This window comes from Algibacter mikhailovii (assembly GCF_014651495.1).
GTDB lineage: Bacteria > Bacteroidota > Bacteroidia > Flavobacteriales > Flavobacteriaceae > Algibacter_E > Algibacter_E mikhailovii.
Genome location: NZ_BMWZ01000010.1, coordinates 1 through 57,671, shown reverse-complemented (window position 1 = coordinate 57,671; position 57,671 = coordinate 1). Strand labels below are relative to the sequence as shown.

At 34.4% G+C, this 57,671-nt stretch carries 53 protein-coding genes (1 of these 53 running past the window's edge); 20 read left to right on the top strand and 33 right to left on the bottom strand.

Translation table 11 applies throughout. The annotated features are described in order from the left end of the window. The 4 genes in view from IE051_RS17065 to IE051_RS17050 are tightly spaced (at most 4 nt apart) and all read right to left on the bottom strand, a layout consistent with a single transcriptional unit that may run on beyond the window. Positions 1 to 944: the 5' portion of an efflux transporter outer membrane subunit gene (locus IE051_RS17065; RefSeq protein ID WP_189362629.1), read on the bottom strand. 430 nt of this gene lie to the left of the window's left edge; 944 of the gene's 1,374 nt are visible here — the first part of the coding sequence; it begins with the start codon at positions 942 to 944; the stop codon falls past the left edge of the window. Further along, positions 941 to 1,981 carry a DUF2955 domain-containing protein gene (locus tag IE051_RS17060; protein ID WP_189362628.1) on the bottom strand — a complete coding sequence of 347 codons (1,041 nt, stop codon included), beginning with the start codon at positions 1,979 to 1,981 and terminating at the stop codon, positions 941 to 943. The genes IE051_RS17065 and IE051_RS17060 overlap by 4 nt, the downstream gene beginning before the upstream one ends. Next, positions 1,971 to 3,110, bottom strand: coding sequence for an HlyD family secretion protein (locus IE051_RS17055; protein ID WP_189362627.1), 1,140 nt, complete (start codon positions 3,108 to 3,110; stop codon positions 1,971 to 1,973). The genes IE051_RS17060 and IE051_RS17055 overlap by 11 nt, the downstream gene beginning before the upstream one ends. A gap of 4 nt (positions 3,111 to 3,114) precedes the next feature. Beyond that, positions 3,115 to 3,561, bottom strand: a complete 447-nt coding sequence (locus IE051_RS17050; protein ID WP_189362626.1) for a potassium channel family protein — start codon at positions 3,559 to 3,561, stop codon at positions 3,115 to 3,117. Positions 3,562 to 3,892: 331 nt separating this feature from the next. Here IE051_RS17050 and IE051_RS17045 point away from each other — a divergent pair, with 331 nt between their 5' ends. Then, positions 3,893 to 4,033, top strand: coding sequence for a hypothetical protein (locus IE051_RS17045; protein ID WP_189362625.1), 141 nt, complete (start codon positions 3,893 to 3,895; stop codon positions 4,031 to 4,033). A gap of 7 nt (positions 4,034 to 4,040) precedes the next feature. Here the strand turns inward: IE051_RS17045 and IE051_RS17040 are convergent, their stop codons facing one another. Continuing rightward, on the bottom strand, positions 4,041 to 5,756 hold the full coding sequence (locus IE051_RS17040; protein WP_189362624.1) for a hypothetical protein: 1,716 nt from the start codon (positions 5,754 to 5,756) through the stop codon (positions 4,041 to 4,043). Between the two features lie 703 nt (positions 5,757 to 6,459). Here IE051_RS17040 and IE051_RS17035 point away from each other — a divergent pair. Continuing rightward, a complete protein-coding gene (locus tag IE051_RS17035) occupies positions 6,460 to 9,078 on the top strand; it encodes an MGH1-like glycoside hydrolase domain-containing protein (RefSeq protein WP_189362623.1) in 2,619 nt (872 codons plus the stop codon). A 126-nt stretch (positions 9,079 to 9,204) separates the two neighbouring features. Here the strand turns inward: IE051_RS17035 and IE051_RS17030 are convergent, their stop codons facing one another. Continuing rightward, entirely contained in the window at positions 9,205 to 9,921 is a 717-nt protein-coding gene (locus IE051_RS17030; RefSeq protein WP_189362622.1) for a LytR/AlgR family response regulator transcription factor, read from the bottom strand. A 2-nt stretch (positions 9,922 to 9,923) separates the two neighbouring features. Further along, positions 9,924 to 10,970, bottom strand: coding sequence for a sensor histidine kinase (locus tag IE051_RS17025; RefSeq protein WP_189362621.1), 1,047 nt, complete (start codon positions 10,968 to 10,970; stop codon positions 9,924 to 9,926). A gap of 199 nt (positions 10,971 to 11,169) precedes the next feature. Here IE051_RS17025 and IE051_RS17020 point away from each other — a divergent pair, with 199 nt between their 5' ends. Then, the gene (locus tag IE051_RS17020; protein WP_229796858.1) at positions 11,170 to 11,556 is read left to right on the top strand and encodes a MotA/TolQ/ExbB proton channel family protein; all 387 of its coding nucleotides are present in this window, start codon (positions 11,170 to 11,172) and stop codon (positions 11,554 to 11,556) included. Positions 11,557 to 11,713: 157 nt separating this feature from the next. Continuing rightward, the gene (locus IE051_RS17015) at positions 11,714 to 12,469 is read left to right on the top strand and encodes an alpha/beta hydrolase (protein WP_189362619.1); all 756 of its coding nucleotides are present in this window, start codon (positions 11,714 to 11,716) and stop codon (positions 12,467 to 12,469) included. A gap of 27 nt (positions 12,470 to 12,496) precedes the next feature. Here IE051_RS17015 and IE051_RS17010 read toward each other — a convergent pair whose 3' ends face one another. Then, positions 12,497 to 13,849: a DEAD/DEAH box helicase gene (locus tag IE051_RS17010; protein WP_189362618.1), complete on the bottom strand. Its 1,353-nt coding sequence runs from the start codon at positions 13,847 to 13,849 to the stop codon at positions 12,497 to 12,499. 38 nt (positions 13,850 to 13,887) lie between these two features. Continuing rightward, entirely contained in the window at positions 13,888 to 14,778 is an 891-nt protein-coding gene (locus IE051_RS17005) for an aldose 1-epimerase family protein (protein WP_189362617.1), read from the bottom strand. 80 nt (positions 14,779 to 14,858) lie between these two features. Here IE051_RS17005 and pabB point away from each other — a divergent pair, with 80 nt between their 5' ends. Continuing rightward, positions 14,859 to 16,151, top strand: a complete 1,293-nt coding sequence (gene pabB / locus IE051_RS17000; RefSeq protein ID WP_189362616.1) for an aminodeoxychorismate synthase component I — start codon at positions 14,859 to 14,861, stop codon at positions 16,149 to 16,151. Here pabB and IE051_RS16995 read toward each other — a convergent pair. Further along, positions 16,148 to 16,840 carry a hypothetical protein gene (locus tag IE051_RS16995; protein ID WP_189362615.1) on the bottom strand — a complete coding sequence of 231 codons (693 nt, stop codon included), beginning with the start codon at positions 16,838 to 16,840 and terminating at the stop codon, positions 16,148 to 16,150. The genes pabB and IE051_RS16995 overlap by 4 nt on opposite strands. 124 nt (positions 16,841 to 16,964) lie before the next feature. Here IE051_RS16995 and tilS point away from each other — a divergent pair, with 124 nt between their 5' ends. Genes tilS through IE051_RS16980 form a run of 3 tightly spaced genes read left to right on the top strand, consistent with a single transcriptional unit; the run spans position 16,965 to position 20,948 of the window. Then, positions 16,965 to 18,281 carry a tRNA lysidine(34) synthetase TilS gene (gene tilS / locus IE051_RS16990; protein WP_189362614.1) on the top strand — a complete coding sequence of 439 codons (1,317 nt, stop codon included), beginning with the start codon at positions 16,965 to 16,967 and terminating at the stop codon, positions 18,279 to 18,281. A gap of 50 nt (positions 18,282 to 18,331) precedes the next feature. After that, positions 18,332 to 19,954 carry an adenine deaminase gene (gene ade, locus IE051_RS16985; RefSeq protein WP_189362613.1) on the top strand — a complete coding sequence of 541 codons (1,623 nt, stop codon included), beginning with the start codon at positions 18,332 to 18,334 and terminating at the stop codon, positions 19,952 to 19,954. Positions 19,955 to 19,988: 34 nt separating this feature from the next. Next, entirely contained in the window at positions 19,989 to 20,948 is a 960-nt protein-coding gene (locus tag IE051_RS16980; RefSeq protein WP_189362612.1) for a YheT family hydrolase, read from the top strand. Here the strand turns inward: IE051_RS16980 and IE051_RS16975 are convergent. Next, on the bottom strand, positions 20,945 to 22,414 hold the full coding sequence (locus IE051_RS16975; protein ID WP_189362611.1) for an SLC13 family permease: 1,470 nt from the start codon (positions 22,412 to 22,414) through the stop codon (positions 20,945 to 20,947). The genes IE051_RS16980 and IE051_RS16975 overlap by 4 nt on opposite strands. Before the next feature lie 131 nt (positions 22,415 to 22,545). Here IE051_RS16975 and IE051_RS16970 point away from each other — a divergent pair, with 131 nt between their 5' ends. The 10 genes from IE051_RS16970 (at position 22,546) to IE051_RS16925 (ending at position 36,083) form a co-directional block, all read left to right on the top strand. Continuing rightward, on the top strand, positions 22,546 to 23,007 hold the full coding sequence (locus tag IE051_RS16970) for a (2Fe-2S)-binding protein (RefSeq protein WP_189362610.1): 462 nt from the start codon (positions 22,546 to 22,548) through the stop codon (positions 23,005 to 23,007). Positions 23,008 to 23,028: 21 nt separating this feature from the next. Next, positions 23,029 to 25,248 (top strand): xanthine dehydrogenase family protein molybdopterin-binding subunit, encoded by a 2,220-nt coding sequence (locus tag IE051_RS16965; RefSeq protein WP_189362609.1) that lies wholly within the window; start codon positions 23,029 to 23,031, stop codon positions 25,246 to 25,248. Between the two features lie 64 nt (positions 25,249 to 25,312). Beyond that, positions 25,313 to 26,335 (top strand): XdhC family protein, encoded by a 1,023-nt coding sequence (locus IE051_RS16960; protein ID WP_189362608.1) that lies wholly within the window; start codon positions 25,313 to 25,315, stop codon positions 26,333 to 26,335. After that, positions 26,336 to 26,974: a nucleotidyltransferase family protein gene (locus IE051_RS16955; protein ID WP_189362607.1), complete on the top strand. Its 639-nt coding sequence runs from the start codon at positions 26,336 to 26,338 to the stop codon at positions 26,972 to 26,974. Between the two features lie 69 nt (positions 26,975 to 27,043). Continuing rightward, a complete protein-coding gene (locus IE051_RS16950) occupies positions 27,044 to 29,338 on the top strand; it encodes an FdhF/YdeP family oxidoreductase (RefSeq protein ID WP_189362606.1) in 2,295 nt (764 codons plus the stop codon). Positions 29,339 to 29,496: 158 nt separating this feature from the next. Then, positions 29,497 to 32,013 carry a nitrite reductase large subunit NirB gene (nirB, locus tag IE051_RS16945; protein WP_189362605.1) on the top strand — a complete coding sequence of 839 codons (2,517 nt, stop codon included), beginning with the start codon at positions 29,497 to 29,499 and terminating at the stop codon, positions 32,011 to 32,013. Positions 32,014 to 32,040: 27 nt separating this feature from the next. After that, positions 32,041 to 32,418, top strand: coding sequence for a nitrite reductase small subunit NirD (gene nirD, locus IE051_RS16940; RefSeq protein WP_189362604.1), 378 nt, complete (start codon positions 32,041 to 32,043; stop codon positions 32,416 to 32,418). Between the two features lie 200 nt (positions 32,419 to 32,618). Beyond that, complete coding sequence (locus tag IE051_RS16935) at positions 32,619 to 33,203, top strand: DUF4202 domain-containing protein (RefSeq protein ID WP_189362603.1); 585 nt, start codon at positions 32,619 to 32,621, stop codon at positions 33,201 to 33,203. Positions 33,204 to 33,210: 7 nt separating this feature from the next. Beyond that, entirely contained in the window at positions 33,211 to 35,046 is a 1,836-nt protein-coding gene (locus IE051_RS16930; RefSeq protein WP_189362602.1) for a sensor histidine kinase, read from the top strand. Between the two features lie 371 nt (positions 35,047 to 35,417). After that, positions 35,418 to 36,083 (top strand): response regulator transcription factor, encoded by a 666-nt coding sequence (locus tag IE051_RS16925; RefSeq protein ID WP_189362601.1) that lies wholly within the window; start codon positions 35,418 to 35,420, stop codon positions 36,081 to 36,083. A gap of 115 nt (positions 36,084 to 36,198) precedes the next feature. Here the strand turns inward: IE051_RS16925 and IE051_RS16920 are convergent, their stop codons facing one another. From IE051_RS16920 to IE051_RS16845, 16 genes are all read right to left on the bottom strand, one after another. Continuing rightward, the gene (locus IE051_RS16920; RefSeq protein ID WP_189362600.1) at positions 36,199 to 36,711 is read right to left on the bottom strand and encodes a hypothetical protein; all 513 of its coding nucleotides are present in this window, start codon (positions 36,709 to 36,711) and stop codon (positions 36,199 to 36,201) included. Positions 36,712 to 36,715: 4 nt separating this feature from the next. After that, positions 36,716 to 37,627, bottom strand: coding sequence for a helix-turn-helix domain-containing protein (locus IE051_RS16915; RefSeq protein WP_189362599.1), 912 nt, complete (start codon positions 37,625 to 37,627; stop codon positions 36,716 to 36,718). A 9-nt stretch (positions 37,628 to 37,636) separates the two neighbouring features. Beyond that, entirely contained in the window at positions 37,637 to 38,587 is a 951-nt protein-coding gene (locus tag IE051_RS16910; protein ID WP_189362598.1) for an SDR family oxidoreductase, read from the bottom strand. Positions 38,588 to 38,883: 296 nt separating this feature from the next. Further along, entirely contained in the window at positions 38,884 to 39,756 is an 873-nt protein-coding gene (locus IE051_RS16905) for a tyrosine-protein phosphatase (protein WP_189362597.1), read from the bottom strand. Positions 39,757 to 39,899: 143 nt separating this feature from the next. Continuing rightward, a complete protein-coding gene (locus tag IE051_RS16900) occupies positions 39,900 to 40,622 on the bottom strand; it encodes a DNA alkylation repair protein (RefSeq protein WP_189362596.1) in 723 nt (240 codons plus the stop codon). Further along, positions 40,622 to 40,945 carry a DUF1801 domain-containing protein gene (locus IE051_RS16895; RefSeq protein WP_189362595.1) on the bottom strand — a complete coding sequence of 108 codons (324 nt, stop codon included), beginning with the start codon at positions 40,943 to 40,945 and terminating at the stop codon, positions 40,622 to 40,624. The genes IE051_RS16900 and IE051_RS16895 overlap by 1 nt, the downstream gene beginning before the upstream one ends. A 302-nt stretch (positions 40,946 to 41,247) precedes the next feature. Continuing rightward, complete coding sequence (locus IE051_RS16890) at positions 41,248 to 41,700, bottom strand: VOC family protein (RefSeq protein ID WP_189362594.1); 453 nt, start codon at positions 41,698 to 41,700, stop codon at positions 41,248 to 41,250. A gap of 305 nt (positions 41,701 to 42,005) precedes the next feature. Then, positions 42,006 to 42,458 carry a hypothetical protein gene (locus IE051_RS16885; RefSeq protein WP_189362593.1) on the bottom strand — a complete coding sequence of 151 codons (453 nt, stop codon included), beginning with the start codon at positions 42,456 to 42,458 and terminating at the stop codon, positions 42,006 to 42,008. 112 nt (positions 42,459 to 42,570) lie between these two features. Beyond that, positions 42,571 to 43,227 (bottom strand): hypothetical protein, encoded by a 657-nt coding sequence (locus tag IE051_RS16880; RefSeq protein ID WP_189362592.1) that lies wholly within the window; start codon positions 43,225 to 43,227, stop codon positions 42,571 to 42,573. Beyond that, positions 43,211 to 43,702, bottom strand: a complete 492-nt coding sequence (locus tag IE051_RS16875) for an RNA polymerase sigma factor (protein WP_189362591.1) — start codon at positions 43,700 to 43,702, stop codon at positions 43,211 to 43,213. The genes IE051_RS16880 and IE051_RS16875 overlap by 17 nt, the downstream gene beginning before the upstream one ends. 201 nt (positions 43,703 to 43,903) lie before the next feature. Continuing rightward, positions 43,904 to 44,809 (bottom strand): TolB-like translocation protein, encoded by a 906-nt coding sequence (locus tag IE051_RS16870; RefSeq protein WP_189362590.1) that lies wholly within the window; start codon positions 44,807 to 44,809, stop codon positions 43,904 to 43,906. Positions 44,810 to 44,971: 162 nt separating this feature from the next. Next, complete coding sequence (locus IE051_RS16865) at positions 44,972 to 46,135, bottom strand: DUF3179 domain-containing (seleno)protein (protein ID WP_189362589.1); 1,164 nt, start codon at positions 46,133 to 46,135, stop codon at positions 44,972 to 44,974. Between the two features lie 191 nt (positions 46,136 to 46,326). After that, positions 46,327 to 46,773 carry a YybH family protein gene (locus tag IE051_RS16860; protein ID WP_189362588.1) on the bottom strand — a complete coding sequence of 149 codons (447 nt, stop codon included), beginning with the start codon at positions 46,771 to 46,773 and terminating at the stop codon, positions 46,327 to 46,329. Positions 46,774 to 46,992: 219 nt separating this feature from the next. Further along, a complete protein-coding gene (locus IE051_RS16855; protein ID WP_229796857.1) occupies positions 46,993 to 47,316 on the bottom strand; it encodes an EthD family reductase in 324 nt (107 codons plus the stop codon). A gap of 226 nt (positions 47,317 to 47,542) precedes the next feature. After that, a complete protein-coding gene (locus IE051_RS16850) occupies positions 47,543 to 48,121 on the bottom strand; it encodes a hypothetical protein (protein WP_189362587.1) in 579 nt (192 codons plus the stop codon). A gap of 683 nt (positions 48,122 to 48,804) precedes the next feature. Continuing rightward, complete coding sequence (locus tag IE051_RS16845) at positions 48,805 to 49,779, bottom strand: hypothetical protein (RefSeq protein ID WP_229796856.1); 975 nt, start codon at positions 49,777 to 49,779, stop codon at positions 48,805 to 48,807. 224 nt (positions 49,780 to 50,003) lie between these two features. Here IE051_RS16845 and IE051_RS16840 point away from each other — a divergent pair, with 224 nt between their 5' ends. Next, positions 50,004 to 51,080 (top strand): sensor histidine kinase, encoded by a 1,077-nt coding sequence (locus IE051_RS16840; RefSeq protein ID WP_189362586.1) that lies wholly within the window; start codon positions 50,004 to 50,006, stop codon positions 51,078 to 51,080. 30 nt (positions 51,081 to 51,110) lie between these two features. Continuing rightward, complete coding sequence (locus IE051_RS16835) at positions 51,111 to 51,821, top strand: LytR/AlgR family response regulator transcription factor (RefSeq protein ID WP_189362585.1); 711 nt, start codon at positions 51,111 to 51,113, stop codon at positions 51,819 to 51,821. Between the two features lie 77 nt (positions 51,822 to 51,898). On the opposite strand, the gene IE051_RS16830 is transcribed toward IE051_RS16835, so the two are convergent. The 6 genes from IE051_RS16830 to IE051_RS16805 all read right to left on the bottom strand — a co-directional run bounded on the left by IE051_RS16830 (position 51,899) and on the right by IE051_RS16805 (position 57,508). Next, on the bottom strand, positions 51,899 to 52,351 hold the full coding sequence (locus IE051_RS16830) for a DoxX family protein (RefSeq protein WP_189362584.1): 453 nt from the start codon (positions 52,349 to 52,351) through the stop codon (positions 51,899 to 51,901). Between the two features lie 62 nt (positions 52,352 to 52,413). Then, positions 52,414 to 52,980, bottom strand: a complete 567-nt coding sequence (locus tag IE051_RS16825; protein ID WP_189362583.1) for a Crp/Fnr family transcriptional regulator — start codon at positions 52,978 to 52,980, stop codon at positions 52,414 to 52,416. 100 nt (positions 52,981 to 53,080) lie between these two features. After that, positions 53,081 to 53,389, bottom strand: a complete 309-nt coding sequence (locus IE051_RS16820) for a hypothetical protein (RefSeq protein ID WP_189362582.1) — start codon at positions 53,387 to 53,389, stop codon at positions 53,081 to 53,083. Between the two features lie 256 nt (positions 53,390 to 53,645). Continuing rightward, on the bottom strand, positions 53,646 to 55,022 hold the full coding sequence (locus IE051_RS16815; protein ID WP_189362581.1) for an alpha-L-fucosidase: 1,377 nt from the start codon (positions 55,020 to 55,022) through the stop codon (positions 53,646 to 53,648). Between the two features lie 217 nt (positions 55,023 to 55,239). Then, positions 55,240 to 56,001: an alpha/beta fold hydrolase gene (locus IE051_RS16810; RefSeq protein ID WP_189362580.1), complete on the bottom strand. Its 762-nt coding sequence runs from the start codon at positions 55,999 to 56,001 to the stop codon at positions 55,240 to 55,242. Between the two features lie 103 nt (positions 56,002 to 56,104). Beyond that, the gene (locus IE051_RS16805) at positions 56,105 to 57,508 is read right to left on the bottom strand and encodes a high affinity choline transporter 1 (protein WP_189362579.1); all 1,404 of its coding nucleotides are present in this window, start codon (positions 57,506 to 57,508) and stop codon (positions 56,105 to 56,107) included. Positions 57,509 to 57,671: the final 163 nt, after the last annotated feature.

The following is a 57,671-nucleotide window of genomic DNA, read 5'->3' as shown; positions in this document are numbered from 1 at the left end:
CTTCCCATATTTAAGCTAATGGTTAACGAAGGGTATTTTAGTGCTTCAGCAATGCCTATCCTGATGGTTTGCGCTTGTAATTGACGTTCAGCTTGCAAAATGTCAGGCCTTCTATTTATCAATTCTGATGGAATTCCTGCAGGAACTTCGGGTAAATATATTTGTTCATGTAACGGTAGACCTCTTGGTATTTGTTTCGGTGTAGTTCCCAAAAGTACACTTATGCTATTTTCTAATTGAATTCTAGATCTATTCAAAGTAGCAATGGTTGCTTCGGCCTCGATTAATTGAATTTTCGACTGTGTTAAATCAACTTCATTTACAAAGCCTCCATCATATCGGGCTTGCATGACGTCTAGGTTCTCTGCGAAATTCTTTGCTGTTTTTTCCGAAATAAGTAACCTATTGTCCAAATCACGGAGTGATATATAGGCTACGGCCATTGAGGTGATTATATTTATTGTTAGTGCCCTGTTACCTTCTTCGGTAGCTAAAAACTCTTGTAATGCGGCATCATTGAGACTTCTAATTCTATGCCAAAGGTCAACCGTATAAGAGGCGGTAACGCCAGCACCAATGGAATTAGAAAAATCTGATGTGTTAGAATTTGTACTCGTTGTGGCCCCAACACCATAATTGACACTAGGGTATAGGTCTGCACTTGCTATCTCGTAAAATAAATAGGATTCCTTCAACCTTGCCAATGCGCTATTAATACTTTTATTATTGATTAAAGCGGTATTAACCAATTCTACTAAAACGGGATCTTTAAATAATTCCCACCAGGGTATATTTGCAATAGACATGTCTATAGAAGTATCTTGTCTAAAACTTGAAGGCAGATTTTGTTCTTCTCTAACATAGTCTTCACCTACTTTGCATGAAGTAACAAACAAAATTGAAACCATAATAAGGGCAAAATTATAAAGCTTATTTCGTCTCATTGTAATTTCAATTTTCTATTTGTTTTAAAATGGTCTAAAATTCTAAAGGCGATTACCACATACAATACAGCTACGGATATTTGAAGGACTCTAGTCCAAACCTCTGATCCTGCTTCCGAGTTAGAGGATGTAACCGAACCCAAGATGAGCAGAAAGGTGGAAAATCCAGTACCAAAAATAGGCGCTAGCTTGCTTTTAGAAAACAATTTATTGCCAAAAATAAAGCCCACGAATAAAGTAAGTAATAACATAAATACTAAAAGAGGTACCATTACTAAAAGTTTAAAGGCTGCTATGGCCATAATACCGCCTAATAGGTTTGCCACAATAAGTACAGCACCAACTTTGGCATTAGCCAAAACAGGATTCATGGATAGTATGGCTATGAATATTAATATTAATAGGCCTCCCGAGAGTTTTAAAATAAAGAATAAAAGTAAAACCGGTAGAAGGATTAATAAAATATTTCTAGCATAATTAAAGCGACTTGCTTCACTTAATTCTGTGTTGTTTTTTGATTTCACAAAGACTTCATCAGATTCAGACCATGGGAATACCCAAAAGACTAAAGAGGTAAGTAATATGGCCATAAAGGCATTCATAATTAAATTGACGGCTACAAACCCGCTAACGCCTTGAGGTTCTAGCGATAATAAAGGAATCACTAAAAGACTGACAAGGGCGAATAATTTAACCATTCCAGGAAACTTGTTAGTGTAATACAACCATAAAATGCCTAAGGCTATCAACGGCATAAAAACCAATGGGTAGTCCTTAAAATAAGCACTAAATACGTAGGTGATAAGATTAATGAGTATTAAGATTAGAACAAAAGATAAGCCTTGTTTTACTGTAACGGGTTTTGCCCCAGGTGCAATATAACCTAAGGCTAAGACTGTTGTTAAATAAGAAAGTGGATAGTTAAGAATTGAACTGACAAATAGGATAAAGGTTATGCCAAGCACATAGCGCATTACAGGTCTAGAATTCGCCCAGTCATACTTAGATAATAATAAGTAAGAAGGTTTACCTAACATAGGATAGCCAAGAATTAAATTTAATGCGGAATGATGCAATAGCATTCAATATCCAACTGTTTCCTGTATAAGCTACAACATCCACTTGACCTCCCAGTCTAATTGGGACTTCTTGGGTTGCAATGCTGTCAAAACTAATGATGACCGGGAATCGCTGTGGATCTCTTAACCATGAGTTTTTACTATTGATTGTTGGTAATCCGCCTTTATTTGTCTGATCTGCACTAACACCATAACCTAGGCTTCTCACATGTCCTTCATAAATAACACCAGGTGCAATATCAAAGGTGTATTTTACGGGGTCTCCCACTTTTAGAAGTGATAGATTATTTTCTTTCATATCGGCTTGAATCCATACATCAGAGTTAGATATTAAAGTGGTTAAGGGCTGACCAGCAGAGGCATAATAACCCAAGTCAATATCAAAACTCTCAATGACACCATCTGTGGGAGCAATAATTGCAGTAAAGGCCAAATCCAATTGTGCTTTTTCTAATTCTTGTATGGCAGTCCTTATTTTTGGGTTATCTGGACCAGAATCACCTAATGACTGTTTTGCCCTATCCAAATTAGCTTGGGAAGAGGCTACTTGTTCAGTGGCTTGCAATAAGGCGGTTTCCGATTGGTCTTTATCAGATTCAGATAAGGCCCCAGCATTTTCCCGCATCACTTTTTCTACACGATTCCAATTCCTTTGAGCACGTTCTAATTGGGCTTTGGCTACTCCTAGTTTTCCGGCTGCCGATTTTACAGAAGACGAACTCGCAGCCACAGATTGTACGGCATTATCTATATTAGCTTCAGCTTTTAAAACAGCTATTTCAAAGGGGGATGGGTCAATTAAAAATAAAGTGTCTCCGGCTTTTACATTGGTATGAAGTTTAATACGGACGTCAATAATATTACCTGATACTCGTGATGTTACAGGTGTAACTAAGCCTTTAATTCTTGCTTGATCTGTATATGGTGTGTGTCTCTCAGCTAAAATATACCAAACAAAAAATAATAAAGAAACAATTAATACAATTCTTGTTATAAGTTTAATTGGGCTCTTCTGTTCTTTTTTATTGGAAGCATCTTCTTGTGCTTGTTCTTCGTTATTCGGTATAGAATCGGTTTCAGTAGCCATAGTATTAATTTTCCTTATTTTGAAATAGGTTCTTGATGCTATATTGAAGGACTGAAAACATAATTGCTGTTGTCCAACCTAATAATAATACGCCATCCATGGCTTCAAGTCCGGCTAATATTCTATTATTTGAACTTATTGTTATTTCTCCATAACCTAGGGTTGTAAATGTGACTAAAGAGAAATAAATAGCCTTTTCTAAACTTTCAAATTCAGAAATTCCTGGCAAGATATAATAGGTAACGCCCCAAATTATGGCTTCAATAAAGTTTAAAGCCAACAAATAAATTGCGGTATAAATAAGAAACCAAGTAATTTTTGTGTTTAAGAAATGCTTTTGATTGTCTTGAAAATTTTTAGCTAGAATTTTTACCCAATAAAAAGTGCCATAACCATGAATTAATATGGTAATTCCAATAATTATAACGCCAATAGTAATGTTTAAGACCATAATATTTGATTGTTATTTCAAATATATGAATTCGATTGAAACTATTTGATAAAGTTTTAAAATGGTTTTAGACCTATAAAGCCCATTATTAGTAACATGTTTTACGATATTACTTTTGATTAAAAGTTTATCTTGAATTTAGATTTTCTTTTTAACTTTTTGGATAACCTCTTTTATGCTTTAAGAAATGAGCACTTGTAGAAAGGCCTAATTCTCTTTAAGATGTAAAGCATTATTCGGAAACTATATAATAGTTTCAATTTTTAGTAACATTTTTTAAATAAGGTCGTCTATACAATATAGAATATAAATCAATCAAAAATCAACAATCATGAAAACAAGACGAAAAATAACTTTTAGGCAGACACTAAATCCCTTTTTGGGTTTTGGATGGTATACCGGAATGAATACCCCTAAAAACCATGCTGAATTAAAGTTTAACTCCAATTTTAATTTTAAACTGGCTAAGTAGTTAGTTATCAGTATTCAATTTTATAGTCAGCATGTGCCCAGCTTTCATCCAAATCAGTGTTTACCTGTGCAAGACTTTTTAAATCATTTAATCCACTATAAGCTTCTTTTAAGCCGTGTTGTGCCCATCCGTTTTTAGGAAATTTTTTTAAATCTGCCTTATAAGTCACAATAGCATCTTCGTATAATTTGGCTTGTAATTGAATGGCACCTAGGTGATGCCTAATCGAAAAAAACCAATCGGGAGGTTCATTATAATTTAGGGCATCTTCCATTGCAACGGTTTCTTTTAAAATGATAATACTTTTGTCAACTTGCCCTTCTTCCGCTAGAATTTCTGCTTCCAAAACATTTTTGGCAATTTGTACAAGATCATAGACCGTATTGATTTCCCAAATGCTAATGCTTTTCATACTTTCATCTTTAGCAAGTGCATCAAGGGCCGTTAATTCAATTTTAGCCTGTTTCATGTTTTTCTGACCCAAATATGCCATACCTTGGGCATAATGTTGAATGGCTTGTACATAATTTAATTGGTAGGTGTCTAAGCTCATTTCTAGAATTTCATCCCACATTTTGAACTTTACTGCTATGTAATAAGGGATAGTATAGTAGTGTTGTAAGGTTCCCCATCCGGGTTCTTTCATAATTTCCGGGTGGACAAGTTTTGAAACTTTATTCGCACCAATCATAGCCCAATGCTTATTGCCCTCTAGCGTTGCTGTGGCTGCCATAAAATGATAGTTATGCGGGTAATAAGCTAATGGATAGGCCCCTTGGGCATGGCAGGTACTTATATATGAACTATCTGCTTTTACTGAGGCAATATTCGATAAAGTGCCTTTATGATATTCTCCTGTCCTAATGTAAGTATGTGAAGGCATATGTAATAGATGTCCTGAACCAGGAACTAAACCATTATCAAAGGCTTTTGCCGATTCATTTGAGCGTTCTGGGGTATTAGAAGATTCAACAGCATGGATGTAAAAATGATGGGCTCCAGGATGTTTTGGGTTTTTTTTAATTAGGTATTCCAATTGATTAACAATTTCATGAGTCCAAGGTTTGGCTTCTCCAGCATGATTATATAAGTCCCATGGATGTACATTCATCAAAGATTCAACATATAGTGTTCCAATTTCAACGTCGTCAGGATATTTTTTCTGGAGTAATTTTAAGGCTTTTGAGTAATTGAGATCTAATTGACTTCTATCTTCAGGAGGTTCAGGCGAATAACGTATGGCCGTGGCTTCAATGATTTCTTGTTCTTTTTTTGTAGAATTCTGAGCAAGGGATTTGGCTTTTTCAATGGCTTTAAAAGCGCGTCCGTAGTTATCGGGTTCCATTCCTGCATTGTAGTTAGGCCCCAAGACATAGGCAAGTCCCCAAAATGCCATAGCACAATTGGGGTCAATTCTTGTAGCGTAATGAAATGATCTAGCCGCCTCAGCATGATTAAAAGCATAAGCCAAAGCCAACCCTTGATTAAAATAGCGTTGCACTAATGGATTACTCGTTGTTATAGGGTAATCTATAACATCATAACCATCTAAAAGAGGTGCAATATTATCCTTTTTGTACCAATCTGCATCGGTAGTTGGAGGGATGCAAGTGTATTTAGAATTAGGTGATTTTCTAATGATAATAGTCTGAGGTTCTTCCTTGGAGTTTTTACAAGAAAAAAATAAGCTTAATGTGAAGAAAATTATAATTCCTTTTTTCATGGTTTAAATAATTGATTTTGAACATGTTATTGTTGTTACAATTTACTAAATTTGATAAGGATAATTAATTGTTTGTACTTTTTTATTTAATTAAGACTGTATTTACAACTTTTGGTTTGTAATAAACATGGCTTTAAAGCATGATATTTAAACGCAAAAAAGGATTGGAAACTATCTGTATTAAATGTTGTTAGGGGACTTTAGTAAAAGAATTTACCATAATTGTTACTTAGACTAAAAGCTTTCACTAAAAATCATCTACCATCGTAAAAGGTAGCTAAAAGAAGATTCCATTAGGGTCAAAGTTTTTACAAATTAAGTTATTTGAGGTATTGTAGAGAGTTCTAAAAGTGCGTGGGATTAACTTTAGTTAGGGTTAATTTTGGTTGGTTACTTTTTCTGTGTACTGAAGGCTCTCTACATTAATTAGACCCTTTTCTTGAGAGAGCAAAGGGTTTTTTTATTAAGTTCAATAAAAATTAAGGTGTTTTTTCACATAAAGGCACAAAAAATTAATTTAAATTTAATTTTAATAATTCGTGAGCCATAAACTAAAATCACTTGTTTGAAGGCTCTTTTTCTGTTATATTTAGAAAAACTTCTTTAATTATTTTCGATTTATTCTTGAGATATTTCATTTGGATTAATGGTTGTTGTTTAAGGCAATGCCATGGAAGTTTTTTGATAAACTAAAAATGAAAGTATGACTAAAAAAGGACAGGAAGCAGAACGGTTGGCAAGTTCTAATTCTTATAGGAAATGGAAAAAATGGGGACCCTATTTAGCAGAGCGGCAATGGGGAACGGTACGAGAAGATTATAGTTTATATGGTGAAGCATGGGAGTTTGTTGATCATGATAAGGCCAGAAGTAATGCCTATAGATGGGGAGAGGAAGGAATTGGAGGATTTACGGATTCTAGAGAAATACTCTGCATGGCCCCAGCATTTTGGAATGGAAAAGACGATATTTTAAAGGAACGCCTTTTTGGTTTAACTAATAATCAAGGAAATCATGGGGAAGATGTTAAGGAGTTGTATTTTCATCAAGTATCCTCACCAACACATGCTTATTGTAAATATTTGTATAAATACCCCCAAGGGAAATTTCCTTACGGAGATATTGTAAATAAGAACCAAAGAAGTAGAGATGAAGATGAATTTGAAATATTAGATTCCGGATGTTTTAAGGACGGTAATTATTTTGACTGTTTTATTGAGTATGCCAAAGCTGATGTTGATGATATTTTAATGAAAGTAACCGTAGTTAATAGAGGAAAACAAAGTGCAGATATTCATGTTTTACCGCACCTATGGTTTAGAAATTTTTGGAAGCATAATGAACGGTTTGAGCGCCCAAGCATGAAAGCTATTCAAGATGATTGTGTCCTATCTCGAAGTGTAAGAAATGGACGTTATTATCTACACCACGCAGGTGGTGAACAGTTATTTTGTGAAAATGAGACCAATAACCAAAGGATTTATAATTATGCAAATGAAGTTGAATATGTTAAGGATGGTATAAACGATCATGTTATTCATGGAGAACCCACTGTAAATCCGAAAAAAACGGGTTCTAAGTTTGCAGTTTGGTATAAATTAAACTTGAAAGCTGGTGAAGAAAAAAGTATAAGAATTCGTTTAAAGAAAAGGAAAATTGCTGATCCTTGGGCGGATTTTGATTCTATTTTTGATGATAGAATTCGGGAATGCGAAGAATTTTATAACAATATAATAGACAAAAAAATACCAGAGACACAGAGGAATATTGCTAAAAAGGCCTTTTCAGGTTTGCTCTGGACCAAGCAGTTTTATTATAATGATGTATTTAAATGGTTGTTTGGTGGCCCTGGTGAATCAAAACCAGAACGGCATAATCTAAGAAATTATAGCTGGCAACACCTCACCAACAGGCATGTTATTTCTATGCCCGATAAATGGGAGTATCCTTGGTATGCCGCTTGGGATCTTGCGTTTCATATGGCCTCCTTTGTTGAAATTGACCCTTATTTCGCCAAAGAACAGTTACTCTTAGTGTTACAGGAAAACTACATGCATCCTAATGGTCAAATTCCAGCTTATGAATGGAATTTTAGTGATGTCAATCCACCGGTGCATTCTTGGGCGGTTTGGAATGTTTATGAGAAAGATAAGCTGCAAACAGGTAAGGGGGATACTAAGTTTTTGGAAAAAGCATTTCAAAAGTTACTCATTAATTTTACGTGGTGGGTCAACCAAAAAGATAAAAATGGAACCGATTTATTTGAAGGTGGTTTTTTAGGTTTAGATAATATTGGCGTTTTTGATCGTAATCATATGCCCCAAGGTATCACAAGAATGCAGCAAGCTGATGCCACAAGTTGGATGGCCATGTTTGCCTTAAATATGATGCGCATGTCTCTTGAATTGGCAAAAACCAATAAAATACATGAAGAGTCGGTTTCTAAGTTTTTTAGACACTTTTTAAATATTGCATGGGCCATGCACCATATCGGGAAAAGAGATATATCCCTGTGGGATGATGAAGATAAATTTTATTATGATGTAGTAGAAATGGCAAGTGGTGTTACCGATAGATTAAGAGTACGCTCCTTAGTGGGTATAATCCCAATGTTTGCCGTAGAAATCATACATGAAGATCTTTATGAACAGCTTCAAGAATTTAAAGTAAGAGCCGCTAATATTGTGAGAACACGCCCTGATTTAGCCTCTTTAATTTCCAATATAGAAGAAGCTAATGCAGATGGTAATCATTTATTCTCTATCATGCGCGGGTTTAGGTTGGAACATCTACTAAAGCGCCTATTAGATGAAGAGGAGTTCTTATCAGAATATGGTATTCGTTCACTTTCAAAATATCATGAAAAACATCCTTTTGTATTCGTGCATCATGGCTATCATCAAATCCAATATGAATCGGGCGAAAGCAGGTCAAATATGTTTGGCGGTAATTCCAATTGGCGTGGCCCCATTTGGATGCCTTTAAATTATATGATTGTACAATCTTTGAGAAAGTATTATGAGTTTTACGGACCAACTTACGTTTATGAATTCCCAACAGGATCTGGAAATAAGCTTAATTTAAAGCAGATTGCTAATGAAATAAGTAAACGACTTATAAAGCTTTTTGAACCTAATGATGAAGGTAAAGCGCAATACCATTCTGATGATGCAGATAAGTTGTTTACTAAAGATGAACATTTTAAGAATGAACATTTCTTTTATGAGTTTTTTGATGGAGACAACGGTAGAGGTCTAGGGGCATCACATCAAACAGGTTGGACGGCTTTAATTGCTAACCTCATTATGGAACTGGATGAGTAGAAATAGCACTGATTAAAGCGCTGAGCATGATTTTTTTACTGTTAAAAAGGGAATGGATTAAGTATCGATTCCCTTTTATATTTAAGATTTTATAGTATGCTAAATGTCACTTAAAACCATGAGGGGTTAGTATGTTTCTAAGATTTGCAATACTTCTTTTTTATAGCTTCTACTTATCGTTAAAGCCGTGTTATTAATGGTAATTTCTTCGTTAGTAAACGATGAAATATGCTTTAAGGATATAATGTAGGATCTATGAATCCTTAGAAATTTACTTTTAGGGAGTTTGGCTTCCACTGCGCTTATGGTTTCTCGAGTAACCACTGTTTGGTTTGGTAAATGTATTTTAATATAATCACTATAACTTTCAACATAAATTATGGAATCAAAGTCAATTTTTAACATGCGCCTATCTGCTCTAACAAACATAAAATCATGACTGTTTTGTTCATTGGTATTTGTGGTTTTATCATCCACATAAGTGTCAAAATAGTTGTTCACTGCTTTAACCAATCGCTCAAAAGAAATAGGTTTGAGTAAATAGTCAACAGCTCGAAGTTCAAATCCTTCGATGGCAAAATCTCGGTATGCTGTTGTGAAAATTATTTTAACCTCTTTATTAATTGCTTTGGCAAAGGAAATCCCCGACATCTCAGGCATATTGATATCCAAGAAAACCAAATCAATGGTTTGTGTTCTTAAACAATTAAAGGCTTCTATAGCACTGCTGCAACTAGCAATAAGCTTGGTGTTTGGAATTTTTGATAGGTGCGTGCTAATGACTTCTCGAGCAATCGATTCATCATCAACAATCATGCAGCGTATGTCTTTCTCCTGTTGCATATTTATACAGATTCTATTTTTAAATCAATTTTAAACCGGTTATTACTATTCTGGATGTTAAGGCTGTATTGGTTTTTATAAAGTAGGTCTAAACGTTTTTTTATATTTTCTAAACCGATACCTTTTGATGTTGTGTCATGATTTTTACTGGTGTTTTCAATATGAAAATAGATATTTTTAGCATCACAAGAAAGGGTTATATTGATATCTAATACGCCTTTGTTTAATGTACCATGTTTAAAGCTGTTCTCAATAAAAGGCAAAAGTAACATGGGCGCTATTTGTTTATCATGACTTATATGCTCTTTATGAAACGTAATATTTAAGGTATCATTAAATCGCATTTTTTCTAATTCAATATAATCATTAATATGATTAATGTCATCTGTTAATAAAACAAAAGGCTTGTCTACTTGATACAATAAGTAATCTAGCAGGTTAGACAGTTTCAGAATCATTTCTGGGGTTTCGTCTGCTTTCTTTAAGGCAAACCCGTACATGGTATTTAAGGTGTTAAATAAAAAATGCGGATGAATTTGCATCTTTAAATAATTCAATTCCTGTTCTTTTAATTTTAGTTGCGTTTCTAAAATTTTAGTTTCTAGTTTTTTAGCTTCTTGCGTATGCTTCAAATTAAGTTTTAGTAATTTAAATGCGCTAACTATAATAACTATGAGATACACCGCAGTTGCTACAAATATTAAACTCCGGCTTATAGGAGCCATATTATCATATTGGAAATTTGAGAGGTAAATAAGTCCGTAAAAAACAGATACTATAATTAGGAAAGCCGAAATAACCAGTGTAAAAAAACTATACAAGGCAAAGCGGCCATATCGTTTTTTTATTAAGTAGATGGGGATGAGATTATAAATAGCAACATAGGTGGTCGCTATGGTAATAGGCATCAAAAATAATGAGAATGAAAACACATAGTTGAAATCACTACTATCAAAGCCGAAAAAATAGGTGTAAAATAGAAGCACTGCACACCAGAATAAGGTGTGTAGTAATATTTGACCAATTTTATTTAAAATGAGTTTTTTCATTGTAATAAACTAACCTCATTACAATAATACTATATTTTTAGTAGGTGTATTTGTTTTGTAGACGAATGACTGTTTTTAGGCCTGATTTAGCTTTTGGTTAAAAAAGTTGTTAATTTGGTTGACCGTCGCATTTTTATTTAGGAGGTGTATTTGATTTTTATGTTTGTATCAAGTTTAATCAAAACCATTTATTATGTTAATGTTATCAATTTTATTAGTTAATCCGTTTGTTGATCGATTCATGGAAGGCGGTCCATTATTTATGTCTCTTATTTTAATTTGCCTAATACTTGCACTAATTTGTATTGTGATAGCCTTTTTAAATGTAAAAAAGGATGAAGTTAAATCTAAGAAAATGACAAGCCTAGCTTCAGATATTAGTATTTTAGGACTTGTATTTGGACTTTTAGGCTCTATAATAGGAATGATTATGGCCTTTGATGCCATTAGTGCGCTTGGAGATGTAAGTCAAGGGATGATGGCCAGCGGACTTAAAGTTGCATTTTTAACAACAGTTTTTGGCTGTATTACTTTCATTTTACCTAGAATAGGAATTATTATTTTAAAGGCTTTGCAAAGGAATTAGTGCATTGTTAGGATGTTGTTATAAAACCGCTTTTCATATTAATAAAAGGCGGTTTATTGCTTATGTCTAATAGGAAAAAGTCGATTTTAGTGAAATTAAGATAACTTAGTCCATCATTTGATATACTTGATAATATCATTTTTAAAATATAAGAATTATGAAACAGTATAAAGCATTTTTGATTTTATTAGTTCTCGTAATTTCTTATCAGCCCGGGTTTTCACAACGCAGTTCAAAACCTAACTATGTTATTGTTCATGGCGCTTGGGGAGGCGGTTGGGTCTTTAAAAAAGTAGATTCCCTTCTTACAGAAACAGGTAGTATAGTCTATCGACCTACCTTAACTGGACAAGGAGAACGCGTGCACTTAGCAACTTTAGATGTTGGTTTGGATACACATATTAAAGATGTTGTAAACACCATTCTTTATGAAGAGCTTAATAATATTATTTTAGTTGGACATAGTTATGGGGGTATGGTAGTTACTGGTGTGGCAGATAGTATCCCTGAGAGAATTGCTAAACTTGTTTATATTGATGCTTTCGTTCCTGAAGATAATGAAAGTGTAGTTTCCATTCGAGGTATTAAAAAAAGCGAATTAGATGAATTGAATGGATTTATCGTTCCTCCTTGGGTTCCAGAAGGCGAATTGCCGCCTAAAGATGTGCCGCATCCATTGAAAACATGGACGGATAGAATCTCATTAAAAAATCCAGATAGGTTCAAAATGAATACAACATACATACTTACAGTAGACAAAGGTGCTTATCCGAAAAATGATGACTTTTATTCTCAATTCCAGCGAGCTGATGAAAAAAAATGGCCTACGCTTCAGCTACAAGCTAACCATAATGCGCAATGGTCCGCTCCTGAAGCATTTGTAAATATGTTAAAAGGAATTGAAGCTAAATAAGTAAAAACGAAGAATGGGTATTAAAATCTATTTCTTTTTATTTCGTTTATTGTAGTTTTTGTCACCTCTAGTCTTAGGCTTTTTATATTTAGCAGCTATTTTAAATTTATAAGAACCTCCTAAGTTTTCTTTAGAATTCTTTTCTGATTTCTCATGAAAAGCAGGCCCTGGAGCATCTTCATCTTTTCGTTTGGTAGGGTTGTTTCGTTCTCTAATTTGCGGACGTTCTTCTTCAATGAGATCCGTAGATATTTCAACATCTTCAGGTATTTCCAATACAGGGATAGACATTTTCATTAAAGACTCAATATTTTCAATGGCATCCTGTTCTTTTTCTGTAGAAAAAACCAAAGCCTCACCTTCCCGTTCTGCACGCCCCGTTCTACCAATACGGTGCATATAGTTTTCAGCATACTCAGGCGTATCAAAATTAATAACGTGACTTACGTTGTCAATATCTAAACCACGAGCCATAACATCAGTAGCGATTAAAATGCGGTTTTCGCCATTTCTAAATTGTTCTATGCTGCGCAGTCTGTAATTTTGTGTTTTGTTTGAGTGAATCACACAAAGTTCTTCTTTGAAATATTCGTCTAGCTTTTCAAACAAACGGTCAGCCATGCGCTTAAATGCCACAAAAATTAAAACTTTATTATACTGATCAGTATCCTGAAGTAATTGGACTAACAGATTAACTTTGGTATAAAAATTAGGAACGTTATAACGTATTTGCTTTATATTATCTAGGGGAGTACCAGAAACGGCAATAGACACGCGTTCAGGTTTTTTAAAAAAGTCATTGATTAACAAATCTACATCTTGGGTCATAGTTGCTGAAAACATGATGTTTTGTCTACGCTCTGGAAGAATATCAAAAATATTAATCAATTGGTGTCGAAACCCTAAATCTAACATAACATCTACTTCATCAATGACCAGTTTTTGAATGGACTTTAGCTGTAAAACCCGTGTTAAAGCAAGGTCATACAAACGACCTGGGGTAGCTACCAGAATATCAATGCCTTGCGCTATGGCTTGTTTTTGAGTGTTAATATTGGTACCGCCATAAACCCCTAATACACGATTATTAATGTATTTGGAAAGCTTTTCAATCTCATCAACCACTTGAACCACAAGTTCTCTAGTTGGCACCAATACGAGTACTCTTGGGTTGTCCTGTTTTGAAAACTTTAGGTTTTTAAGAATAGGCAACATATAGGCGAAGGTTTTACCAGTACCTGTTTGGGCAATACCAACCACATCTCTTCCAGATGCCACCACATTAAAGGCTTGTTCTTGTATCGGCGTGGGCGTTGTAAAGCCCAAATCGTCTAAAGCATTATAAAGTGGCGTATTTAAATTTAAATCTTGAAAAGTCATAGGTGTCACTGATAAGACGCAAAGTTAAGCTTATTATTTTATAGTAAATGCGCTTTGCTAATTTCAATACTATAACTTGCCTTAAAGGTATTTTCTGCTTCAAGTTTTATTATCCCCTCTTTGGTTGTTAAGTCTTGATTGGTGTCTTCATGATCGGCAATACCTAGCCAAGGTTCTATACAGACATAATCCCCATTGGGCTTGGCCCAAATACCTAAATAGTCAAAATCATGGTAACTAACGGATAATATTTCACCGTTTAGATTACTTTTTAGGCTCACTTTTTTTGATTTTAAATCTTTGAAAATGAGTGCGTCTTCATTAAATAAATCATGCCTGAGTGGCAGTGTTTTGGAATCATTAAAGACGGATTTTGTTTTTGAAGAAATAAGCCCATTTTCCATATTAATGAGATGTGTTTTTGAACTTTCAATGTGTTCAAATTCTATGCTGTAATCATCATAAGATTCGTTGTCAAAAACAGGACATTTAAATGCCGGATGACCTCCAACTGAAAAATAAATAGGTTGGTCATCTATGTTTTTAATAGTGTGACAAACTTCAAGCGTATTATCAATGAGTTTAAACGCTATATAAAACTCAAATTTAAAAGGATAGACTTGTAATAAAGAAGCGTTATTCGTGAGTTTAAAACTTAAACAGTTTTCAGTTTGCTTATCCAGTATGATATCTTGGTTATGTCTAACGAAACCGTGTTTTGGTAGCTTATAAGTTTTGTTTTTTAAAAAATAGGTATCATCTTTTAAAGCACCAATAATTGGAAATAGGTTAGGAGCAAAGCTTCCCCAAATATCAGGATTGGCATTCCAAATGAAATCTATATTGTTTTTAATACTTTCTATTTTACATAGTTCGGCGCCGGTTTTTTTTACGGCAATTTTTAAGATATCATTCTTTAGGGTATACATTGTATTTCACTTTTAAACTTATTTACAAAAATCTTAATTTTTTAAGTATTCTAAGTAACTTTGCTCCTTATTATTTTCTATTGAGAACCACGCATTTTCATAAATTACAGGATATTCCATTGTTTAAGACCAAACTCTTAACTTGGGCGCAACAGTTTGATGATGTGGTTTGGTTAGATTCCAATAATTATAACCAGCAATACACCAGTTATGATGCTGTATTGGCGGTGGATGCTTTTACGAGTATAAGAACAGATTTCCATCAAGGCTTTGAGAAGTTAAAAGAATACCAAACTTATTGTAAAGATTGGTTGTTTGGTTATTTGTCTTACGATTTAAAAAATGATGTCGAATCATTAAACTCACAAAATCATGATGGTTTAGGTTTTTCAGACTTATGTTTTTTTCAGCCTAAGCGTTTATTCTTGATAAAAGGCGATCAATTGGAAATGCAATACATGAATGTCGTTTCAGATGAGATTAGTGATGATTTGTTTGCTGTGGAATATGTGCGTGAAGCCCCAAGAGGCACCATTCATAATGACATTAAAATAAAATTAAGGATTCATAAAGACGATTACTTTTCAAAAGTAGAAAATATGCTAGAGCATATTCATAGAGGAGATATTTATGAAGCTAATATTTGTCAAGAGTTCTACGCTGAAGACACTCAAATTAACCCTCTAGAAACGTATCAAAAATTAAATGGTATATCAAAACCACCATTTGCAGCATTTCTTAAAATGGACGATAAGTACGCGCTGAGTGCGTCGCCAGAACGTTATATAAAGAAAATAGGAAATAATATAGTTTCTCAACCCATTAAGGGAACAGGTAAGCGGGATTTAAACCCTGATGCTGATAAGCGCCACATAGTCAATCTCAAGAATGACAACAAAGAGCGTAGTGAAAATATAATGATTGTTGATCTTGTGCGTAATGATTTGTCTAAAACCGCATTAAAAGGAAGTGTACAAGTTGAAGAGCTTTGCGAAGTATACACGTTTGATCAGGTACATCAAATGATTTCAACGGTAACATCAAAAGTTAGTTCTGAAACACATCCGGTTGATATTATAAAAAGCACCTTCCCCATGGGGAGTATGACAGGGGCCCCAAAAATATCAGCAATGCGAATAATTGAGCACTTAGAAGCGTCTAAACGCGGTATTTACTCAGGGGCAATAGGCTATTTTTCCCCTTCAGGAGATTTTGATTTTAATGTGGTTATTCGAAGTATTCTCTATAATCAAACTAAAAAATATGTTTCCTATTCTGTAGGCGGAGCCATTACGGCTAAGAGTGATCCGTTTAAAGAATATGAAGAGTGTTTAGTAAAAGCGAAAGCGATGCGTACCGTTTTAGAGAATTAAATAAGATGCTCCTTAAAGTCTTCAATAGCCAATTCTAAAACCCGCTCTACGCGTTTGGTTTCAATATTCTTGACAGTAGCTATCTCCTCAAAAGATAATTTTCCAAAAACAAATAAGTCTACAATATCTGAAACTCTAAGAGGCAGCCAGGTGTAGTATTTCCCTAACAAGTGTTTATTTCGCTTTGTAGAAATGTCTGAGATTTCAAAGGTGTTCTGTAATGACATATTGTTGTCATCATAAACAAAAATATGTTTTTCCTCATTGTCTTGATGGTAAGAGATGTCACTTAACTCATCGTTCATAATCAAGTCATAGTCTTCATCAACTGTAAATTCTTCATTTAAACCATCCAGTTCATCTATTAAGATACTATCAGTGCTAAGTGTCTTTTGATGGAAGGCTTCATTTTTGAAGAGGTTATCCAAATCCGTATCTACTATTTTAAAAAGTGCAATTTTAATATGAGCAGCATCTGCCTCAATATTATAGCCTTGTTCGTAAAATTTGGCAATACCTTCATCAATAATATCATTAGATTTATACATGTTTTTTGGTATAATCTTGGTGGACTCAGCAATATATAACCTATGCTTTACATAGGCCTGCAAATGTTGGGTTGCAGAAACTACTTTTTTATTAAATTCTGTTTGAGTCGTTTTATCGTTTAATTTTTCAAGAGAAGACATAGCAAACGGTTTTAAAATTAATACTTTAAATATACGAAATCTATAGTTTTTCCTTATGACATATATCATTTGATAATAAAACTTAACTGTACATTTAAATAGCCAAAGTTGTATCTTTGGTGGCATGCTGAAACAATTCAAAAACCATATTGAGAATCACCTCTCCTTTTTAAAACAAGGCAAGTTGCTTATCGCTATTTCTGGCGGTATTGATAGTGTGGTTTTAACACATTTATGTTATCAGTTGGATTTAAATGTAGCATTGGCGCACTGTAATTTTAAATTAAGGGATTTAGAAAGTGAAGCAGATGAGGATTTTGTGTTGGAGTTAGCTGATTCTCTAGAATTAGAAGCCTTCGTGCAGGGTTTTGATACCATGGAGTATGCTGAATTAAATAAGTGTTCCATTCAAATGGCTGCGAGAGAATTGCGCTATTCTTGGTTTAGTGAATTATCAGCAGAACTAGGTTTTGATTACGTCTTAACTGCGCATCATGCTGATGATAATTTAGAAACTGTTTTAATAAATTTTACTCGCGGTACAGGACTAGATGGTTTAACGGGTATTCCTATGGTGAATGATATTTTTGTACGTCCGTTATTGCCATTTTCGAGCTCAGATATTGAAACCTTTGCTAAAGAACAACATATAAAATGGAGAGAGGATAGTAGTAACAAATCGGTGAAATATTTACGAAATAAACTGCGGCATGATGTTATTCCTATTCTAAAAGAAATAAATCCTAGTTTATTGCAAAGTTTCAAGTCTACTGTAGATCATTTGGAAGCGACAGCAGATATTGTTGAAGAAAGTACAAATGCTGTTTTAAAGCGTGCTATCGAGACTATGGATGATGATAAAATAGTGTTTAAAATTTCGGAATTTAAGAAAGTGAATAATCCCAAAGCCTATTTATATGAAGTTTTTAAGCCTTACGGATTTACAGAGTGGAATGATGTTTTAAAGCTTTTAGATGCAGAAACTGGAAAGCAAGTGTACTCACCAACACATCGATTAATAAAAAACAGAGCGCATCTTCTTTTAAGTGAAATTAGTTTAGAAACCAATGCGGTGTTTTCAGTCTTAGATTTAAATTATGAAAAGCAAGTACAAACCTCATTTGGTACGTTATTTTTTGATGAAGCTGACGCAATTCTGGCTACAAGCTCAAATCTAATTTTTGTTGATCATGATAAATTGGAATTTCCCTTGACCATAAGAAAGTATGCCCCAGGCGATGTGTTTTATCCTCTTGGGATGACAGGGAAAAAGAAAATTAGTAAGTATTTCAAAGATGAAAAACTTTCATTACTTGAAAAAGAGAATACCTGGTTATTACTGTCAGGAAACGATATCGTTTGGGTGTTAAATAGAAGAGCGGATAATAGATTTAGAGTTACTGAACACACAAAACGTATTCTGAAAATTGAACTAAAATAAATTAAAATTCCAACGAAAATAGGAATCTAGGGTATAGAAAAAATATTAAAGTGAAACTTCAAGGACAAATAGTAGACATAGAAAATAAACGTATTTACAAAGGAGAAATCACTTTTGAAAAAGGTCGAATAAGTTCCATAGTAGAGAAGGACCATAATGTGAGTCATTACATCCTGCCTGGTTTTATTGATGCGCATATTCATATTGAAAGTTCTATGCTTGTACCTTCTGAATTTGCTCGAATAGCAGTGCAGCATGGCACAGTAGCTACGGTTTCTGACCCCCATGAAATTGCCAATGTTTTAGGGGTGCAAGGTGTGGAGTTTATGATTGAAAACGGCAAGCAAGTGCCATTCAAATTTAATTTTGGAGCACCATCCTGCGTTCCAGCTACAAATTTTGAATCGGCAGGGGCAGTTATCGATTCAGATGGAATTAAGACGCTTCTAGAAAATCCTGATATTAAGTATTTAGCAGAAATGATGAATTACCCTGGGGTTCTTTTTGAAGATGATGAGGTCATGAAAAAAATAGCTTGGGCTAAATCTTTTAATAAGCCTATAGATGGACATGCACCAGGACTAAGAGGAGCGGACGTGACAAAGTATATTGCAGCTGGTATATCAACAGATCATGAGTGCTTTACCAAAGAAGAAGCTTTAGAAAAGCTTGAAAAAGGTATGAAAATATTGGTGCGTGAGGGTAGTGCTGCAAAGAATTTTGAAGCCTTAATAGATTTGTTGCCTGAGCATTACCAAAGTCTGATGTTTTGTAGCGATGATAAGCACCCGGATGATTTAATTGAAGGACATATTAACACGTTATGTTCCAGAGCGATTGCCAAAGGTATAGATGTCTTTAAGGTGTTACAAGCAGCTTGTGTTAATCCCGTGAAGCATTATAATTTGGATGTTGGCTTATTAAAGGTTGGTGATTCAGCGGATTGCATTGTTGTTGAAGATTTAATTCATTTTAAAACATTACAGACCTTTATAGATGGACAACTGGTGTTTAACGATAATACGACTTTGATAAGTCCGGTTTCTTTTGAGGTTTTGAATAACTTCAATTGTGATAGAAAGGACGTTTCAGCCTTTAGGGTGGAATCATCAACCAAGCAAATAAGAGTTATTGAAGCTTTAGAAGGTCAATTGGTAACCAATGAGATTATTGATGAAGCTATTTTAGAAAATGGCAATTTAATGTCCAATACCGATAGAGATATTTTAAAGATGGCCGTTGTAAATCGGTACAAAAACGAAAAACCGGCCATTGCTTTTATAAAAAATTTCGGATTAAAAGAAGGGGCTATAGCGTCATCAGTAGGGCATGATTCACATAATATTATTGCAGTAGGAACTACAGATGAGGCACTTTGTAAAGCCATTAATTTAATTATAGAACATAAAGGCGGTATTTCAGCAATTTCAAAACAACAGGAGAAAGTAATGCCACTACCTTTGGCTGGTATAATGAGTGATAAATCTGGCGAGAGTATTGGGAAGCAGTACCAAGAATTAGATGCCATGGCTAAACAATTAGGAAGCACGCTAGCGGCACCATATATGACCTTGTCTTTTATGGCTTTACTAGTGATTCCAGCATTAAAATTAAGTGATAAAGGACTCTTTGATGGTACTAAGTTTGAATTTACATCTTTATATTTGGAATGAAACATCTAACAACTAAAAATATAGAATTTAAGGAATGCCAATAATAGACTCAAAATATAAACCTCGTTTTTACTTTAGAAATGGCTTTGTTTCAACGGTTTATTCAGGTTTGGTAAGGCGTGTTTATTTAGAACAGAAGCGCGAAAGAATAACCTTGTCAGATGGTGATTTTATGGATTTAGATTGGAGTTATTCTGAGGAGAAATCTAATAAACTCATCATTTTACTTCATGGATTGGAGGGTAATGGACAACGACCTTATATGACTGCACCAGCCAAACTATTTAATCAAAATGGTACAGATGCCGTTTGTGTTAACTTTAGAGGTTGTAGTGGCGAAGATAATTTGAAGTTTAGAAGTTATCATTCAGGAGGGACTGAAGATCTGGAAGCCGTTATAGAACACGCCATTAATGTTAAAGGGTATTCTGAAATTTACCTTAAAGGGATTAGTCTCGGGGCTAATGTGATTTTGAAATATTTGGGAGAAAGACAAGAAGTTCCTGATGCTATTAAGGCTGCTATTGCAGTTTCTGTGCCATGCTTTTTATTGGGGGCAGCTCAAGAATTACTTACTTTTAAAAATAGATTATATCACGATAGGTTTTTAAGACATTTATTAGAGCGTTTAAAGATTAAGCAAAAACGTTTTCCTGAATTTATTAGTGACAATGAATTTCAATCCATTAAGACATTATGGGATTTTGATAATGTATACACGGCAAAGGCGCATGGTTTTGAGGATGCTTTAGATTATTATGAAAAATGTAGTAGTCTGCAGTTCTTGCCATATATTAAAACACCTACCTTGATTATTAACGCCTTAAATGATTCGTTTTTGTCTGCAGAATGTTATCCTGTAAAGGCCGCTAAAAATAATCCTGAACTATATTTGGAAATGCCACCTCATGGCGGACATTCTGGACTCATTGATAAAAAGAATGTTTATTACAATGAAAAACGAGCCTTGGAGTTCGTGAAACAAAATACTTAGTTTTTTAATTCTTCAGGGAAGCCTTCAATAACAATATGCCATAATTCTGGAAGTATAAAATATACAAACAGGGTCAGTATAATTATTGAAATAATATTCATTATAATTCCTTTACTTACCATGTCTGGAATACGCAAATACCCGGCTCCAAAAACAACAGCATTGGGCGGAGTTGCCACAGGAAGCATAAAGGCACATGAAGCCGCTACGGCAGCACCAACCATTAAAATGAAAGGATGAATATCTATGGTTAAAGCCATTGGGGCCAGCACAGGTAAAAGCATAGCTGTAGTGGCCAAGTTTGAGGTGATTTCAGTTAGAAAATTAACAGCTGCAATTATTATAAAAATTAAAATGAGTGTACTCAAACCAGTTAATGTGGTCATTTGATTACCAATCCAAAGGGCGAGTCCGCTGGTTTCGAAACCCTTTGCTAAAGCCATGCCGCCTCCAAATAAAAGAATTATACCCCAGGGTAAATCTTTGGTGTCTTTCCAACTCATTAGTTTCGTATGTTTCGATTTGGCAGGAATTAAAAACAGCACTAAGGCAAAAGCAATTGCGATTATAGTGTCGTCTATTTGAGGTAATAGTTTCTTAAGAATAAAGGATCGGGTTATCCAACAAAACGCGGTAGCGGCAAATATTATAGCTACTGTTTTCTCTTCATAACTCATTTTCCCCAAGGTTTTTAGTAGGCGTTTAATTTCTAGTTTACCGCCTGGAAACTCTGTTCTTTTAAAAGAAAACGCGTATGCTGTTAAATATTTCCAACAAATGAAAAGTAGAATTATTGATATTGGGAAGCCAAATATAAACCATTGCGCAAAACTGATTTCATAGCCATAGGTTTCTGAAACAATTCCCGCAAGGACTAAATTAGGAGGCGTACCTATTAAAGTGGAAATTCCTCCAATGGAAGCACTGTAGGCAATAGCTAGCATCAGTGCTTTGCCAAAAACTAAATTTTCATCCTTTTTTGTGAGTGGATTATCTTTGAGTTGCGATATAATGGCTACACCTATAGGAAGCATCATAACAGAAGTTGCTGTGTTTGAAATCCACATAGATAAAAACGCAGTCGCTATCATGAATCCTAATATGATTCTTTTAATGTCTGAGCCAATAAGGTTGATAATATTCAAAGCTAAACGCTTATGTAAATTCCATTTTTCAATAGTAATGGCAATTATAAAACCGCCTAAATATAGAAATACAAATTTATGACCAAAGGACGCCGTAGTACTTGCTATATCTAAACTTCCAGTCAAAGGGAAAAGAATTATAGGTAGTAGTGCTGTTGCAGCAATAGGTATCGCTTCAGTTATCCACCAAACAGCTATCCATACTGTTGTGGCTAGAATGCCATTAGCTTCTTCTGTTAAGCCTTCTGATGAAAAAAATAATCGTATTAGAATAAATAATAAAGGACCAAGAACTATCCCAATGCGTTTTGCGTTTGTCATAAATGGTTAGTTTATTTTCATCCTCTAACTTACTAAAACAATGTTAAAATAAATTAGATTATGGAATTGAACTTCAATTTTTTTGTACTTTCCTTACCATATTCATTAAATAAACTATCCTAAATATAATCATGCCAACATTCAATTTGAAAATTAATAACAAAACCCATACTGTTGAGGCAGATATGGATACGCCTCTAATGTGGGTGTTAAGAGATCATTTAAACCTAGTAGGTACCAAATATGGATGTGGTATTGGCCAATGTGGCGCTTGTACCATTCATTTAGACGGTAATGCGATGAGGAGCTGTTTGGTACAGGTTTCTCAAGCGGAAGGTATGAATATTACAACTATAGAAGGACTTTCTGAACATGGAGATCATCCTGTTCAAAAGGCATGGAAAGCCATAGATGTTCCACAATGCGGGTATTGCCAGGCGGGACAAATTATGACTGCTGCCGCTTTTTTGGATAAAAATCCAGAACCAACAGAATCTCAGATTAGAAACGCCATGCACGGAAATATTTGCAGGTGCGCTTCTTATAATAGTATAGAAGAAGCTGTTAAGGTGGCGTCTAAGAATTTAAGTTAATCAACCTGTAAAATAAAACTAATGAGACCTTCAAAAACAACAACATTCAGTAGAAGAGCCTTCTTAAAGTCATCTGCATTGGCTAGTGGTGGAATGATAATAGGGTTTAACTTATTTAACGCCTGTAAATCAGAAGTAGAACTTCCTATAGATTTAAGTCAATTAAACTACAATGACTTTAATGCCTTTATAAAAATTTCCGAAGAAGGAAAAGTAACCATTTTTTCGCCTAATCCAGAAATTGGTCAAGGCGTGAAAACATCCATGCCCATGATTATCGCCGAAGAGCTAGAGGTAGCTTGGGGTGATGTTCATGTAGTTCAAGCCCCTTTAGATACTAAAAATTATACAAGACAAATGGCTGGAGGGAGTCAGTCTATCCGCCATGGTTGGGAAGCGTTGCGCCAAACGGGGGCTACGGCTAAACAAATGTTGGTCAATGCAGCTGCTGCAAGATGGCAGGTAGAAGCATCGGAATGTACTGTTAAAGAGGGCGTCATATCGAATAGTAAAGGTGAAACTTTAGGTTATGGCGATGTGGTATTAGAAGCTGCTGTTCTTGAGGTTCCAGAGGATGTTACGTTAAAAGACCCTAAAGATTTTAAAATTATAGGTCAAGGAAAAGGCAATGTTGATATTGATAAAATTATAACAGGTAAACCACTTTATGGTTTAGATTATAAGGCAGAAGGCATGTTGTATGCTGCAGTTTTAAGGCCGCCTGCTTTTGGTCAGGTTTTGGAATCTTTTGATGATTCTGGTGCCCGAATTTTACCCGGGGTGGTGGACGTAATAACCATAGGTGAAAAATTAAGAGCCTATAATGATAGTGGTAAAAAGAATTGGTCTATGCAAATGAGTTCTTCTGATAAAGTGGTAGTTATTGGAAAAACCACTTGGGATGCCATGAAGGGGTTAAAGGCTATTAAGGCCCATTGGAAAATAGAATCAGAACTAGAAAGTACAGAAGATCACGATAAAGTTTTATTTGACCTCTTGGATGGTGATAGTTTAAAAACAAGACGTTCAGATGGTGATATAAATAAAGCTTTTGCTGAAGCAGATGCTGTTTTAGAACGTGTTTATGAAGCACCATTTTTACCGCATAACTGTTTAGAGCCCATGAATTTCTATGCCAATGTAACACCGGAAAAAGTACATTTGGTAGGCCCTATTCAAACACCGGCATCTGCTCAGAAAGTTGTTTCTGAACTTCTAGAACGTGATATTGAGGATGTTCATGTTGAGATGACTAGAATGGGTGGTGGTTTTGGACGCCGACTTTATGGGGACTTTGTGTATGAAGCTGCGGAGATTTCTAATGCGGTTAAAAAACCTATAAAAATGGTTTCTTCAAGAGCGCATGACATGACTACAGGTGTTTACAGGCCTGCTACCAAATATAAAATAGCAGCTTCCATTAAGGATGGTAAACTAACGGGGTATCATTTGAAAGAAGCATGTATTAATGGTAATATGTATGGACTAATACCTAATTTTTTTCCGGCTGCAGCCATTGAAAATTATCAGGTTGATTCTGCAAACTATAAAAGTAATATAACAACTGGAGCTTGGAGAGCCCCTTATACCAATTTCTTGGCAAGTGCAGAACAAAGTTTCTTTGATGAACTTGCTGAGGTTTTAAAAATAGATCGTGTGAGGTTGCATATGGACCTGCTTGAGAAAGCTAAGAACAATCCAGAACCGAACATAGAATATAGCCCCGAACGCTTACAGGGCGTTTTAAAATTAGTTGTTGAAAAATCCAATTGGGGAAATACCAAGCCAGGTGTTTATCAGGGATTATCTGTTTATTATTGTCATAATACCCACGTTGCCGAAGTTGCGGATATCACTATGGAAAATGGTGTGCCTAATGTTGTAAAGGTCACTTGTGCTGTAGATTGTGGTATAGTAGTAAATCCCCTTGGTGCCATGAATCAAATAAAGGGTGGTGTTTTAGACGGCATAGGGCATGCTATGTATTCTGATTTTGGTTTTAATAATGGTGTCCCGCAGTCTAATAATTTTAATACGTTTCAACTCATCAGAATCGGGCAAACCCCAAAGGTAGATGTGCATTTTATAGAAAGTAATATTGATCCTACTGGTTTGGGAGAACCCACTTTACCTCCCGTAGGAGCTGCCGTTGCAAACGCCATTTATAAAGCAACAGGAAAGCGATTGAGAAAGCAACCTTATATGAATAATATGAATGTTTCAGAAAAGGTATTAGGATAAAATAATATTGATTTATGATAAAAAGAAGCCTTTCTTTAAAAGGCTTTTTTGGTAGTTTTAGCATATGACACACGAGTTTAAAAACATTGTAGAAGAAGGGGTAAAGGCAAATGCGACAGGCCTTAAGTCTGTTTTGGCCTCAGTTGTTGCTTTAGATGGTTCTTCTTACCGCAGACCTGGAGTAAGAATGCTTATTCTTGAAAATGGCAAAATGATTGGAGCCGTAAGCGGAGGCTGTGTTGAAAAAGAGATATTGCTGCATTCTAAGTCTGTTTTTAAAACGGGTCAATCAAAGGTAATGACCTATGATGGTCGGTACCGTTTAGGTTGTGAAGGTGTGTTATATATATTAATAGAGCTTTTTAACCCGAATGAACTTTTAGTTTCTGAATTTTCTAATTGTATTAAAAAACGAGAAATTTTTCAGGTCAAGTCTTATTTTGAAAAGAATAACAAGACAAATATTGATTATGGCTCTTATGTTGAAATAAGTGGTGACTTGTATCCTTTGAATAAAGATAATAAGGTGGAACGTGTCATGGGATTATTATCCTTTGAACAAGAGATGCCACCTTGTTTTAAGTTAGTTATTGTTGGTGCTGAGCACGATGCTGTTCAACTATGTCAATATGCGGCACTCACAGGGTGGGTAGTAACCATAATGGCAGGCCTTCAGGAACACAAGTCTATTACTGATTTTCCAGGTACTCAAAGTTTCTATGCTTTAACTCCGGAAAGTGCTGATGTGTCACAAATAGATGAACATACAGCTGTGGTGTTAATGACCCATAATTTTGCATATGATTTGCGTTATTTGGTCGCTCTGAAGGATACAACACCTAGCTACATAGGATTACTAGGGCCTAGTAAAAGAAGGGAGGATTTATTATCACAATTTATAGAATACTGTCCAGACATTTCCAATAGGTTCCTAGAAAAAGTACATGGCCCAGCCGGACTTAATATAGGTTCTGAAACGCCCCAAGAAATTGCTGTTTCCATTGTGTCAGAAATATTAGCTTTTACAAGAAAACGCCACCCCATGTCTCTCAATGAAAAGAAGGGAAGTATTCATTCCATACAATAAGTGACTAAGCATAGCTCTAATATTGCAGTAGTTATTTTAGCGGCAGGCGCTTCTAGCCGAATGGGAAAGCCTAAACAGCTCTTGGATTGGGGAGGATCAACATTACTTAGGCATGCTATAAAAACGATAAAAGAAGTTAAAGTAGCCGACATTGTTGTCGTTCTAGGTGCACATAGCGAAACAGTAGCCCATAGTATTCAGGATGATTCCATCTCCGCCATTGTTAATTCAAATTGGCATATGGGGCTGGGTAGTTCTATTGCCTGTGCGGTAAGTCATATTTTAGAATCAAAACAAAATATGGAAGGCGTTTTATTTGTTCTAGCCGACCAACCTTTTGTAACCCCAATTTATATAGAAAACATGCTTGCCCGATTCAAAAATGGAGAGGCTATGATTATAGGGACCTCATATGATAACAATAAAATGGGGGTGCCAGCATTATTTGATAGTAGCTACTTTTCTGAATTAGCGCTTTTAAATGGAGATAATGGTGCTAAAGACGTGTTAATAAAACAAAAGGAAAAATTGATTCTGCTAAACCCGGGTTTCGAGAATATCGACATCGATACTAAAGAAGATTATAGGCGAGTTTTAAAACAATTGAGAGCTGCTAATTCTTCTACGGACAACATTTAATTGATTTTATGTTTTTTGTGAAGCTAATGTTTTCCTTCAATTTAGTTAAGTATTTGCTATATTTGGTGAATGAGCAAATCACCTATAGACAAAGGGTTGACACCTGAAACTCTCGATAATTTGAAAATAAAAACACCTCCAACAAATTCGGCTGGATTGGGGGGAATAGTTGCGGCAACTTCCCATGCTTTTAAATATATTAAGCCAAATAATATTTTTAAAATATCTACTAATTTAAATCAAAAAGGTGGTTTTGATTGTCCAGGTTGTGCATGGCCGGATCCAGATGATGAGCGCTCTGTATTAGGTGAGTATTGTGAAAATGGTTTAAAAGCCATGGCCGAAGAAATGCAAAACAAATTAATTACCCGAGACTTTTTCGCAAAACACACGATCGATGATTTATCGGAATGGTCTGATTTTGAAATCGGTAAATCGGGTCGACTAGCTGAACCAATGTTTTTAGCTGAGGGTAGTGCAAATTACGAACCTATTTCTTGGGAAAAGGCTTTTGAAAAGGTGGCTGCGCATTTAAATGCTTTAGATCATCCAGATGAGGCGGTATTTTATACCTCTGGAAGAACCACAAACGAAGCTGCTTTTTTATACCAATTATTTGTGCGAGAGTTTGGTACTGCGAATTTACCAGATTGTTCTAATATGTGCCATGAGGCCAGTGGAAGTGCGCTTTCTGAAACCTTAGGTATTGGCAAAGGCTCTGTTACTTTAAAGGACTTATACAAAGCAGATTTGGTCATGGTTGTTGGGCAAAATCCAGCAACTAATCATCCCAGGATGTTATCTGCTTTAGAGAAAACTAAAAAGAATGGCGGTAAAATAATTGCAATTAATCCATTGCCAGAGGCGGGTTTAATGAAATTTACGGATCCACAAAATCCAATTAAAATGCTTACTGGAGGAACCAAGCTTTCCGATGTTTTTGTGCCTGTCACTATAAATGGTGACGTCGCTTTTTTCAAAGCCATATTATTAAAACTTTTGGCTAAAGAAGAGGAGCAGGGTAATGTTTTTGATAAGGCTTTTATTGAAACGTACACCAATGGTTATGATGATTTTATTTCAGATATAAAAACCTATAATTTTGAAGCGTGTTTAAAAGCCTCTGGGGTATCAAAAGATGTATTTGATAAGGCATTTGAATTAATTCTGAATAATGATAATATCATTATTTGTTGGGCCATGGGCTTAACCCAGCACGAAAATGCAGTGGATAATATTCGAGAGTTGGTTAATTTACTATTATTGAAAGGCAGTATAGGTAAAGAAGGGGCAGGAACGTGTCCTGTTCGCGGGCATTCCAATGTTCAGGGCGATAGAACTGTTGGTATTTGGGAAGCTGCGCCACAAGCGTTTTTAGATAAAATTGAAGCGAAATACGGGTTTAAGCCAACAGTAAAACATGGGTATTCGGTAATAGAAGCTATTAAGGCGATGTATGAGAATAAGGTAAAAGTGTTTTTTGGTATGGGTGGGAATTTTATTTCCGCTGTTCCGGATACTGCATATGCTTCGCAAGCTATGGCTAATTGTAATCTTACGGTCCATGTAAGTACTAAATTGAATCGTTCTCACCTTGTTACGGGTAAAGAGGCTCTCATTTTTCCATGTTTAGGACGTGCGGAGAAGGACTATCAAAAAACCGGAGTACAAACCCAAAGTGTAGAAAATTCTATGGGTGTGGTATCTTCTACAAAAGGGGTTTTAGAACCCTGTTCAAATGACTTAATAAGTGAAGTGGCCGTGGTTTGTGGTATTGCAAATGCCACATTAAGGGGACGATCAAAAATTAATTGGTTGGCGTATCAAGATGATTATGATTTAGTCCGAAATGATATTGCAGAGGTTGTTGATGGGTTTAAGGATTACAATAAGAAGATTAAGAATCCATCTGGTTTTTATTTGCCTAATGGGGCACGTAATAGGGCGTTTAAAACCAAAACGGGACGTGCTAATTTTTCAATCAATAAACTACCGGAATGGCAATTAAAAGGCGATGAATTAATTATGATGACCATCCGTAGTCATGATCAATTTAATACCACTATTTATGGCTTAGATGACCGATATAGAGGTGTTTTTAATGAAAGACGAATCATTTTTATGAATAGGGAAGATATGAAACTACGTAATTTAAAAGACTATGATGTCGTTAATCTTAAATCTGAATTTAAAGGTGTAATCCGTAGAGCCAATAAATTTAAAGTGGTTGGTTTTGATATACCCAAAAACTGTTGTGCCACCTATTTTCCTGAAACCAATGTGCTAGTACCTTTAGATAGTTTTGCGCATACAGCAAAGACTCCCGCGTCAAAGAGCGTTATAATCACTATTGAGAATATTTAAGTTTTCAGTAAAATCTAAACCCCTTATTTTAGTAATAATCAATTATTCTTAATCCAATTTATCAATTTGATAATAATCATCTTTTTACGTAAAATACTTTCTTTTAATTGAATAAAAATAAGTAAAAATACTTAGTTTTGTTTTCAAATACGTAATTTATGCAACATATTATTGTAGTTGGAAATGGAATGGTTGGATACAAATTTTGTGAAAAATTTGTTGAAAAGGCTGAGAGTAAGGACTTTAAAATAACGGTTTTTGGTGAAGAACCAAGACCAGCTTATGACAGAGTGCATTTAAGTGAGTTTTTTGAAAGCCAAAACGCAAAGGCTTTAGAGATGGCAACCGCAGAATGGTATGCCGACAATAATATTGATTTAATTACTGGGGAGCGCGTTGCAGACATCAATAGAACTTCAAAAACCATTACGACGGCAAGAGACCGTGATTTTTCATATGACTATTTAGTGTTAGCTACAGGTTCTTCTCCTTTTGTTCCGCCAATTAAAGGTGTTGAAAAAGAGGGCGTATTTGTATATAGAACCATTGAAGATTTAGAAGGTATGTTGGCTTATGCTGCTAAACTAAAGGCTGAAAAACCTGACGCAAGAGCTGCTGTTCTTGGTGGTGGGTTATTAGGTTTAGAAGCAGGTAAAGCCGTAATGGATATGGGGTTAGAACCACATATAGTGGAGTTTGCACCCAAGTTAATGCCAAGACAATTGGATTCTAGAAGTTCTCAAGTTTTAAAATTGAAATTAGAATCGATAGGTCTAAACATCCATTTAAGTAAGGCTACGAATCAAGTTTTAGGTGATGGAGCCATCACGGGGATGGAGTTTGGCGAGGATGATTTTTTGGATGTTGATATGCTAATCGTGTCAGCTGGTATTCGTCCAAGAGATGAACTAGGTCGTGCTTGTGGTCTGGAAGTTGGAGTTCGTGGAGGTATTGTAGTTGATAATACCATGAAAACCTCAGACGAAAATATCTACGCCATTGGTGAGATAGCACTTTATAATCAAATGATATATGGATTAGTAGCTCCTGGGTATGATATGGCTGCGGTGGCTGTTGAGCAAATCATTGGTAATACTGAGGCTGTAATGCCTGCTGATATTGATATGTCAACTAAATTAAAATTAATTGGTGTGGATGTAGCAAGTTTTGGAGAGCCTTTCATGCCTGCTTCAAAAGGGCATTCAATTATATTTGAAAATAAAACACAACATTTATATAAACGAATTAATGTTAGTCTTGATGGTAAAACATTATTAGGAGGTATTCTAGTTGGAGATGCATCCGATTACAGTATGCTACATCAGGTATACTTAAACGCTATGGCCATTCCAGAAGATCCTTCACAATTAATTTTGCCTGCTAGTGAAGGTGGGGCTGTACTAGGTGATGTAATGGATTTACCTGATGAAGCTCAAATATGTTCTTGTGAAAGTGTGACTAAAGGACAAATTTGTGGTGTTATTGAAAATGGAGAAGCAACAGATTTAGCAGGTGTAGTGAGTTGTACTAAAGCAGGTACTGGCTGTGGGGGTTGTAAACCTATGGTAGCAGATTTAACCAATGCAACACTTAAGTCTTTAGGTATTGAGGTTAAGGATTCTGTTTGTGAACACTTTGATTTAAACAGACAAGATTTATATAAAATAATTCAGGTTAAAGGGTATAAGAAGTTTAATGAAGTATTGGATAATCACGGAAATGGTGGACATGGCTGTGAATTATGTAAACCGCTAATCGCTTCATTAATGGCAAGTATTCATGCCGATACAGCAAATGAAGAATATGCCATCCAAGATTCTAATGATAGATTCCTTGCTAATATTCAACGTAATGGAACTTACTCTGTAGTACCAAGAGTGCCAGGGGGGGAGATTACTCCAGATAAGTTAATAGCGCTTGGAGAAATAGCTAAAAAGTACGATTTATATACTAAAATTACTGGTGGTGTTCGTATTGATTTATTTGGTGCCACGCTTAACCAATTGCCTCTAATTTGGAAAGAATTAATAAGTCATGGCTTTGAAAGCGGACATGCTTATGGCAAGTCTTTAAGAACGGTTAAAACCTGTGTGGGATCAACATGGTGTCGATACGGTATGGATGAAAGCGTTAGTTTTGGTATCGAATTAGAAAACCGTTATCGTGGTATTCGTGCACCGCATAAAATTAAAGGTGGCGTTTCGGGATGTATTCGTGAATGTGCAGAGGCTAGAGGAAAAGATTTCGGATTAATAGCTGTTGAAGGCGGATGGAATTTATATGTAGGTGGAAATGGAGGTGCAAATCCACGTCACGCCGAGTTGTTCGCTGAGCAAATTGATAATGAAACAGTCATAAAATATCTTGATAGATACCTCATGTTTTACATGCGTACTGCCAAGCCATTACAACGTACTGCTGCATGGCAAGAACGATTAGAAGGTGGTCTAGATTATTTGAAAGAAGTTATTATTGAAGATAAATTAGGGATTGCAGAAGATCTTGAAAAGGAAATGCAAACACTAGTAAACAAGTTTGAATGTGAGTGGACTCAAGCGGTTAACAATCCGGAAATGATGAAACGTTTCAATCATTTTATAAATAGTGAAGACGAAGATGAAAACTTAGTCTTTGTGCCAATGAGAGATCAAAAAATGCCAGAACCTTGGGTGTAATTAACAGTACTAAAATTTAAAATCAATATGGAAACAATTCTAGATAAATATAAAGCTACCGAAGTTGAAAACGTTAACGTTTGGTTTAAAGCAGCATCAGTTAATGATTTTCCCAAAGATGGCGGTGCTTGTGTAAAATATAAAGAAAAGCAAATCGCTGTTTTTAACTTTGAAAGATTAGGTAAATGGTATGCCTGTCAAAATCTTTGTCCGCATAAAATGGAAATGGTGCTTAGTAGAGGTATGATAGGTGATGATAAAGGGATTCCAAAAGTGGCCTGTCCTTTACACAAAAAAACATTCTCGTTAGAGACGGGAGAAAACTTAAATTCTGACTTAGATGCCATAGCCGTATATCCTGTAAAAGTAGAAGCAGGTTATGTATACATTGGTTTTGAGGAATAGTTGGATTATTGATGGAGCACTATCAGTTATTAAAAGTTAAGTTCGTTTGTAATGGAAAAAACAATGGTCAGCTTTACCAGGGCATTAATTTAAAATGAGACTAAATTTTAGCGCATAGTTTTAAAATTCTAAAAATCGCATTACAATTGAAGTAGTAATTCTGTATATTGGCTTTTTAGCGTTTAAATTTACAAGAATATATGAAACCCACCAGATTTGAAGCGGCCATAGCTTTGATTGATAAAGCTAATTCAGAAGATGTAAATACCTATCAAGTAGCAGGTATGGATTACCCAAAAGAGTTACTGTACTCTCAACGAATGACTCGTAAATTATTACAGTTTGAACCAAATGCTTCTAAAGCTTTGCAAATAGCAGCTAGAGCACAGCATATTTGCCGTTGGAAAATTGCTCGAGATGAATATCCAATGGATCGTGTGGGCTATTTAAAGTGGCGAGAAACTTTAAAGAAAATGCATGCCAATTTAACGGTAGACATTTTAAAAGAGGTAGGCTTTGATGATCAGTTTGCAGATCGGGTAAAGGCTATTATTCTTAAGAAACTTATTAAGAAAAACGAAGAATCCCAAACCTTTGAAGACACCATCTGTTTAGTGTTTTTGGATTATTATTTTGATGAGTTTGCCGAAAAGCATTCCGATGAAAAGATCATTGATATTTTAAAGAAAACTTGGGTTAAGATGTCTGAAAAGGGCCATGAGGCAGCTTTACAAATTGCTTTTTCAGAAAAAAGCTTAGCCTTAGTAAAACAAGCTATTTCATAAGTCCGATATGTCGCAGCATAGTAATTCATTAGACCAAAGTACGTTTGATAAATTACGCCGTTTATATATTATTGCCCTGAGTACCATTGCCTTGTCTGTAGTGATTAGTCAGATTCTAATTCGTACACATTTAAGACGTCAGGAAAGTGACTCTACAGTAATTAATATTGCGGGGCGGCAGCGGATGTTGAGTCAGAAATTAACTAAAGATATTGTTTCGTTATCTTCAGAAACTGCGATTTCAAAAAAAATAGATCTTAAGGACAACATAAAGTCTACCTTACAGTTATGGACAGTTTCGCACGAAGCCCTTCAAAATGGAAATGACAGTTTAGGCTTGCCTAAAAAAAACAGTAAGGAAGTCATTGAAAAGTTTAATCTTTTAAACCCCGTTTTTGACACTATCAGTGTTGCTGCCAATACCATAATTAATAAGATAGAAACTAATCCCAATGCTGCCCTTAAAATTTATACTTCAGAAATAGAGCAGGTAAAGGCTCATGAAGGTGATTTTTTAAACATGATGGATGCTATTGTAAATCAGTATGATTTAGAAGCAGATGAAAAAGTAGATTGGTTACGCAAGTTAGAGTTATGGCTTACTTTACTTACGTTGTTCATATTGCTTGGCGAATTTTTGTTTATTTTTTGGCCAGCGGCAAAGTCGGTTAAATCCATTTTAGCTGATTTGCTCAGAGCGGAAAAGCGAGCCAAAAAAATGGCTTTTGATGCCGATGAACTTAGTGCAGCAAAAGAAAAATCTATGAAAGAGCTGCGTGCCTTAAGCCGTGCTATGGATGATACGCTTTTGTTTGCTCGCATTTTACCAAATGGCAGTGTGATTCATATGGGAAATAAGTTTAGCCGCTTATTTAAGTTTTCTAAATTTAATATGAATGCCCTTTTTTGGGAGATCTTGTCTTTTGAAGAAAATGAACGTGCGGTTATTGAAGATTTAATAAACAAAAATAAAAAGACGGGCTGGCAAGGTGAAGTAAAAGCGAGCACAAAGGAAGATGAATCTGTATGGTTGGAAATGGCCATTATACCTTATAGTCCCAATGATGATAAATCCGAACTGTTAATTATTGCCTCAGAAATTACTGAGCGCAAAATTGCTCAAATAGAAATTGATAGACTGACCAATAAAAGTTTTGAGGAAAAGATGAGTCAGCAAAAAGTCATTTCTAGTAAAATTATTGAAAATCAAGAGAAGGAACAGAACCGTATTGCTAAAGATGTTCATGACGGTATTGGTCAAATGCTTACAGGATTAAAGTATAATTTAGAGAGTATTGATGCTACAGACATTAAAAAGGCTACCGCTAAAATTGAACATTTAAAAGAGTTAACCTCTAACATTATAAAAGGCGTTAGGACGGCTACCTTTAATCTAACCCCCCCGGAGTTAACAGACCATGGTATTGTCCCTGCTATTACAAAACTAACTCAGGAACTGGCGCGTTTAACCGGGAAGGAAATTGTGTTTTTTAATAAGACAGATTTCACGCAACGCCTAGATTCATTGGCAGAAATCAATATTTATCGCATCACACAGGAGGCTATAAATAATGCCATTAAGTATGCCGAATCTACGCATATTTTGGTTTCACTATCTCATAGTCAAAACATTTTGAGTTTGGTGATTGATGATAATGGAAAAGGGTTTGACCCTAAGACTATAAAGCGTGTTAAAACAGGTGATGGTGGAATGGGAATGACATTTATGCAAGAGCGTATTAAATATATAGACGGACGTTTGTTTTTAACATCAAGCAAGGGTAGAGGGACTCGAGTTACATTGAATATACCCTTAACCAGTTCATTACGGAAGGAGAACTAATCATGTCATTAGAAACCAGCTTTTGAGAAATTTATAGGCTATTACCTAGCTGGAATTCTAAGCATATGGATGTCAATTTGCTGAACGGCAGTTTTTTCTTTAAACAATGGTACATCTTGAAGCAGTGAAAAAGCAAACAGCGTTTGTAAGATATTGTTAGTGAACCTTATATTCTGTTAAATAGGGAGGCATTTAGGTTGTTAAGGTCTAAATTAATAGAATTCTCAAGGCAATAAAGTCAGTGGCTAATAATAATTTTGTTGTACAAGTTGATGAAAAGATGAATATTGAGATTCAAACGACTGCCCTGCATATAAAAAATACGTAGTATTACTTAATTTTATTACTTTTGTACTTGTAATTAGATATTTATGGATATAATAAACGTTGTACTTGCTGATGATCATGTTTTAGTACGAGATGGTATTAAGGCTTTATTGGAAGACCAGTCGGGAATCCTAGTTATTGATGAGGCCTCAAATGGGAAAGAAGCTCTAGAGGTCATAGCACGAAATAAACCACATGTATTAATTATTGATATTAGGATGCCTGAAATGAATGGGATTGAGGCGGTTAGAGCAATTACAAAATCAGGAATTGAAGTAAAAACATTGGTTTTGTCCATGCATGATTCAGAGGAATATGTGTTACAAGCCATTCAAGCTGGTGCAGATGGTTATTTATTAAAAGGAGCAAGTAAAGAGGAATTCCTAAAAGCAGTTACCAAAGTGGCTTCTGGTGGCAAGTACTTTACGGGTGATGTATCTGCTATAATTATGAATAATTTTGTGAATGGTAATATAAAGAAGACTTCTAAGCCCATATTGGAAACTAAGGAGGATCCGTTTAAATTAACCAAGCGAGAAAAGCAAATACTTAACTTGGTATTACAACTCAAGAATAATAAGGATATCGCAGAAGAACTTAAAATTAGTAAACGAACAGCCGAAGTGCATCGTTTTAACCTTATGAAAAAATTAGAAGTTAAAAACTTAATGGAGTTGAGTAATAAGGCTAAGGCGTTTGGGTTGGTTTAGTTTTCCATGTTAAGCATTTCTAATTTAGTGCGCTGCTGAATACCACATGATAACTGCTGGGTTCTATTCACAGATCATGTTTTACATTACATAGCTTTTATAACTTGTTGCCTCATTAGTTTTTATTTTTAATATTCACCGCTTTTAATTCATTATAGTAGGGGGCCATTCTGGCATGGGCCGTGCCATCTATTAATAAAATCACAATCATCATAGCAATCGTTGTAATACTGATTGCACGCCAAGTTGGTGTATTAATAAAAACAATTAACAAAGCGGCTACAATGATTATAACAGGAATAACTTTAAAAACGATGGTTTTATATTCTTTGAGCGTGGCTTCGGCACGAGTGATTTCTGATTCAACGAATGCATAGGCATCGGTATTGTAAGCCGTTTCAAATTGTGTTATTCTTGACTTATTAGTGAAAAATAATCCAAGTCCAATAGTTACAAGTAAAAGACCTGCTACCAAGGTTGGAATTATGTATGCTCTTGCCATTTCCGTTTTGCCTAACTGCCAAAACCCAAAACTAGCAGCCATAAATACGAGTCCGAAGAGCATGAAAAATGGGGTTGAAAAAAGTTCGGCTTTGGCCCAATCTGTTGCTGTCTTTAAAATTTCCATAGTTTTAATTCATTTTATATAGCGCTCTGTACTCCGTTGGACTTATGCCTTGTTTCTTTTTGAATAATCTTGAAAAATACTGCGGATATTCGAATCCTAATTCATAAGCCACTTCAGAAATACTCTTATTTGGTTGTAATAAAATATGCTTTGCTTCTTCTATGAGCTGTAAATGCAAATGTTCGGTGGTGGTTTTACCTGTTTCTTTTTTTAGGGTATCACTCAAGTAACGCTGTGAAACTCCCATTTCATTGGCTATCTGTGCTATGTTTGGCATACCTTTTTCTTGCAATTGTCCTGATTCAAAATATTGGTATACCTGCTTATTAAATTGCTCTAGTAAATCATTAGATAGGTCCTTTCTGTTTAGAAACTGTCGGTCATAAAAACGATGTGCATATTTTAGTAACGTGTCCAATTGAGAAATGATAATGTCTTTACTAAAGACATCTTGGTTGTTTTGATACTCTATTTCAATATTTTCAACAATAGATTCTATCTGCTTTTCTTCTTTTGGCGAAAGATGTAAGGCCTCATTTACCGAATAAGAAAAGAAACCATATTTTTTTATTTGCAAACCCAAATCCGTCCCTTTTAAAAAATCTTCGTGAAAGTTTATAGAAAACCCTTTTTGCTCAAAAACCACACTATTATCCCATTGTAATACTTGTCTTGGTGATATGAATATCAAAGCGCCATTAGTAAAATCGTATGTGGTTCGTCCGTAATTTAAATCTCCCTTTACATACTTTTTAAAACTAATAGTATAGCAATCATTGGTAATTGGAGGTGAACTTTCTCGTGGGCAAGGTAGGTAGCCATCACCTTTTGAATTGAACACGCTCAGCATGGGATGCTCTGGTCTAGGCAATTTTAAATAATCTAAATAGGATGAAAGTGTTTTAAAATGTTGCATACTACAAATTTAAAAATTCCATGTTACACCGGTTTCTTTTTCTGATAGCTCCCATAGCCTTTTAGCTGTTGTTTTATTTTTAGCATGTGGTTTTATTTCATGTGCACCTACAGGACCTACCCAATTGCTTCTTCCTGTGGGACCATAAAATCCACTTTGGTCTAAATCTGGTTCTGTGGCACACATTAATTGCGGATAAGCACCTTTCTCAGCTGATTGTGTCAATGGGGATAATTTCATCAAGTTAAAGATGAATTTCATCATAAAACTACCACTGGTATTTATCAAGTTGGTTCTTGAAGAGCCAGGATGACAGGCGTACGCCTTAACATTATTTTTTCCTGCTTTTTTTAGTCTATTTTGCAATTCGTATATCGACATTATCTGGGCAAGTTTACTTTGACTGTAGGCGTCATTAGGGCTGTAATCTTTATCCCAATTCAAGTCATCAAATTTTATAGTTTTAATACCCATATCATATCCTAAACTTCCGACGGTTACAATACGTCCTTTTGATTTTTCTATCAGTGGGTACAATAATGCTTGTAATGTCCAATTGCCATAATAATTGGTTCCCATTTGACTTTCCCAACCATCTACTGTGAGCTTTTGTTGAGGGACTTGCGCTATGGCAGCATTGCAGATTAAGGCATCAATTTTAGGAACAACTTTTAATACGTCTTCAGCCGCTTTTTTTACAGAAACTTGGTCGGCTAAATCCATGTTTATAGCTAATACCTCGATTTGGTTACCAAGCTCTTGTTTTAAAATATGAATGGTGTGTTCAGCTTTTTTTTTGTTTCTATTAAGCATGACCACTTTGGCCCCTTTGGATAGCAATATTTTTGTTGCTTCAAAACCTGTTCCGCTTGTGGTACCTGTTACAACAAATATTTTTCCATTCAAAGGTTCTATTCTATCGGGTGTCCAACCTCTTTTGCCAAATTGATTTGAATTCATTGTTACCTGTTTTTAAGTTTAAAAAATATATCGCAAAGGTCGGGGAGTAGAGGTCTTGTTTTCTTATACGCATTTTCAAATGTCGTATACTTTTTGGTAGATTTATGAAAATGTGTAAACCAAACATCTAAAATAAGGGCTTCCAGCTTGCCATTATGAACATGTGCCAAATCAGGTACCGGTTTGTTATGTGGAGCGAAATAAAGATTTAGAGTAATTAACAGAAATAAAATGACTCTAATAGGTTTCATCGTTTTCAATTTACAAATTACACTTTACTGTGTTGCCCTAGGTTTTTACTTTTGAATTAAATTTAGCTGTATCGCTAGTATATCTTGCTCTGATATTCCCAGGTGTTCAAAATATTTAGCAAAAGAACCATATGTTTCTTCAATATGCTTTTTCGTTCCTAAAATATATTCAGGCTGTAATATGTAAAAAGCTTCAATGTTTTTTCTGTTTTCCTTAAAATCTATAATATCCAGATTGTATCTTGCTACAGAATCAAGTTGATTTATACGCATTTGACTTTCATGTTGTCTGCATTCGTTTGACAATAAATAATCAGATTCAATAGTTGGCCATGGCACATCCAATGCGCTAAGTAATAAAGCCGAGGCTGTACCTGTTCTGTGCACGCCATGTGAACAATGGAATAGAACGGGATAATTGGATGCATCTGTAAGCAGTTGAAACAATCCATAATAAGAGTCTTTCCCAACCTCGGGTAATAGTTTATGAATATTATAATTCAATTCAATAGGTACTTTAGAAAAATCTCCGGTTTGTCTTGCTTGTAGGACTATTGCCGCTTCGTCATTATCACCTGAAATAGGTAAATACACCGACTTTATATTATCAGGTAGGTTATCTGCTCCACGTTTTGATATTTCCTCTTGCGTTAGAAAATTTATTACTGTTTTAATTCCCAATTGTTGAATGATCGCTTTATCTTCTTCGGATATTTGAGATAACGTTCCTGATCGATATATTTTTCTTTGCTGTACTGTTTTCCCCTCACTGGTTTTATAGTTGCCCGGATCTCGAAAGTTGTCTTGACCCTCAAGTGCTATTGTCCTATTAAAATCGTCTTGTTTGGCGCTATTTTTAGGATTATTGCATCCTATAAAAGTGGAAATAGCAATACCTACTAGAACTAGTTTTCTCATGATATTAATTTTATGACAATGCCTATTTTAGGATTGACAATGGTTTTTATATGCGTAGTCATAGATTTCTGTTCAAGAACCTATTGGTTTTGTGATGAACTTTAATACATGGCTATGGTCTTGTTATAATACTTAAACAGTCTTTACCTATGCCCGGTGTTAGCCAAAGGGTTTCTATATATCGCTCTCGGGTAATCAGACATTCTTACATGCTCTTTTTGCAGTTCATTGAGCGCATTTTTTGCGATCCATTTGGCCGATGAACTTTGAAATTCCAATAGGTCCTGTGCAACTTCTATCGCTTTTTTATTCAGGTCAATATTGCGTTTTCCAATATTTCTCAAAGCCCAGTTTACAGCTTTTTTTACATATAATCTGTCGTCATTAGCTTCTCGCGTGATTATAGGGAAAAACTGTTCAAATAAGTCATTACCTGAGTTTTTGTCTGCCATGCTGTAGGAAGCCATAATTGTAAAACCTGCTCTCTTTTCAAATTCAGGTTTTCTTTTAGTCCATTCAAATATTTTGACAAGTGCAAATTCACTTTTGGAGAAAAGTCCCATAGAAAAGCTATCGCAAATCTCCCAGTTTTCGAATGTCTTTACCCACTTTTCCATTAAGGCTTCTGTCACATCTTCTGGTTTTATCATTTTACTACAAAGCAAACGTCCTTCATAAATGCCACTGTCAAAGAGTTGAATGGCAAGTTCCTTGTCAAACCCGGTGTCTTTGGCGATCATTTTTAGTTCTTTATGATAAATACCCAAAGCATTATTTCCGACTACGCCAAATTTTTTCGCTTTCAGAGCTACTTTATCCGCATCTCTCAAATCATAAAGACAAGCTATGACTTCATTATAAATCACTACTTTTTTGAGTTAATTTCTATGGCTTGTTTGATGTCATATTCAACAACTTTTTTATCTAACTTTTTTTGAGGCAGTACCCGTATTGCTTTTCCTTTACCCGTTAATAGACTCAATTTGTCTTCCATTTTGGCACCTTTCAAAAGGCCAAAATCAATGCCGTAGGACATAGTCCTTATATGACATATGCCGCCTTTTTCGTTAGAATACGTTGTGATTCGTTCTTTTTTTGTTTCTAAAATACCATCAAACGATGGTAAAAATGATCGGGCTTCCAGAAACAATGCCTTATACTCTGATTGTAAATCTTTGTCGTATTGCATTTAGTTGTTTTGTCTAAGGATCAAAATGTTGCTAATGATTTTTTTAAGATTACCAAACTTTATTGTAGACACGCATTTAAATTCCACAAACAATAATTCATCTATGGTAAATTTTTTGTAGGGTCCATGTTCTCTTATATGTTCGAATACATTAGTCATGAATCTTTTTATTTTAACTTGTCATTTTTGTGCTTAATGTTTCAAATAGATAGCCTTATTTCAAAATAGGGCAGTTTTAATTTCATAGTATTTGTATGCTTAGTTCACCGCGATAGTTTAATTTAATTTCTTGAAATAGAATATCAATGTTTTGCATCATTTACCTCAATCCAGTATCCGTCAGGGTCTTGAAAATAAATCTGTCTGACGCCATCTATTCTTGTTTGGAATTTCATGTTTTTATCTGAGAATTCTCCATATGAAATGCCAATTTTATTTAAAAATTGCAAGTAGGCGTCAAAATCATTTATGGCAAATGCCAAATGGATAAACTTGTGTAGTTTTATTTCAGAATTATATTCGGTAACGTGAAGTTCACGCTTATTGCCAAGATCAAAAAAAACTGCAGGGAGAGGTGTGTTTTCTCCCCATGGTGTTGGCAGCTCCTTAAGGTGTAGAATGTTTTTATAAAAGGCTGCACTTTTTTCAACATCTTTAACTATGATACTAATATGCTCAAGTTCCGTGTTAAAATTTTGAGCCATTGAAGCGATTGAACCGAAACAAATGGTTAAGATTATTATGACGTTTTTCATGATTGTTGATTTTTAGTTACTGAAACATAATAATTACGGTTTAAAAGTTGACAGTATTAAATCCAATGCTGTTACAAGTTCAAATCAACTTTTATCTGTTTATTTAGAATACTTGAATTGAATGTCGCCCACCGTATTTACAATGAAAATAGGTAGTATTATATGAACTATAAGCTTAGTTTAAAAACAAAGATAGCAGAAAAGAACCAAACTTAGAATTTAGCTCTTATCTGCTATTTGTTATATGCGGTTTTGTGGTTGGCTTTATATTTAGGTTGATGTTTATGGTGTAATCCGTATACTAATTAAAGCATTTTTCCTGCAGCTCTGGCTTGTGCATCTTTGCTGCGGCCCATAATTGAACCAATTACCATACCACCAATTAAACCAAGAGAAATGCCTAATGAGCGTTCTAGGCTAGATAAAATGGCAACCCCAAATAGCAAACCAAATACTAATCCTAATCCGCCATAAAAAGTTGTATAATGCCCTTTGGTCGTTAAGGAAAAGGTGTCTTTTAAATATGTTTTAAAATTACTGATAGCCTTACTGAAGTGTTTTTTTCTGTTCGCAAAGTTTGATTTTAAATTTAAATTTTCTAATTCATTTTCTATAGATTGAATGTCATTTTTAGACAAATCTTTCATTTCTAAGCTCTTTATAATTTCGATAAATTCACGATATATCTTAATTTCAGAAGTCTTACTCGTCTCATTTACATAGCTTTCAAAGAGGTTAATTGCATTTTTTAGTGTCATAATTTTTACTGTTTTCTTGGTTAGTGGCTGCCAACCCAAAATATTACACTTAAAAACTGTTTTTCTTTAATTTTTTTAAAAAATGTTGTTGTAACGGCCTATTTAGATATGTTTAATTTCTTAAACTTTCTATATCAGTCATCATTTCTTCTAGCTTTTTGAATAGCCTTCCATAAACTATGTTTAAATCCCAGGTGTAAATTCTACCACCAAAAAACGCCAGTAAAGCCAAGATTAATAATACAATTACGATTCCTATAAGTGGCACTCCAAAGATCAAATAGACATCAGGAAAACCAACAAGAATTTCACCTACAAGTTTTTCTCCCAAAGGCATGCCTTCTGCATCTTTAAACCAAAAACCTAAAATCATGGATATAAAAATGATGGGGTATAAAAATCTCGAAACTTTCTTATTAATAGATATTTGTTTGTTTATCCATTGGCTAAATGCTTTCAGGTATTGATAACTGCTTATGCCTAGGTCAATTTTTTCTAAATCGTTTAATAGTTGCTTATTTATAAAAACAAGCACTGAAAGGGTGGCAAAAAATATGATGCCCGTTATTGGAATTCCTATTAAGAAAGAGACGATTAAAAAGGCAAATGAGAATGCAACAATGGCAATCAAATTTATTTTAAACATGCGTTTGAATTTATCAATAATATGAATTGACTTTTGGTTGTAAAGGTTGTTTATTTTTGGAGCTACCAATGCATCACTCTTAAGAAAACCTTCTTTCCATATATTTTCAATTGATTTTTCCATCTAATATTTTTTTTAATCTTGTTTTAATTCTTTTCACACGTACTCCAATATTATTAGGGTTCGTTCCTATAATTTCAGCAATTTCCTTTTGTGATTTTTCTTCTAAATAAAGCATGATAACGGCTCTATCTATTTCTGAAAGTTCTCTAATAGCATCGTATAATACATTTAGAGATTCGTCTGAAAATGCAAAGTTGTCTTCGGTTTCTTCGGTAGTTACTGAATCAGATACAAAATGTTGAACATTGTTTTTCTTTTTCTTAAGTAAGGTTAGACAAACATTTAGTGAAATTCTGTATACCCAAGTGCTCCATTGCGATTCTTCACGAAAGTTGTCTTTACTCCGCCAAATTTGTAAACACACTTCTTGATAATAATCTTCAAAATCTTCTTGCGAGTTGGTATAAGCTCGACATAATTTGATGATTATTCCGGCAAACGGCAAAATGGATGTTTTGTAAAAATCGCTACTCAATAGTGTCCTTTTTTGTAGTTAGTGGTATAAAGTATAAATTATTACAGGCAAATGACATAATTATAAAAAAGAATGTGCTATGCAGATAAATGATACCCTTCGGATAAATGCATGCGTAGTGGCCTAATTGTACGCTTTAATATTTTGTATTGTCACTGTAAACATCGTAACGGATAACATGTTTTGGCCGTAGCTGTGTTTTTATTGTTCAAGTCTTAAGCTATAAATGACTTGCGCGTCTACCCAAAATATATCTGTATTCTCATATTTATCTGTTGGGTTTACTTTGCCTACATTTCTATTGAAGAAAAGATATTTTCCATCTGGTGTTACACTTGCGCCGTATTCAGATGCCGCTGTGTTTACCTTATCGCCCAGATTCATAGCTTGACTCCAAGAGCCATCTTTTTGCCGAAAACTAACATAGATATCAGCGTTGCCATAGCCGTTATCTCGTCTACTATCCCAAAGCATATAGGATTCGTCCGGTGCAATAAAGGGATGCGCATTGGCTGTGCCAGAATTGATGTTTTTATCAAAAAGCACGGGTTTTTCTCTTTTTCCATTAATTATTCTAGAATACCTGAGTACACCTTCACCCATAGCATCAAAGACATACGTTCCCTTCGCCGAAGCGGTAAGTCGCATTATGGGAATCTTATATAAACTAGAATCTAGTGGTTTTATTTCAGACCATGCTCCATTGGTCAAGCGCTCTTTATATTTTTTTCCTAAGTGCATTATCTTGCCATCAGATGATATAAAGGGTTGTCCTACTCGTGCCGAGATAATAGAATCTTGCCACTCGTTGTCTTTATACTGCAAGACCACAAATTCCATTTTTTTATCATGCTCTGTTGCTCCAACCTCTCTTAGGAAATAAAACTCCTTTAGGTCTGGTGTAAAAACGCCATCATTCTCCCAATTTAATGTGGTGACTAATCCCGGGGCAAAAGGTTCAGGTATTGATCCAGGTGGATTTTGACCAAGATAAGGACTGTTTTCTGAAGAATTCTTGTGATCTTCTCTGTTGGATTTCTCAGTTTTGCAAGCATTGAAAAATACGAGCAATACAAGTATTGAAATTTTAAGGCTATTATTTCTCAATATTTAATTTGTTTTAATTCTTACCAACGATTTTGTATCATAAGGTAACGGATTTTAGAAACTACTTTTTCAGCTTATAACTAGCCTTAAATGTATAAAATTCATTTTCGTTTAAGTCATTAACCGCTACTTTTTGTAAACGTTATTGTGTATTCGTACTTTTTATAACCTAATTAATTTAGAATCTCTATGGAATTTTTTCCACGAAAACCAGTACTCATCTGATATTGCAATTGGTTCTAAATTTGTGTTTAGCTTTCCTTTAATGTATTTGCCACGCATGTTCCATCGTGTTTGACTATTCAAATCCAGTATTTCAGCATTGTCTAATGTAACATTCAATACGAAATTATTAACCGAATTTTTAAATCCGTTGACAGTATCAGCAATTCCAATAAGAAAGACATTGTGTTCTTTATTTAATACTACTTCGTTTGAAATCACTTCTTTTTTTAAATAGACAATTTTTTTCTTTATGGATTCATCAATGAGACCAATAACGTGAGTCCGAGAAGGGAAGGTCTTATCTCTATTTTTTGAGGATAGTCCTGGAGTGTTTTCAGTGGCAACTATTTTTTTCCAGATTCCGGGAATGGGTAGTTGAAATTCTCGAAAATCCTTCTTGGTTACATTAACAACTTGTGGTTTGAGGATTGATTTCTTGACGTCTGACCACGATAATATCTGAAATGGAATCATGGTCAAATTGTATGGGTGTAATTTTCCAATAATTGATTGAAATGTAGCTTGCTGAAAAAATGTTTTCGTTTTTTTATCAGCAACTATCATATTGGCATCTTTAAAAGAGCCGACAAATAAAGGTCCTATTTCAGTAACGTCAAAAGGTATTATGCTTCTACACATTGCACAATAGGTAAGTGCAACAATTCTTGAATTGAATTTATCATTGATAATGTGATGATGTATGACATAATCCAAAGGATAGCACTTTGTGATTCCATCATATTCAATAATTGCCAATTGCATTTCATCCTTTATGGGTAATATTGAAATATCTTTTGTGAATATAGGGAAGTCAACGGCCTTAAAGGCCGTTTCTTGATGCATTTTGTATGTTAATATAACAGCAATGCTCGTCAAAATAATTGGAACTAGAGACCATAGGGGGAAATGGTTTTCTTGTTGATAAATATAGAAAGTCCATAGTAAAATAACTATAAGGATTGTCCAATTTATCGGTTTTCTAATAAAATAATGATAGTATAACCACTTAACGGGAAATGTCTCTATTAAAGCCATGTAAATAGCAGCGGTTCCTATCAATAGTGATAAAATTGCCAGTAAATAAAATATAAATAATATCATCTTATTCTTTTAATGTATGCTGAAGTAAAGTTGTTCATGGTACGAAGCACAGCGTGTTGTGTCTGTTATTTTACGCGTTGTAAGTACCTAATTTAGCAAATACAAGCCGAATTGAAAATCCGTTAGGATTTTTGTTAGTAGGCTGACCTAGTCATTAATTATCACCCTTACTAAGGCATTGTGATTTAGTATTAATCTAGGGTTACAAATAATTGAGATTTTATTTTCCAAACGCCAGAGGCTTTAGTCCACATGGCTGAATAATTGCCAGAAATAATAGAACCACTTCCTTGTTCGGGATTATAACCATCCCATATTCCACTTTCCCAAGCTAGACCTCTTTTTTCATTTACCACAATTTCCTTAGCCGTTCTTGTGTAGTATATTTTACTGTCTGTATGGTTTGAAAAATATTGTTTTATTGCTTTTTTTCCAGAAAGTAATGTTCCATTTCCGGCTGTTATTAATACATCATCTGTTAAAAATGAAAGTATTTCCGCTTTGTTGTATGACTTATAGGCTAGATTTGAAGCCTTTCTAGTCGCTTGTATCTCATCTCTGTCGGTTTGAGAGAATAGTTTCGTTGGGAAAATGAGAATACAGAGTATTACAAAGCAGAGGTGTTTTGTTTTTTTCATTTGGTATTGATGCTAGTAATTTTTACAGGGTTACGTCCTCCCATATTTACCACAAAGTTTTTGTACATGATTCGTGCCGTTGTCTGTAATTAAGTTCATAAAAACAATCGAGCCAGAGAGCACCCGTCCGTTTTTTGGAGGACTAAAAAAACAAAAAAATTAATACAAACCGTGTTATGTCTGCGTGTGTATGCAATTGCCGGTAATTGATGTACTAAATCAAATCATAACCTCACTTATTTGAATTACAGGCTCAATGTTAGTGAAGTTTGGTAAATCTCCCATTATTTTATTGGCATTGGGGCCAAAAGCGTTTTCAAAAGTTTCTACGGAATCGAAATACATATTACCCATTCCTGCATATGGAGCAGATGATCCAGGTGCACCACCACCGATTCCTTTTTCAACTGTTGCACCTTTAAGGGCATCACCTAATAAGGAACCAACCAATGGAATATGCTTATTGCAATAATAATCCATGTCAAATTCTTTTCCTTCTGAGTTTGGATACACTACAGTTACTTTAATCAATCCTTTTTTCATCTTATTTTATATTTAGCTTGTTATTTACAAACTACAAGTTAAGGCTTTTAATGATTCAATCTTGACTAAACAGCTTTGAAACGATTTAATTAGGGCTTTTTCTGGGATAAGGAACAAAACGGTTGTGTATGGTTGGTGGCACGTTTAAGCACCTAATGTTACAAATACAAACCGAATATATAATTGGCCAGGATTTTATTCATTAGGCCTGCACAAGGCATTCGTTTTATGGGGTGTTAGCACTTTTTTTATTGCTTTTTAAGAACTTTAAACCAAGTAGTATTAAGATGATTATCAAGGCAATAAAAAATACAGTTGTTGAAATACTTTTTAGAATTGTAAATGTATGGCTTGTATTAACCATAGTTTCCGTCAAGTCAGGATAATGGTTTAACATTATAATTATTCCTGTATTTTCCAAATAATCTGAAATTCCTGCAATTAATGGAAGTATGCATAAATATAAATATGGGATATGAAGTTTATTTAGTTTTTTTAAGAAATAGCCCAAAAGCAAACAGTAAGAAAGTCCGAAAAGTAATGGGTAAATCATACCCATAGGAATTTGATTCGTTAGATAAGTTGCTCGTCCATTTTCTCCTAGGGTACTGAATAATTCATTGACATAATTCAAATCATATCCAGAAGGCATCATATCTAATAATTTCATTCCGTTAGAAAATTCCATTGTTTTTGGAATTGTAACAGTCAGCATTATGATGTAAACACTATTGGTCAAAATAAAAAGTCCTAAAACTTTTTTTCCAGAGGTATGCTTATCAATAAAATTAGTTAATCGCTTCATCGTTTTTTTCTTTTTTATTGTTAACTACCTACTACTGGTTTTGTGTATGAGTTGTTTCTAGTACATACCTGTAAAGCATTTAAGATACAATGTTAACCTTTTGTTTTTAAATGAAATAAAAAAAATACTTCTTTCTATTTTCAAAGTAATGAATTAGTTCTTCAACTGTTTGGTAGTTACGGTTTTTTAGAGATTTATATTTGAATCGAAGAATTTGGAGTTTAGCTGAAAGCAGGTATTTTAGTTTAGCATCAGTATGAATATTTTCTAAGATTTTACCTGTTGTTTTTTTATCTCAAGCGCCTTTACGATCTAAAAATTCAGCTGCATTGAAAATATCTTTACCTTAAAGTCATTTTTTCTTTCAACATTCCAATGGCTAACCTGAAGCGCAATTAAAATACCAATGACAACAAGTATTATTTCTCCAATAGCATAAAGCAGATATTTACTGAATTTATTTTCGGAAAGTAATTTTTGTCGAATCGTTCTAAAAAAAATATCATTGCTTAGCTAAGTGTTATAATAAAGCAGAACGTTCTGTATTCAATTAGAAGCGCGGTTTTATTACTAACATTCCAGAGGTAATTGACATAATAAAAAGTAATAACTGCTTGAATAAAAACGCAAGCAGTGATTAATTAGGAGTTTAAAGAAAACTGTTTAGGTGCCTTTACGTAGAATTAATGGTTCTCATAAAGATAAACAGCTGCTGCTTTTGCCATTTTTCGTTGATTGTGGCCTACGCCGGGAATAATTTCTAATTTCCAGTTATATGTAGTTTCCAACATTTCTGCTGTAGCCTTACTTTGTTTGTAAAAATAAGTACCTCTTTCTAATCTATGGGTGCCCTGTTTGTCTGCGGTTTTTGATCTTAGAAGTTTACCACCCTTTTCATTGGCATTATCTAGTTCGCCCAGAAAGAGCACTAAATCTTTCTTGAAAGATTTTTTTAAACTTTTGTTGTTTATCCCGGTGCTTTTTACGCCAAATGGATAAGCTGTTCTTGTATCGGGAAGTGTATAGGATCCAGCATTCGAAGCCAATATCCAGTTTGCTTTTGAATTGGGATAAATCAAGGCAAAACGATGTAGAATTTGCCCGCCTGCCGAATGCCCAAACATATCATATTTATGTTGCTTAGATTTTACAGCACTTTTGGCGATCATAAAAATGCGATCAAAATCATGAAAAATCCATTGACTAGAATCTGAATTTGGTATAAATTTAACGATGTCTTCATCGACTATGACTTGGTTCGAATTCTTTTTGAAAGTTACCCCTTTGCTCATGTCCAAATCTTTTATTAATCCACCCAAGTGGTAATTAGCATAAGAATAATTTTTTTCGGCATATGCGGGAGCAAGTATTAGCACATTATGTTTTTCTGAGGCTTCAATCCAAGAATCGCGATAACTATCACCATTTCTTCCTGCTCCGGGAATGACCATCAAAATTTTGGATTTGGAGGTTAAATTTTTTGGCTTGTAGTAATATACCGTAATTGTATCCGTCTCATGTCCTGTTCCCCCTTTAATATTAAAAAAGCCTGAGCCCTCATTAATTGTAATAGTTTCTGCAGTGTCTTTTTGCGCAAACGAATGATTGATAAATGCTATACAAACAATGGTTATAAAAGTTAATAATTTAGTGTTCATTAGTTTTGATTTTATGTGTTAGTGAATCTCTTTTGATGTGACAAAGAACAGCATTAAAGAAGTTGTGATTTTGGTATATCGACGAACCAGCGTTTATGCGCTATAGAGCGTTCATTCTATATGGTATGTTTAATTCATCCGCAGTAAATGCCAATTAAGGGTGTACAAACTATAACTCATCGATTTTTTAATCATCGCTATAGTTATTACGTACTTTTGTAAGTATGAATAATCCTTTTACGCAGTTTATCAATAAGATGTTTCAGAAACGTTGGCTGCGTCATGTGACATTTTGGATTGTTTTATTGATTTGTTACACAGTGGCTATGAAAGATGGTTATGATTCAATTTATGAATCCTTTAACCGGAATGTTATTTTATTAGTTCCACAAATAATAGCTTCGTATTATCTTGTCTATTTTTTAAACCCCCGTTTTTTATATAAGAAGAAGTATGTGCTTTTTGGCGTTCTTTTTTTTATAGGAACCTATGTTTTCTCTGTTCTGGCTCGTGTTTTAGTAATTCATGTAGTAGAAGAATTATACAGAGAACAACCCTTTAAGCAAGAATCATTTTTTGAAATTGCCACCGATCTAAAAAGACTTTATAAAGATTTTTTTTATAAAGTGTATTTACCTGTATTTCTTTTTGCAAGCGTTAAACTTATAAAAGAACGTTTTGAGGAAAAAAGCAGGTTAGAAGTATTGCAAAAGGAAAAGGTAATTGCCGAGTTGAATTTTATGAAGGCTCAGATTCATCCTCATTTTTTATTTAACACCTTAAATAATTTATATGTACTAACGCTTCAAAAATCTGACGAAGCTTCTGATGTTGTTCTAAAACTATCAGAAATGTTAGACTATATGTTGTACAAATGCAATGGCATGAGTGTTACAGTAGCTGAAGAAATTCAGTTAATACAAAACTATATAGATTTGGAACGGTTGCGTTATGGAAATAGGCTAGATCTCTTTTTTAATAAAAGTATTGATGATCCTCAAACTCAAATAGCGCCGTTAATTTTGGTTTCACTTATTGAAAATGCATTTAAGCATGGAGCGAGTGGAACAGTAACTATTCCCGAGATAAGAATAGATATTACCGTTAAGAATAAGCAGTTATTATTTTCTATATTTAATACAAAACCAACGCATGTTCAAAAAGATTTTACGAATTTTAAAAAGGGCATTGGACTTGTAAACACAAATAGTCAATTACAATTACTGTATCCTAATAAGCATAGAATGGAAGTTATAGAAGATGAAACCTCATACCATGTAAAACTACAAATCAATTTATAGACCTAAGAAGCAAAAACTAAAAACAAAAAAGTGAAGATAAAATGTATTATTATAGATGATGAACCGCTTGCCATAGCATTAATAGAAGCACATGTTTCAAAAATTCCGAATTTAGAAATCATAGCGACTTGTAATAATGCATTGGAAGGTTTTGAGGTACTGAAATCGAAATCTGTAGACTTGATTTTTTTAGATATTCAAATGCCGTTGTTAACAGGAATTGATTTTTTAAAATCTTTGAGTCATCCGCCTAAAGTTATTTTTGTAACGGCCTATAGAGAATATGCTATTGAAAGTTATGAATTGGATGTGGTAGATTATTTGTTGAAACCCATTTCATTCGAGCGTTTTTTTAAAGCGATTAATAAATATTTTAAATCACTTGAAAGCCATACTAAACTAGAAACTGTTGTTTCAGAAAACAATCAAAAATCAGAATTTATATATGTCAATGTAAATAAGAAAAACCATAAAGTTTTGTTTTCAGAAATTGTTTATGCTGAAAGTTTAAAAGACTATATACAAATACATACTAAAGAAAAAACTATAGTAACCAAGGATAAAATCAGTGATTTTGAACAAAAGTTACCGAAAAATTTTCTTCGAATTCATAGATCATATATTGTTAATATTGATAAAGTTACTGCCTATACAGCACATGATGTTGAAGTAGGAGCATTAGAGCTTCCTATAGGCGTTAGTTATAAAAAGGATGTGCATAAGACTCTAAGAAATCCTTAAGCCATACTTTATATTTGAGGTAAGTCATTTTGGCTAAGGCCAAGTGCGTTATGTTTTTTTTCCAATACCTTTGCCTCTTAAAATCGGATGGTACTCATATAAGTCCATATAATAAATAGGATTTGTAATGGGATTCGAAACCATAAATAGGTAATGCCATACCCATCAAACGTTCCTTTTTGATAGTTTACATGATTTATAGAAGCATAAATATTTGCGGGTAACATGAGCAGAAGGAAAATAATTAATGTCCATCCAGATATAACCTTTAGTTTAGGAATTAAAAGACTTATGGCAAGTAATACCTCAAAGATTCCTGTTAGGTGAACAAATTGTTCTTTAAATGGAATGCATGCGGGTATCATCATAGACATTCCTTTTGTAAAGACAAAATGTCCAATAGCCGTAAATACAAGCATTATTGCCATTGCTATTCTAGCAGATAAGGCAAAGTCATATGCTTTTTTAATAAACTTAATTGCAAAAAGAGCGATAATAAAGGTTACTAAAAGAATAATTAAAGGTTTCATGTTTTTCTGCATTTGTGAAATACAAAGGTCAGAAAAGGACAAATAAATTAAATGAACCCAAGTTAATTAATACGTTTTCGTATTCTACTCAATGCTTGAGGAGTAATTCCAATATAGGAGGCAATATATTTCAAAGGAATTTGTTGCAATAGGTTTGGCCTGTCAGAGAATAAGTCTAAATAACGTTCTTCAGCGCTTCTATTTAATAAAGAAAGTTCTCTTTTTGATTTTATTAGAAACATTTTTTCAGCCATTTTCCTGCCAATAATATTGCCGTTGTTTGTGCTGTTATACACTTCTTGTAAATCGTTGTTCGAAATTCTCCACAAGCTTGTTTCTGTCAATGTTTCAATTTGATATTCTGATGGACTTTGGGTTAAAAATGAGTCATAGGCGGTAACAAATTCATTGTCAAATAGAAAACCAAAAGTTAAATCAGATTCTACTCTTGGAATATAAAGTCGGACGACGCCTTTTGAAATAAAGGATAAATACTTTTCAGTTTTACCAATTTCTAATATTATAGTATTTTTCTCAAGCTCTACTTTTTGTAGTTTCGAAGCGAAAAATGTCCAATCAGAATCGGTCATTGGGGATATATTATCAATATACTTCCTAATTTCGTCCATATGATTTTTTATTGTTGGTTAGGGCGGTAGGATAGTTGCCCGGGTTTTTAGAAGTAGTGGGGAATAAGCAATTAAATTATTTACAGGTTAGGCCATGTGTTTATTCCCTTAACTCAAACATTATATTAACAATTTCCACTGATGGAGTTTCGACTACTTTATAAGCTTTTGGAATTGTAGCTGCAAGTTCAGATTTTTTAAACTCCTGCAACGATTCCATTGAATCCCATATGTATACGCCTCCGTATTCACCAGGAGCTCCAAGTTTAACATAGTATTTCTGAACGATTCCAGAAATCGCCTTGAATTGTGGTTCTCGCTCTTTGGCTACCTTTAGAAGTTCTTCTTCAGACAATTCCGTTTTTAATTTAACGATCTGCATTATTGTTCCTTTCTTTTTCTCTTCCATAGTAATATTGTTTATGTCTGAAATTTTAGATTCTCCTTTTATAATAGTAAGAAATAAAAGTCAAATACTATACTTAAAATGTAACCCAATTTTTTCATTGTTATGTTGTTTTTAAAATTGCCTAACGGCAAATTGTATGAGTAGTCACAGTTTTCGGGCTTCTATCCTGTCAAACCGCTATGCAGTTTGAGCTGGCTACAAACCTTGATATTTAAAACTTTTCCTGCCATTACTTATGCAAAATGTTTTGTGTTGATTAATTTGTCGAATTTAAGATAATCTCTATCACTGGGATTTCAACTGGGGGCTTATTAACAGGTAAGATTAAATTCACATCTCCTTCTCCCAATTCCTGCTTTATCCAGTGGCCTTTTGGAGATGCAATTTTAACCTCCGATGCATCATGCAGAAACTGCACATATTTTATTTTGCCTTTCATTCCTTTAAGAGTGTAGTTTTGTAACGGATAATTGAGCAAATGAACATAAAGTCTATTCGTTGTTGGATTATAAGTCAACAATCCGTTATCGGGAATCTCAAATGTACTTGGAGCCTGCGTACAACCATAAATAGATCTGTAGTTGTATTTCATCCAATCTCCTATTTGATATAATGCTTTTTCTGCACGATAATCAATGACACCTCTTCCTGTTGGTCCTACATTTAACAAAAGGTTTCCTCCTTTACTTACTGATTCTATCAACAATTCCAATAGTTGTTTGTTGCTTTTCCAAGTCATTTCATCCCTGTAATAACCCCAAGAGCCACTGAATGTTTGACATGTTTCCCAAGGAATTCTTTTTCCATTGTGGGTCGGCCATTCTTTTATTTTAAACTGTTCGGGCGTAGTAAAATCCCATCCTCCCCAATATTCTTTTAAATCAAGACGATCATTCACAATGATTTCAGGCTGAAGTTTTCGAACAAGTTTTATGAGCTCGATTGATCCCCAATCATCTTTCCCCTTACCAAATTCACCAGGAAAAGAATAATCTAACCATAGGATGTCCACTTTACCATAAATAGTTAAAATCTCTATAACCTGGTTCTTTAAATACTCACGGTATACAGACATGTCGCGGTCTTTGTTTAGCTTATCATATTCTTTTTGGCTCCCAACACTTTTGGGATGGACCCTGTCAATGGTATAATCGGGATGATGCCAATCAATTATTGAATAATAAAATCCTATTTTCAGTCCTTCTGCTCGAAATGCTTCTACCCATTCTTTAATAGCATCTTTACCATAAGGAGTATTGGTGATTTTGTAATCGGTGTATTTAGAATCAAATAGCGTAAAACCTTCATGATGCTTAGTCGTAATTACCGCATATTTCATACCTGCAGCTTTGGCTAATTTTGCCCATTCTTGCGGGTTGTATAAGTCGGGATTAAAATTATCAAAATATTTTTGGTAGGTTTCATTATCTATCCGCTCCTTTTTTTTTACCCATTCATGTCGCCCTGCTAATGAATAGGTACCCCAATGAATAAACATCCCAAAACGGTCGTTAGTCCACCATGCAAGTCGCTCCTTTTTTTCTTCTTCAGTTTCATTCCAAATCTTTTTCTGCTGAGCATTTGAACCAAAAAAAATAAAACATAAAGTTGTGAGAATAATTATTTTTTTCATTGAATAAATTAATATTAGTGCCTACTATCCTTATGCTAATTGACAGGTTTTGTATATGATTTCATTGCGTGTTAAAACACTAAAGTTAGCAAATAAATTACAGATAGAAAGTCCGCGAAGACTTTCGTAAGTGGGCAAGAACTCGCAATGAATTATGCACGTCTTAAGTTTGTCTTTCACTAAATTTAAATAGAAAGAACAAAAGAGAGAAATATGATTAGTTCGTTACTATTTCTTGGAGCATCTTTACAAGCTCTTCAGGAGCAGAACGTTCTGGTGTATGATCGGCCTCCAACTGCAAGACAGGCCACCCCTTTTTTCGTGCACGCTCGGCATGTACAAAGAAGTCATCATCTTCGGGGTTTTTACCTTTCTCTACAGTTAGAATATATGTGGTAGGAATTTCTAACCTCTGTGGGTTATTGAGCCTAATATCATCTATAAATGTTAAGACAGGATGTGGTACATCTTTAGGAGGATCTTGTTCTGCAAAAATCCAATCGTGATAGAAAAGACCTTTTTCAATTTTTAATGATGAATCAACTGGAGTTCCAGTAATAGAAATCACACTTTCGCCATCTTCGGGTAGAAAAGCATCAATATAAATGAGTTTCTTTATTCTTTCAGGAATGCTATCAGCTACACCTGTAACTACCATACCTCCATAACTATGACCAACCAAGACTAAATCATTCAAATTTTCGTAAAGAATAACATTTACAACATCTAAAATATGAGTGTTCAAAGTAATATTAGATGAAGCTAAATGCACTCGTTCTCCAAGTCCTGTAAGCGTTGGGCGGTATACATTGTTACCAGTCGCTGTAAGTAGTGAGTCTATATTTTTATTTGTCCATCCTCCTGTCGACATTCCATGTGTAAAAAGGTAAACAGATTTGGAGGTAGATTGTGATTGTGCAGTGCTATACGAAAAAGCAGCAATGCATACTATAAAAAATATTCTGTAAGAATTCCTCATAAGTTTTTTTCATTATTAATTCAGTCAAGTGACACGCAGCGTCTAGGCTTTGAGTAGTTGCGTGGCTTAGCACTTAACTTTCTAAGTTGGCGATAACAAGCAATTACTTATAGCCCTTGTTAGCTGCAGTTTTTTGTTTTTCACTATTTTGTTTAGTGCTTATTTTATCGGGGTAAAGGATACTTCCAATTAATATGCTCAAACAACTAATTACAAAACCATAAATAGTTGGGTCAATTCTGGTATTATATATATGACAAAACAACCAACTTAAACCTCCAATTAAAATCGCTGACCATGCTCCTATAACTGAAGATTTTTTCCAGAACAAACCAAATGTAAAAGGTGCAAAAAGACAAACTAAAATAAGACTTAAAGAGGCTTCAACTAATCCAACAATATCTGAATCATCAAAGGCAAAATAACAAGATATAGCAGCTACTAAAATCACACTTAGTCTTGTGTAGAGGAGTAAATGTTTATCTGAAAGATTTTTTGCATAAGGTTTAATTAGGTTTTCTCCTATTATCGTTGATGGCGCAAGCATAGCTCCACTTGAAGTACTCAAAATCGCGGATATCATTGCACCATAAAAAAGAACTTGAACTGGCATGCTTGTCATTATTTTAACCAAAGATGGTATTATATCTTGACTATTCCCATTGTTCAACAATTCGGGATGCAAGTAAACACCTCCTAATCCAATTATTAGAGGAATGCTAGGAATAAGAATCATAAGAATGGCTCCTAGGAAAAGACCATTTCTAGCGGATTTTTCATTCTTAGCAGAAAACACGCGTTGATATATTTCTTGAACAGGTATAGCCCCAGCTATAAAAGCTAATAAAAGAGCAATATATGCTGACCATTCTTCAAGGCCTCCATGAGGTGTTAAATCAAAAAAATCTTTTGATTGGTTTGCAAAAATAGGCACAATACCTTTAGTTTCAGTTAACACTTCAAATAGAAGTATGAATAAGCCTAAAAGAATCATGATACTTTGTACCATGTCTGTATAAGCTACAGCCCACATACCACCAATATAGGTGTAAAAAACCACTATTGAGGCTCCTATAAAAACACCGTAATTAAAGGGAATACCCATTACTGTATTAAATAAATAAGCCAAAGCAACAAATTGGGCAGCAATCCAATGCGGATAAGATAATACCATTATTAATGAAGATAATAATTCAAGTTTTTTATTATACTTTACTCTAAAAAAATCATTGATAGTAACAATATTCATTCTATACAGTTTTCGTGCATAGAATTGTCCAACAACAAACAAACAAATTCCTCCCGATAGGATTAAAGTTATGTATGAAGAAAATCCATCCAAAATAAAATAACCAGGATTTCCCATAATTTGACTACTCCCAAACCAAGTTGCAAATAATGTTACTCCAACAAGCGAAGTTGAGAGACTTTTTCCAGCAAGTATAAAATCACCAGAAGTCTTAATTCTCTTCGAGGCCCAAAATCCAATTCCGAGAGTACTTATCAAGTAAGATATTATGAAAAAGTTTACCATATGTAAATTTTGGATTAATTAGTGATCTTACAATGTCTCGTCCTGAAATATGGCTACAGGTTAAAATTGAAATTAAGCTGATAATTTATATACCATATTCGGTGTTTTGAAGTCTAAAGATAAATGTAATCTTATT

Excerpts from the sequence above, each read along its gene's own strand:
- IE051_RS17060 (WP_189362628.1), bottom strand. The coding sequence starts at position 1,981 with ATGTTAGGTAAACCTTCTTACTTATTATTATCTAAGTATGACTGGGCG.
- IE051_RS17055 (WP_189362627.1), bottom strand. The coding sequence starts at position 3,110 with ATGGCTACTGAAACCGATTCTATACCGAATAACGAAGAACAAGCACAA.
- IE051_RS17050 (WP_189362626.1), bottom strand. The coding sequence starts at position 3,561 with ATGGTCTTAAACATTACTATTGGCGTTATAATTATTGGAATTACCATA.
- IE051_RS17045 (WP_189362625.1), top strand. The coding sequence starts at position 3,893 with ATGAAAACAAGACGAAAAATAACTTTTAGGCAGACACTAAATCCCTTT.
- IE051_RS17040 (WP_189362624.1), bottom strand. The coding sequence starts at position 5,756 with ATGAAAAAAGGAATTATAATTTTCTTCACATTAAGCTTATTTTTTTCT.
- IE051_RS17035 (WP_189362623.1), top strand. The coding sequence starts at position 6,460 with ATGACTAAAAAAGGACAGGAAGCAGAACGGTTGGCAAGTTCTAATTCT.
- IE051_RS17030 (WP_189362622.1), bottom strand. The coding sequence starts at position 9,921 with ATGCAACAGGAGAAAGACATACGCTGCATGATTGTTGATGATGAATCG.
- IE051_RS17025 (WP_189362621.1), bottom strand. The coding sequence starts at position 10,970 with ATGAAAAAACTCATTTTAAATAAAATTGGTCAAATATTACTACACACC.
- IE051_RS17020 (WP_229796858.1), top strand. The coding sequence starts at position 11,170 with ATGTTATCAATTTTATTAGTTAATCCGTTTGTTGATCGATTCATGGAA.
- IE051_RS17015 (WP_189362619.1), top strand. The coding sequence starts at position 11,714 with ATGAAACAGTATAAAGCATTTTTGATTTTATTAGTTCTCGTAATTTCT.
- IE051_RS17010 (WP_189362618.1), bottom strand. The coding sequence starts at position 13,849 with ATGACTTTTCAAGATTTAAATTTAAATACGCCACTTTATAATGCTTTA.
- IE051_RS17005 (WP_189362617.1), bottom strand. The coding sequence starts at position 14,778 with ATGTATACCCTAAAGAATGATATCTTAAAAATTGCCGTAAAAAAAACC.
- IE051_RS16995 (WP_189362615.1), bottom strand. The coding sequence starts at position 16,840 with ATGTCTTCTCTTGAAAAATTAAACGATAAAACGACTCAAACAGAATTT.
- tilS (WP_189362614.1), top strand. The coding sequence starts at position 16,965 with ATGCTGAAACAATTCAAAAACCATATTGAGAATCACCTCTCCTTTTTA.
- IE051_RS16980 (WP_189362612.1), top strand. The coding sequence starts at position 19,989 with ATGCCAATAATAGACTCAAAATATAAACCTCGTTTTTACTTTAGAAAT.
- IE051_RS16975 (WP_189362611.1), bottom strand. The coding sequence starts at position 22,414 with ATGACAAACGCAAAACGCATTGGGATAGTTCTTGGTCCTTTATTATTT.
- IE051_RS16970 (WP_189362610.1), top strand. The coding sequence starts at position 22,546 with ATGCCAACATTCAATTTGAAAATTAATAACAAAACCCATACTGTTGAG.
- IE051_RS16965 (WP_189362609.1), top strand. The coding sequence starts at position 23,029 with ATGAGACCTTCAAAAACAACAACATTCAGTAGAAGAGCCTTCTTAAAG.
- IE051_RS16960 (WP_189362608.1), top strand. The coding sequence starts at position 25,313 with ATGACACACGAGTTTAAAAACATTGTAGAAGAAGGGGTAAAGGCAAAT.
- IE051_RS16950 (WP_189362606.1), top strand. The coding sequence starts at position 27,044 with ATGAGCAAATCACCTATAGACAAAGGGTTGACACCTGAAACTCTCGAT.
- nirB (WP_189362605.1), top strand. The coding sequence starts at position 29,497 with ATGCAACATATTATTGTAGTTGGAAATGGAATGGTTGGATACAAATTT.
- nirD (WP_189362604.1), top strand. The coding sequence starts at position 32,041 with ATGGAAACAATTCTAGATAAATATAAAGCTACCGAAGTTGAAAACGTT.
- IE051_RS16935 (WP_189362603.1), top strand. The coding sequence starts at position 32,619 with ATGAAACCCACCAGATTTGAAGCGGCCATAGCTTTGATTGATAAAGCT.
- IE051_RS16930 (WP_189362602.1), top strand. The coding sequence starts at position 33,211 with ATGTCGCAGCATAGTAATTCATTAGACCAAAGTACGTTTGATAAATTA.
- IE051_RS16925 (WP_189362601.1), top strand. The coding sequence starts at position 35,418 with ATGGATATAATAAACGTTGTACTTGCTGATGATCATGTTTTAGTACGA.
- IE051_RS16920 (WP_189362600.1), bottom strand. The coding sequence starts at position 36,711 with ATGGAAATTTTAAAGACAGCAACAGATTGGGCCAAAGCCGAACTTTTT.
- IE051_RS16915 (WP_189362599.1), bottom strand. The coding sequence starts at position 37,627 with ATGCAACATTTTAAAACACTTTCATCCTATTTAGATTATTTAAAATTG.
- IE051_RS16910 (WP_189362598.1), bottom strand. The coding sequence starts at position 38,587 with ATGAATTCAAATCAATTTGGCAAAAGAGGTTGGACACCCGATAGAATA.
- IE051_RS16905 (WP_189362597.1), bottom strand. The coding sequence starts at position 39,756 with ATGAGAAAACTAGTTCTAGTAGGTATTGCTATTTCCACTTTTATAGGA.
- IE051_RS16895 (WP_189362595.1), bottom strand. The coding sequence starts at position 40,945 with ATGCAATACGACAAAGATTTACAATCAGAGTATAAGGCATTGTTTCTG.
- IE051_RS16890 (WP_189362594.1), bottom strand. The coding sequence starts at position 41,700 with ATGAAAAACGTCATAATAATCTTAACCATTTGTTTCGGTTCAATCGCT.
- IE051_RS16885 (WP_189362593.1), bottom strand. The coding sequence starts at position 42,458 with ATGACACTAAAAAATGCAATTAACCTCTTTGAAAGCTATGTAAATGAG.
- IE051_RS16880 (WP_189362592.1), bottom strand. The coding sequence starts at position 43,227 with ATGGAAAAATCAATTGAAAATATATGGAAAGAAGGTTTTCTTAAGAGT.
- IE051_RS16865 (WP_189362589.1), bottom strand. The coding sequence starts at position 46,135 with ATGATATTATTTATATTTTATTTACTGGCAATTTTATCACTATTGATA.
- IE051_RS16860 (WP_189362588.1), bottom strand. The coding sequence starts at position 46,773 with ATGAAAAAAACAAAACACCTCTGCTTTGTAATACTCTGTATTCTCATT.
- IE051_RS16855 (WP_229796857.1), bottom strand. The coding sequence starts at position 47,316 with ATGAAAAAAGGATTGATTAAAGTAACTGTAGTGTATCCAAACTCAGAA.
- IE051_RS16850 (WP_189362587.1), bottom strand. The coding sequence starts at position 48,121 with ATGAAGCGATTAACTAATTTTATTGATAAGCATACCTCTGGAAAAAAA.
- IE051_RS16845 (WP_229796856.1), bottom strand. The coding sequence starts at position 49,779 with ATGAACACTAAATTATTAACTTTTATAACCATTGTTTGTATAGCATTT.
- IE051_RS16840 (WP_189362586.1), top strand. The coding sequence starts at position 50,004 with ATGAATAATCCTTTTACGCAGTTTATCAATAAGATGTTTCAGAAACGT.
- IE051_RS16830 (WP_189362584.1), bottom strand. The coding sequence starts at position 52,351 with ATGAAACCTTTAATTATTCTTTTAGTAACCTTTATTATCGCTCTTTTT.
- IE051_RS16825 (WP_189362583.1), bottom strand. The coding sequence starts at position 52,980 with ATGGACGAAATTAGGAAGTATATTGATAATATATCCCCAATGACCGAT.
- IE051_RS16820 (WP_189362582.1), bottom strand. The coding sequence starts at position 53,389 with ATGGAAGAGAAAAAGAAAGGAACAATAATGCAGATCGTTAAATTAAAA.
- IE051_RS16815 (WP_189362581.1), bottom strand. The coding sequence starts at position 55,022 with ATGAAAAAAATAATTATTCTCACAACTTTATGTTTTATTTTTTTTGGT.
- IE051_RS16810 (WP_189362580.1), bottom strand. The coding sequence starts at position 56,001 with ATGAGGAATTCTTACAGAATATTTTTTATAGTATGCATTGCTGCTTTT.